Source organism: Acrocarpospora phusangensis (genome assembly GCF_016862995.1).
Taxonomy (GTDB): domain Bacteria; phylum Actinomycetota; class Actinomycetes; order Streptosporangiales; family Streptosporangiaceae; genus Acrocarpospora; species Acrocarpospora phusangensis.
Genome location: NZ_BOOA01000004.1, coordinates 56,181 through 110,961, shown reverse-complemented (window position 1 = coordinate 110,961; position 54,781 = coordinate 56,181). Strand labels below are relative to the sequence as shown.

Below are 54,781 nucleotides of genomic sequence, written 5' to 3'. Positions count from 1 at the left end.
GATGGGCGCGGTCTGCATCGCTCCAGCGGAAGCCGGAGGAGCGATCCCGGCGAACGGCCACGTGTTCGGCATCCGGATATCCCATACGGGGAAGGGGAAGTCGGCGTGCTTGCACACTCTAGGAACCAACCCCCCCGCTGTCTATGGCCCGGGCGGAGGAGACCCTACCTGGGGCATCGGCTACCGGTAGGAAGGTAATGTCCGGCAGCATAAGGACCACCATGGAAGTTCTAGTTGCTGTCATCGCCTTCGGCGGAGCCGTGCTGGCCGCCATCACCACGGGCGCCTTGGTCGGGCGGCTGCGGGAAGAAGCGTCCGGCTGGCTGACCGCCTGGGCCATCACGACCGCGGCGCTCTGCCTGGCGCTGGGCGCGGTCACGGTCGGGAACCTGCTCGGGTTCGGGCCGCTCACCTTCCGGATCTACCAGATCGGCGGCGCGCTGCTGGCGCCGCTGTGGCTGTCGGTCGGGCTGATCCAGCTGCTGGCGGAGAAGCGCTCGGCGCGGTTCTCCGGCTGGCTGCTGGGCGGGGGCCTCACCGTGGTCGGTGGCGTCATCATGCTGATCGACCCGGTCGCGGGCGGGTTCAAGAAGGAACTGCCCACCGGCAACGAGTTCTGGGACCTCTGGCCGGAGTGGCTGCTGCGCGGCGTGCACGGGGTCGTGGTGCTGACGCTGCTGGTCGCCATGATGGTGGCGGTGGCCCGCTGGCGCGGCGGCGACGACTACGACGCCGACAACATGAACGCCACCGTGGTGCTCGCCCCGACCGGACTGGCCGTGATCGGCGCGCTCCTGCTCACCGTGCCGGGCCCGTTCGTGGTCGCCCTGCTGGGCGGCCTGTCCGGGGCGATCTGGTACGCGGTGGCCCGGCCGCTCGCCCCGTACGAGGACGAGGAGGAGGACGAGCCGGCGCCCCCGCAGCAGCAACAGCCTCCGCCCCAGCAGGACTGGCAGGGATACGGCCGCAGGCAGGCCCAGGAGCCGGAACCCGAGTTCCCGCCCCGCCGCTCCGGCCTCGGCGACCTGGTGGCCGAGTACCGCGCGGGCGAGACCGGCGAGGTGGACTACGCCGCCCGGATGCAGACCGGCGGCTTCGGCGGCCCGCCCGGCCCCCCCGGCCCTCCCGGACCGGACTTCGGCGGCCCGATGACCGGCACCATGATGCCCGCCGACCGCTTCGGCGGCGGCACCCCCGAGTACGGCATGCCCGCCCCCCAGCCCGCCGTCCCCGAATACAACATGCCGGCCACCGGCGTGCTCTACCCGGGCGCCGCCCCGATGCCCGCGCCGGCCAAGCAGTCCCCGAAGCCGTCCCCCAACATCTACGGCCTGCTGACCGTCTTCACCCTGCTGGACGGCTCCGGCGAGGCGTTCGACAAGCTGGCCGAGGAGACCGTCGAAGCGGTCCAGTCGAACGAGCCGGACACGCTCGTCTTCGTCTGCCACGCCGTCAAGTCGGCTCCGCTGCAGCGCATCGTCTACGAGCTCTACCGCGACGAGGTGGCCTTCTCCGAGCACCAGCGGCAGCCGCACATGGAGCGGTTCGCGACCGAACGGCAGGCGCTCGTGCTGGCCACCAACGTGATCGAACTGAACGTCAACGCGGCGAAGGTCGTGCCGCTGCCGTCCGCGTTCCGCTGACCGGCGTCAACCGGAGAGGGCCGCCCGCAGCCGGGCCTCGTCCACCCGCCAGAAGTCGTGCTGCACCCCGTCGATCACCGTCACCGGGATCATCTCCCCGTAACGTGCCAGGTCCTCGGCGGAGGCGGTGATGTCGCGCTCCTCCCACGGCACGCCCAGTTCCCCGGCCACCCGGGCGATGATCGCGCGGGCGTCCTCGCAGAGGTGGCAGCCCGGCTTGCCGTACAGCGTGATCGAATGAGCCATGCGCTCCACAGTACGGGGGGCGGATTCGGGACCGGCCCCACGGGCTGGCACAGTTATTGAGCACGGATGGATAAGCCTCCACTTTGTGCATGGCTTCACAAAGGCACTAACCTGGGGTTTGTTCTCATCATCCGTCTCATTCCCCCCGGGAGCTCCGGCTAGTGATCCGCCGTATTCCGCAAGCTCGTGAGCGTGGCATCCCTGACGCGACCGTCGCGCGGCTGCCGCTCTACCTGCGTGCCCTGAACGGCCTGGCCGAACGCGGCACCGCGACGGTGAGCTCGGAGGATCTGGCCCTGGCGGCGGGCGTGAACTCGGCCAAACTCCGCAAGGACCTCTCCCACCTGGGGTCGTACGGCACCCGGGGCGTCGGCTACGACGTGCAGTACCTGATCTACCAGATCTCCCGCGAGCTCGGCCTCACCCAGGACTGGGCGGTCGCCATCGTGGGCGTCGGCAACCTGGGCCGGGCGCTGGCCAACTACGGCGGCTTCGTGTCCAGGGGATTCCGGGTGGCCGGCCTGCTCGACGCCGATCCTGCCGTGGTCGGCGACCACATCGCGGGGCTCACCGTGGAGCACTCCGACGGCCTGGAGGCCGTCATCAGAAAGCGCGGGGTGTCGATCGTCGTGATCGCCACTCCCGCGACGGCGGCGCAGCAGGTCTGCGACCGGGTCATCGCCGCCGGTGTGACGAGTATCTTGAACTTCGCCCCCGTCGTCCTCACGGTGCCCGACGGCGTCGATGTTCGTAAGGTCGATCTATCCATTGAACTGCAGATCCTCGCGTTTCATGAGCAGCGCAAGGTGAGTGGGGGGCCCATGATGGCCGAGGACTGGGCCGGGGAGGCCGGATGACCATGCTCATCGTCGGGCTAAGCCACCGGACCGCTCCGGTGGCTCTGCTGGAGCGCGTGACCGTCTCCGGGGACGCGCTTCTGAAACTGCTGCACGACGTGCGCCAGGACGCGCACGTGTCGGAGGCGATGGTCGTCTCCACCTGCAACCGCGTCGAGCTCTACGCCGACGTCGACAAGTTCCACGGCGGTGTCACCGCGCTCACCGATCTGCTGGCCACCCACTCGGGCGTCCCCCAGGAGCAGCTGACCCGGCACCTCTACGTGCACTACGAGGAGCGCGCCGTCCACCACCTGTTCTCGGTCGCCTGCGGCCTGGACTCGATGGTGGTCGGCGAGGGCCAGATCCTCGGCCAGATCCGTACGGCCCTGCGCACCGCCCAGCACGAGGGCAGCGTCGGCCCGAACCTGAACGAGCTGGTCCAGCACGCGCTGCGCGCGGGCAAGCGGGCGCACAGCGAGACCGGCATCGACCGCGCCGGAGCCTCCCTGGTCGGCGTCGGCCTGGACCTGGCCGGCCGGGTGCTGGGCCCGATCGCCGGCCGCCGCGCCCTGGTGGTCGGCGCCGGCTCGATGAGCGCCCTGTCCGCCGCCACCCTGGTCCGCGCGGGCGTCACCGACATCGTCATCGCCAATCGCACGTACGAACGCGCCGTACGGCTGGCCGAGACGGTCGGCGGCCGGGCGGTCGAACTGGCCGGCCTGCCCGCCGAGCTGGCCGGGGCCGACCTGGTGATCTCCTGCATCGGCGCGGGCAACCGCGCGATCACCACGGACCTGGTCCGCGCCGCGATGGACGGCCGCGCCGAGCCGCTGTTCCTGCTGGACCTGGCGCTGCCGCACGACGTCGACCCCGGCGTGCGCACCTTCCCCGGGGTCACCCTGGTGGACCTGGACTCCATGCAGCAGGCCGGGATCGGCGTCGCCGACGGCGGACGCGGCGCCGAGATCGACGCGGTCCGGGCGATCGTGGCCGAGGAGGTGTCCGCCTACCTGGACGCCGTCCGCGCGGCCCGGGTCACCCCCACGGTGATCGCGCTGCGGACCCGGGCGGCGTCCGTGGTCGAGGCCGAGCTGGGCCGTCTGGCGGCACGAGTGCCCGAACTGGATGGCAAGCTGAAAGACGAGGTGGCGCACATGGTCAGGCGCGTGGTGGACAAACTCCTCCATGAGCCGACTGTGCGTGTCAAGCAGCTCGCCGCGTCCCCGGCAGGCGATCATTATGCCGAGGCGCTCCGCGAACTGTTCAATCTGGACCCGAAGGCGCCGGGCGCCGTATCCAGGATGGAGATCGAGCAGTGAAGCTGAGGCTGGGCACCCGCAAAAGCCTGATGGCGACCACGCAGTCGCAGCAGGTGGCGGACCGGCTGAGCGAGCTCACCGGCCGGGACGTCGAGCTCGTCGGCATCACCACCCTGGGCGACGTGAGCAAGGCGCAGCTCAGCCAGCTCGGCGGCACCGGGGTGTTCGTCAGCGAGCTGCGCACCCACCTGATCGACGGCTCGATCGACTTCGCGGTGCACTCGCTCAAGGACCTGCCCACCGCGGTGGACCCGCAGATCACCATCGCGGCCATCCCGCCCCGCGACGACCCGAGGGACGCCCTGGTCGGCGGGGTCAAGCTCGCCGACCTGGCGCCCGGATCCCGGATCGGGACCGGCTCGCCGCGCCGCATCGCCCAGCTCCGCGTGCTCCGCGACGACCTGGAGTACGTGCCGATCCGCGGCAACGCCGACACCCGCATCGGGAAGGTCGCCGCCGGCGAGCTGGACGGCGTGGTGCTGGCCGCCGCCGGCCTGGCCCGCCTCGGCCGGGACGGCGAGATCGCCCAGCTGTTCGAGCCCGACGAGATGCTCCCCGCCCCCGGGCAGGGCGCGCTCGCCGTGGAGTGCCTGACCGGGCGGCCCGACCTGGCCGACCTGCTTTCCGTACTCGACGACGGCCGTACCAGGGCCGCCGTCTCCGCCGAGCGGGCGGTGCTCTCCGCCCTGGAGGCCGGCTGCTCCGCGCCGGTCGGCGCGTACGCGGTGGTCGACGGGAACACGTTGAATCTGACCGCCACCGTTGTCGCCATCGACGGCACGGGAGCGGTCCGCAAGTCCGCCTCCGGACCCCGGACGGCTGCCATGGACCTCGGGCGTGAGCTCGCGGCCGCCATGATCGCGCAAGGGGCCGGCACGTTGATGGGGGCCCATTGAGTTCAGGCACCGGCAGTTCTGATTCCGGATTCGTGGCGTTCGTCGGAGCCGGGCCCGGCGACGAGAACCTGCTGACGCTACGTGGGGCCGATCTGCTGTCCCGCGCCGACGTGGTCGTGCTGGACCAGGAGGCGTACGGCGCGCTGCTGCGGCACTGCCGCGCGGACGTGAAGATCCTTGACACCGCGGGCGCGGCGGACGGCCTGGCCGCCCTGGCGAAGGCGGGCAAGAGCGTCGTCCGGGTCTGTCCCGGCGATCCGTCGTTCTTCTCCTCGGTCGCCGAGGAGGTCGCGGCCTGCGCCAAGGCCGAGGTGGAGTTCGAGATCGTGCCCGGCGTGCCGCCCGCGACCGCCGTGCTCGGCTACGCGGGCATCACGCCGGCCGCCGGCGTGCCGGAGTTCCGGGTCGTGGACGCCGCCCGGGTCGGCGACTGGTCGGCGCACGCCGACTGCCAGGGCACACTGGTGATCTACAACGGGCTGGCCGAGGCGGTCCCGATCGGCAAGGCGCTGATCGCGGCGGGCAAGCCCGACTACACGCCGGTCGCGGTGACCAGCGACGGCACCACCACCGAGCAGTACACGGTGGTGTCCTCGCTCGGGCGGCTCGGCCCCGACCTGAAGCACGCCGCCATGACCGAGCCCGCCGTCATCGTGGTCGGCGACGCGGTCGCCCAGCGGGACAAGTTCTCCTGGTTCGAGACCCGGTCGCTGTTCGGCTGGCGGGTGCTGGTGCCGCGCACCAAGGAGCAGGCGGCCGGCCTGTCCGAGCAGCTCCGCTCGTACGGCGCGGTGCCCGAGGAGGTGCCCACCATCTCGGTGGAGCCCCCCAGGACGCCGCAGCAGATGGACCGCGCCATCAAGGGCCTCGTCACCGGACGCTACGAGTGGGTGGCCTTCACCAGCGCCAACGCCGTCAAGGCCGTCCGCGAGAAGTTCGAGGAGTACGGGCTGGACGCCCGCGCCTTCGCCGGTCTCAAGGTGGCCGCCGTGGGCGACGCCACCGCGAAGGCCCTGATCGAGTTCGGGGTCCGGCCGGATCTGATGCCGACGGGCGAGCAGTCCTCGGAGGGTCTGCTGGCCGAGTGGCCGCCGTACGACTCGATGCTGGACCCGATCAACCGCGTGCTGCTGCCGCGCGCGGACATCGCGACCGAGGCGCTGGTGGCCGGGCTGACCGAGCTCGGCTGGGAGTGCGACGACGTGACCGCGTACCGGACGGTCCGGGCGGCGCCGCCGCCCGCGCCGATCCGCGAGGCGATCAAGAGCGGCGGCTTCGACGCTGTACTTTTCACGTCGTCGTCGACCGTGCGGAATCTGGTGGGCATCGCCGGAAAGCCGCACAACGTCACAGTTATCGCGGTCATCGGCCCGCAGACCGCCAAAACGGCGGAGGAGTTCGGGCTCCGGGTGGACGTGATGGCGGACAAACCTTCGGCTTCGGCCCTGGCCGCCGCTCTGGCGGAGTACGGTGCCAAGCAGCGCCAGGCGGCCGTCTCCGCCGGCGAGATTCCGCGCCGCCCCTCGCAGACGCGCAGGGGAGCGCGCCGCAGGGCGAAATAGCACGAATTCGTGGGGTGAAGAGAGCATGACAGCCGAGTTCCCGGTCGCCAGGCCGCGCCGGCTCCGCCGGACCGCGCCGCTCCGGCGCATGGTGGCCGGGACCCGGCTGCATCCGGCCGAGCTGATCCTGCCGCTGTTCGTCAAGGAGGGCATCACCGAGCCGAACCCGGTCGGTTCGATGCCCGGCGTGTTCCAGCACACCCGCGACTCGCTCCGCAAGGCCGCGCACGAGGCCGCCGAGACGGGCGTCGGCGGGCTCATCCTGTTCGGCGTCCCGCTGCACAAGGACGGCAGGGGCTCGGGCGCCGACGACCCCGAGGGCATCGTGCAGCTCGCCCTGGCCGACCTGGCCGCCGAGGTGGGCGACGCGCTGGTGCTGATCACCGACACCTGCCTGGACGAGTACACCGACCACGGCCACTGCGGGCTGCTCACCCCCACCGGCGAGGTGGACAACGACGCCACGCTGGAGCGTTACGCCGCCGCCGCGGTCGCGCAGGCGCGGGCCGGCGCGCAGGTGATCGCGCCCAGCGGCATGATGGACGGCCAGGTCGCGGCGATCCGCGCGGCGCTGGACGCGGACGGCTTCGCGGAGATCCCGATCCTGGCCTACTCGGCCAAGTTCGCGTCCGGGTTCTACGGCCCGTTCCGGGAGGCCGCCGAGTGCGCGCCGCAGTTCGGCGACAGGAACGCCTACCAGCAGGACCCGGCCGGTCCGGTCGGGGAGTCGCTGCGGGAGATCCGGCTGGACCTGGCCGAGGGCGCGGACGCCGTCATGGTGAAGCCCGCCCTGGCCTACCTGGACATCATCCGGCAGGTCCGCGACATCGTGGACGTGCCGGTGGCCGCCTACCAGGTGAGCGGCGAGTACGCGATGGTGGAGGCCGCCGCCGCGAACGGCTGGATCGACCGGGACCGGGTGATCATGGAGTCGCTGATCGCCATCCGCCGCGCTGGTGCTGATCTCATCCTCACCTACTGGGCCACCGAGATCGCGCGCCGCCTGGCCTAACCGGGCCATATGCGGGGGTCGCCCTGCGAAGAGCATTTCGTACCGGGCATTATCGGGTGCAACACCAGTCACCTGCCGCGGTGACTGTTTCCGTCGGGGCAATGGTGTATTCGGGGAGGAACGCCAATGGTGGGGGTACCGCTGGCTCGGAAATCGAGGCGGCGCGCGCACCGGACGCCGCGGCCCGTCACCTCGGTGCTGCAGTACGCCGCGCTCGGCTGGGCCGCCTGTCTGGGGGCGCACCCGCTCCGCGAGGGCGGGCGCGCCTGCTCCTGCGACCGGGTCGGCTGTCCCGACCCCGGCGCGCATCCGCTCTCCCCGGCCTGGCAGATGCAGGCCACGCTGGACACGGCGCAGCTGACACGCTGGTGGCAGCAGGACCCCGAGGCGAATGTGATCCTGCCCACCGGACGGGTGTTCGACGTGTTCGACGTCCCCGCCGAGGCCGGCCTCACCGCCCTGGCCAACATGGACGCCACCGGCTTCGACACGGGCCCGGTCGCCGCGAACGGCGACCGGGTTCTGTTTTATGTGGCCACCAGAGGCGCGCCGGACGACGAGGACGAGTGGTGGTCCTGCCACCTCGACTACGGCCCCGAGACCATCGACTCCCAGCCCGGCCTGCGCTGGCACTGCCGCGACAGCTACGTGCTGGCCCCGCCGTCCACGCTGCCCGGCGGCTCGGTGGCGACCTGGCTCCGACCGCCGGACGGCCGTCCGCTGCCCGATCCCCTGCGCGTGCTCGACCTGATCGCCGACTAATCTCGTGGGCGTGGAATTCACCCAGCGATCCGCCAAACTCTTCGCCCGCGCCAAGGAACTCGTCCCGGGCGGGGTGAACTCCCCGGTCCGCGCGTTCGGCGCGGTGGGCGGCACTCCCCGGTTCATGGCGTCGGGGCAGGGGCCGTACCTGACCGATGTGGACGGCAACCGGTATGTGGACCTGGTCTGCTCGTGGGGGCCGATGATCCTCGGGCATCGGCATCCGGCCGTGGTGGCCGCCGTCTCCGACGCGCTCGCCCAGGGCCTGTCCTTCGGCACGGCCACCGAGGGCGAGGTGCTGCTGGCCGAGGAGATCGTCAACCGGATGAGCCCGGCGGTGGAGAAGGTCCGCCTGGTCAGCTCCGGCACCGAGGCCACCATGAGCGCCGTACGGCTCGCGCGTGGCTTCACCGGCCGATCCAAGGTCATCAAGTTCGCCGGCTGCTACCACGGCCACGTGGACGCGCTGCTGGCCGCGGCCGGTTCGGGCGTGGTCACCTTCGGCCTGCCGGACACCCCGGGTGTGACGGGCGCGTCGGCGGCGGACACGATCGTGCTGCCGTACAACGACGTGCGGGCGGTGGAGGAGGCGTTCGCCGCCGCCGAGATCGCCTGCGTGATCACCGAGGCCTGCCCGGCCAACATGGGCGTGGTGCCGCCGCTGGACGGCTTCAACCGGCGGCTGCGCGAGCTGTGCACCCTCAACGGCGCGCTGCTCATCGTGGACGAGGTGCTGACCGGCTTCCGGGTCAGCGCCTCCGGCTGGTACGGCCTGGACCCGGTGGCCGCCGACCTGATGACCTTCGGCAAGGTGATGGGCGGCGGTCTCCCGGCGGCGGCCTTCGGCGGCCGGGCCGAGGTGATGGCGCTGCTCGCCCCGGAGGGCCCGGTCTACCAGGCGGGCACGCTCTCGGGGAATCCGCTGGCGTGCGCCGCCGGTCTGGCCACGCTGGCCGCGTGCGACGCCGGGGTGTACGACCGGATCGACGCCGCCGCGCTGGCGGTGGGGGAGGCGGCCTCGGGCGCGCTGGCCGCCGCGGGGGTTCCGCATCGGCTCCAGCGCGCCGGCAACCTCTTCTCGATCTTCTTCACCGATGGGCCGGTGACGGACTTCGACTCGGCGAAGACCCAGAACACGGCGGCCTACACGGCGTTCTTCCATTCGATGCTGGATCAGGGCGTCTACCTGCCCCCGTCCGCGTACGAGGCGTGGTTCCTGTCCGCCTCGCACGACGACGACGCGCTGACCCGGATCGTCGAGGCTCTCCCCGCGGCTGCCGTGGCCGCGGCTCAAGCGGGCTGACTGATTCAGGTGGTTCGCGCCGGCCTCTTGGCGCGGGACTGGCGGGCCTGACGGGCCAGGTTCTCCAGGTAGGAGACCTCAGCGTGACGGGCGCTCTTCGTGAAGATGTTGTTTAGGATTCTCATGCCTTCATTTTCCAGCGCTTAACAGTTGAGCACAAGCGAGATTTTCTTAGGTGCATGGTTTAGACTGGCTACATGTTGGACTTGCACCGGTTGAAGGCCCTGCACGCGGTCGCGACCTACGGCTCGGTGGGCGCGGCGGCGGAGGCGCTGATGGTCACCCCGTCCGCCATCTCCCAGCAGCTGGCCAAGCTGGAACGGGAGACCGGCGCCGTGCTGGTCGAGCGGAACGGGCGCGGCGTGAAGCTGACCGACGCCGCCGGCCTGCTGGCCGAGCACGCCGAGAAGATCCTCGCGCTGGTGGAGGTCGCCGAGGCGGACTTCGAGGCGCTGCGCGGCGCGGTCGTCGGCAAGCTGTCCATGGCGGCCTTCCCGACCGCCGCGCGCGGCATCATGCCGGGCGCGCTGACCCTGCTCAAGGAGCGCCACCCGGACCTCGACCTGCTCGTCTACGAGCGCGAGCCGGAGCGGCAGGTGCGCGAGGTCACCCGGGGCGAGATCGACCTGGCCGTGGTGCAGGACTGGGTCAACCGGCCGATGGCCATCCCGGAGGGCCTGTCCCGGGCCACCCTGCTGGAGGACGTGGCCGACGTGGCGGTCCCGGCCGACCACCCGCTGGCCGACCAGCGCGAGGTGTCCCTGGCCGACCTGCCCGGCGACCAGTGGATCATCTCCTCGCCGGGGACGGTCTGCCACGACTTCCTGAACTTCCTGATCCGGTCGGCGGAGAAGGAGCCCAAGGTCATCTGCTTCGCGGACGAGTACCCGAGCCAGCTGGCCATGGTCGCCGCCGGGCACGGCTACGCGCTCATCCCGCGCCTGGGCCGGGGCCCGGTGCCGGAGGGCGTACGGCTGGTGCCGATCCGTCCCCGCCCGATCCGCCGCGTCTACGGGCTCTGGCGGACCGACGCGGCCCGGCGCCCGGCCATCCGCGCGGCCGTCGAGGCCCTGCGCGCGGCCTGCGCCCCGCTGACCCTGGAGCCGGGCGCGGCGGCTCTGAGCGCCTCCGTTTAACGCATAGGCTGGGCGCCACCATGACTGAGACCACCGTTGTTCATCTGCTGCGCCATGGCGAGGTGTACAACCCCGCGGGCGTCCTCTACGGCAGACTGCCGGGATACCACCTGTCGGACAACGGCCGCGCGATGGCCGAGATGGTGGCCAAGTCGATCGCCGGCAGGGACATCACGGAGATCTGGAGCTCGCCGATGGAGCGCGCCCAGGAGACGGCCGCGCCGTGCGCCGAGGCCCTGGGCGGGATCGAGGTGACCCTGGACGAGCGGCTGCAGGAGGCCACCAACGTCTTCGAGGGCAAGAAGTTCGCGGGCTGGGTCTTCCGGGACCCGCGCAACTTCTGGCACATCCGGGATCCGCGCCGGCCGTCCTGGGGCGAGGCGTACGTGGACGTGGTGGCCCGGATGAAGTCGGTCATCGACTCGGCCCGCGCGGCCGTGCGGGGCCACGAGGTGCTGCTGGTCAGTCACCAGATGCCGATCTGGATCATCCGGCTGGCGGCGGAGAACCGCAGGCTCTGGCACGACCCGCGCCGCCGCCAGTGCGCCCTGGCCAGCCTGACCAGCTTCACGTTCGAGGGCGAGCGGCTGGTCACGGTGGGCTACACCGAGCCGGCGGCGGTGCTCCTGAAGGGCAACCCGCTGCCCGGTTCGTGAGCGGCGTACGGCTCAACCCCGTTCCGGGGGCGGTGGTGTGACGCAGTAGAGTGACGTTGCTCTACTGGACGTAGTACTAGGAGATCGTTCTCCGATGCCTGCCAAGCCCCTCGTCATCGCGCTCGCCGCCGTCGTGCTGGCGGGCTGCGCGGGCACGCAGAGTTCCGGGCAGCCCGAATCGGGGGATACGCGATTCATCCCTGGCGACGGGAAGATCCAGATATTTCCGGCGGGGGAGCGGAAGGCCGCGCCCGCGGTCGAAGGGCAGTCCCTGGACGGGGCCACCGCCGGGCTGGCCAAGGACAAGGTCGTCGTCCTCAACTTCTGGGCGTCCTGGTGCGCGCCCTGCCGGGCCGAGGGACCGATCCTGAAGGACGTCGCCGCCCGGACCAAGGCGTCGGGCGTGGAGTTCCTCGGGGTCAACTTCAAGGACCAGAAGACGGCCGCGCTCGCCTACGACCGGGCCATGGAGCCGGGCTACCCGAGCATCCACGACCAGCAGGGGCAGGTGCTGCTCGGTTTCCAGGGCACCGTGCCGCCGGCCGCCATCCCGTCCACGCTGATCATCGACAGGCACGGGAAGATCGCCGCGCGGGCGCTGGGCGGGGTCAAGTACCAGGCGCTCCTCGACGCCGTCACGAAGGTGAGCAGTGAACCTCGCTGAGACGGTGGCCTCGGGCTCGCTGCTGGTCGCGATGCCGATCGCGCTGCTGGCGGGCCTGGTCTCGTTCCTCTCGCCGTGCGTGCTGCCGCTGGTGCCGGGCTATCTGTCGTACGTGACGGGCATGAGCGCCGACCCGCGCCGGCGCACGCTGGTGCTGGGCACCGGCCTGTTCGTGCTCGGGTTCGCGCTGGTCTTCGTGCTCGGCGGCGCCCTCTTCGGCGGCCTCGGCGCGGCCATGCTCGGCAACGCCGAGATCATCACCAAGGTGCTGGGCGCGCTCACCATCGTGCTCGGGCTCGCCTTCCTCGGGCTCATCCCCGGGCTCCAGCGCGACTTCCGCATCCACAAGCTGCCCGCCGCCGGCCTGGCGGGCGCCCCGCTGCTCGGCATCGTCTTCGGCCTCGGCTGGACCCCGTGCATCGGCCCCACCCTGGCGGTCGTGCTCACCCTCTCCGTCGACCAGGGCAGCGCCGCCCGCGGCGCCCTCCTGGCTTTCGGGTACGCCCTGGGCCTCGGCCTGCCGTTCATCCTGGCCGGACTCGCCTACCGCAGGGCCCTGCACACGTTCCGGGCGGTCCGCCGCCACTCCCAACTGATCACCCGGGTGGGCGGCGGGATGCTGGTGGCCGTCGGGCTGCTGCTCGTCACCGGCCTGTGGGGTGAGCTCATCGCCGGCCTGCAGGGCTGGGTGGGCGGATTCGAGCCGGTGATCTGATGACCGTGACCGACCAGCAGGACCAGAAGGCCGCGCCCAAGCCGGTGGGGCTCGGGGTGGTGGGCTGGCTGCGCTGGGGCTGGCGCACGCTCACCTCGATGCGTACCGCGCTCATCCTGCTGTTCCTGTTCGCGCTGGCCTCCGTGCCCGGCTCGGTCTTCCCGCAGCGCGCCGTGGACCCCGGCCAGGTGGCCCGCTACTTCGCCGACGACCGGGTCAAGGCCGAGTGGCTGGACCGGTTCTGGCTCTTCGACGTCTTCCGCTCGCCCTGGTTCGCGGCCATCTACCTGCTGCTGTTCCTGTCGCTGATCGGCTGCGTGCTGCCGCGTACGCTCGCCCACCTCAAAGAGATCCGCCGCAGGCCCCCGGCGGCCCCGCGCAACCTGCTCCGGCTGCCGCACCACGCCGAGTTCGCCGCCGATCTCGACGTCGCGGGCGCGGCGGCCGCGCTCAGGAAGCGCCGGTTCCGGGTCGACACCGGCCCCGACTGGGTGGCCGCCGAGAAGGGCCACCTGCGCGAGACCGGCAACCTGGTCTTCCACGTCTCCCTGCTGGTCCTGCTCCTCGCCGTCGGCGCCGGCAGCCTGTACGGCTACAAGGGCAACGTCCTGGTGGTCGAAGGCGACGGCTTCGCCAACACCGTGGCCGCCTACGACCGCTACTCGCCCGGCGCCTCCGTCAACGCCGAGTCGCTGGAGCCGTTCTCGTTCCGGCTCACCGACTTCCAGGCCACCTACATCGGGCCGGGCCACGAGAAGGTCGGCCAGCCGCTCACCTACTCCGCCAAGCTCAGCGTCCTGGACGCCCCCGGCGCCCCGGAGCGTACGGTCGATCTGCGGGTCAACGAGCCGCTGGACGTCAACGGCACGCTGACCTACCTGATCGGCCACGGCTACGCGCCCGTCTTCCGGGTGACCGACGGGAAGGGGCAGGTCGCGTACGAGGGCCCGGTGCCGTGCCTGACCAGCAACACCTCGACGTACGAGTCCGAGTGCGTGATCAAGGTGCCGGACGCGCGGCCGCAGCAGCTGGCCTTCCTGGGCCGGTTCCTGCCGTCCACGCTGCCGGTCGGCGAGGAGTGGATCTCGGTCTTCCCGGGGGCCGCCAACCCGACCGTGCAGATCTGGCCGTTCTCCGGCGACCTCGGCCTGGACTCCGGCGTGCCGCAGTCGGTCTACGACCTGGGCGCGCACAAGAACCTCAAACCGCTTGGCACGATGACCGAGCAGCCGCGCCCGCTGGCCGTGGGCCAGTCCCTCGACCTGCCGGACGGCGCCGGGAAGATCGAGTTCACTGGGGTCAAGGAGTGGATCTCGCTCCAGACCACGTACGATCCGGGGCGCATGCCCGCGCTGCTGGCCTCGATCGCCGCCGTCATCGGCCTGGTGCTGTCGCTGACCGTCCGCCGCCGCCGCGTCTGGGTGCGGATGAAGGACGGACAGGTCACGGTGGGAGGATTGTCCCGCACCGAGGGGTCGAACTTCACCGACGAGTTCGCCGAGATCGTCGCCTCGCTCAACCCCCGTTCAGGAGTCCCGGATGACCGCTGACACTCTGGCCACGCTGAGCGACCAGCTCATCCTGGCCACCATCCTGCTCTACCTGGCCGCCATGGTCGGGTACGCCCTCGAACTCGCGTACGCCACCCGGCCGGTCCAGGTCAGGGAACTGGTGGCCAGCGACGGAACCACGGTCACCCAGGAGACCACGGCCACCGAGCCGGTCGCCTGGGCCGTACGCGCCGGGCGGTACGCGGTCGGGCTGAGCTGGATCGGCTGGGCCGCCAACCTGACGGCCACGCTGACCCGGGGCCTCGCGGTCGAACGCTGGCCGTGGGGCAACATGTACGAGTTCGTGGTGGCGATGATCCTCGCCGCGGTGACCGTGTACCTGTTCATGCAGCTGCGCTACCCGGTCCGGTTCCTGGGCGCGTTCGTGAGCGTGATCGCCGCGGTCGGGCTCGGGTTCAGCGTCCGGGTGCTGTACACGCAGGCGGGGCCGGTGGTGCCGGCGCTGGACTCGTACTGGGTGGCCATCCACGTGACCGCGGCCATCGCGGCCAGCGGCCTGTTCACGGTGGGCGGGGTCGCCGCCGTGCTCTACCTGGTCCGCCGGGAGGGCCCGTCCCGGCTGCCCGCCCTCGCCGACCTGGAGCGGGTCGCGCACCGGGTGATCGTGATCGGCTTCCCGATCTGGACGTTCGCCGTCATCTCCGGCGCCCTCTGGGCCGACAAGGCCTGGGGCCGCTACTGGAACTGGGACCCCAAGGAGGTCTGGGCGTTCATCACGTGGGTGGCGTACGCGGCCTACCTGCACGCGCGGGCCACGGCCGGCTGGAAGGGCAAGGCCGCCCTCATCGTCTCCCTGGTGGCGTTCGGCTGCCTGCTGTTCAACCTGGTGGGCGTGAACATCTTCTTCGGCGGCCTGCACTCCTACGCCGACGTGAAGTAGCCCGGTCGGCTCAGTCCTCGTCCCGCAGGCGGCGCTCCAGGTTCCGCAGGAACTCCGGGTCGTCGTCGGGCCCGCGCGGCCCCGGCGGCGGCGCCTCCTCGGCCTCCTCCTCCGGCACGCCCGCCGCCATGGCCGTCATCGGCGGCCGTCCCGCCAGCAGCCACAGCAGCCCTCCGATGGCCGGCACGGCCGCGATGAGCACCCACATGCCCTTCGGCAGCCCCCGGATGAGCTCGGCCGGGGTCGTGATCACGTCGAAGAGGCAGTAGAGCCAGAAGGCCAGCAACGCCAGACCGACAATCACGTTAGCCATGTCCACACGGTAGACGATGCGGTCTGATCAACGGGGTTTCATCGCGATAGCCGTACATCATTGGGGATGACTGCGGCAGAACGGCATCGTACGGTAGTGCGGGTACAAGCACCTTCCCGACACAGAGAGAGGTGCGATGGCGCAGCAGGGCGATAGAGGCCGCCACCGGCGAGGGACCCGGTGGTGGCAGCGGGGCCAGGTGGGGGCCACCTACGCGTCGCCTTACCGTGGGGTTGAGACCGCTGAGAAGCATCCCGAGAAGCACCCCGAGACGCACCCGGAGATGCACGTCGAGCGCAGGATGGCCGTGACCGCCCCCGTGGTGGACCGGCCGCAGTACACCTGGCGCGACTTCGAACTGGACGATCTGCCGGCCAGGGCCGCGCCGCATCGTCCCGACCGGCCGGACACGAGGGATGGGAGGCGGCACTGCGGGGCGCTGGAACGTGTCCTGTACCGCCAGTGGGACGCGCAGGACGGGCCGCCGTCACCGGACGCCGTACGGGCCGTGGACAGCCTGGCCCGGCTGCCGGACCGGCTCAAGGAGCTGCTCGCCACCGGGCTCGACGGGATCTACGTCGGGCGGGGCGGGGTCCCGGACCTGGACGACATGGGGTACTTACGCGGTGCCCCGCTGCCGTCGGGCCGCGCGACCTGGGACATCTGCGCGGGCGCGTACGGCGACCGCAAGATCGTCGTAGGAGATCGGCCATCTCCGACACCTGATGTGATGATGCACGAAGTCGGGCATGCGCTGGACGACGTGGACGCGCTTCCGGGAGAGTGGGTTTCGGACTCACCGGAGTTCGCCGCACTCTACGAGGAATGCCGTCCGTTACTCGCGTCGGCGTTCCACAAGCAGCCGGGCACGCTCGGCCGGAAGGAGTTCTTCGCCGACGCCTTCGCGGCCATCGCGTCGCGGCAGCGTCCAGCCCTGGTGGACATGCTCGGCGGGAACACCCGGACCGCACTCAACGTCATGCTCTTCTTCAACAGACGCTACGGAATCTAGGTGGTCTGACAATGTTCGTGATCCGGCTCGCTGACGGGACACTGCGGGTGCCGCAGTCGTTGACCAGCGATGACGGGCGCCTGATCGGCAACGCGTACGTCGAGATCGCGCCAGGCGAGCCGGACTACGACCAGTGGCTCCCGGAGTCCATCACCGAGGAGGAGGAAGCCTCCCGGCGGCGTCGCTGGCAAGAGGAAAACGACGCGCTGGAGCAGGAGTTCCTGGCGTACAAGTCCGAGCTTGAGTGAAACCCGTGACGGGGTGTGACCCTGGGCCGAGGGGTGACCGGTCGGGGTCGGCGAGTGGAGGTGTCCTGGGGGTGGTGGAGAGATCCACTGCTGCGTAACTGTTCGTGTAAATAACCCGGTGACCCTGCGCCTCCGGGGGTCGCAGGATCACCAACAGCTGGTCATTTTTCACATGCTGGTGATGCTCGTGGTGCAGTGGTGCGTCAGACTCGCGGGGAGTCGCCGTTAGGCCGGTCGGCCGTCAGGACTTCCTCTCCGCGCAGGAGGGCGTGTACTTCCGACTCGCGGAATCGCCGATGCCCTCCGGGGGTACGGATGCTGCTGATTCGCCCCGCCGCGGCCCAGCGTGTCACGGTCTTCGGGTCGACCCGGAAGAGGGCGGCAACCTCTCCAGGGGTCAGCAGTCGCTCGCTGCTACTCTCCACAATCTCTCCCCCTCGCATCCCGCGTCCTGCAGCGGGCGGACAGGTAACCAGTGTGCCGAGCGAAGCCTGATTTATCCGTGGTTTTCAGAGAAGATCACGGGTTGTTACCGGCTCAGTGCCCGATTGTTATATGATAGAGCCTCTTTGGGGCGCTCATGGGTGTTTCTTTACGAAAGCGCCGTGATGGGAACCCTAGCAGTGCTCGCGACGGATGCGAAGAGAGTCCGCGATACGTGAGAGTGACGTAACCTCGACGCTGTGCGCGCGGTTATCGTTTACACCCTCTCCCGCCTGGGCTTGTTCGCCGTTGCCTTGGGCGTGCTCTATCTGCTCGGCCTACGCACTTACGCGCTGCTGGCCGTGGCGTTCTTGGTCAGCGGGCTGGCCAGTTACGTTCTGCTGTCAAAGCAACGTGACGAGGTCAGTACGCGGATCAGTGAGCGACGCCGGCTGCCCGAGGGCTAGGGCATCGGGAACATTCCGATGCGGGCATGGTACTCACGTCCGAGCCGCGTCGTGTCGCTTCCCACCAAAAGACCTTTCTTTACCGGGAGAAACGCTTTCACCCCGATTCCCCGAGCCCGAGTCGGATTCCAGTCGAGCGCCTTCCCGGTGATCGGATGGATGGCGCCGATGCCTTCCCTGGGCACGGCGCCCTTACCCGCGGTGTCAGACCCGTACGGGTTGTCCAGCCAGCGCTGATGCCCGCCGACATAGACGGCCGCGCCGGTGACGGCCACGGAATACAGCGAGTCGCCGCCGGTGTGATTCACCCAGGTCGGACGAATCTTGTTCCCTTTCGCGTACGTTTCGAAGCGCGCCGCGGTGTCGCACAGCTTGCGCGTACGCGGAGCCGGTCCGCCGGTGGTGACGACCACGAAATAGGAGCCGTCCGGGGAGAGATCCAATCCACGGACATAGGACGGGAAGACCGCCAGGCACTCCGCGGCGTACGCGTCGGTGTGCCAGTCGGCCACCTTGCCGGTGGTCAGATCGATCACGCCGAGTTGCGGCCGGGGGAGGCCGTCGAGGGTGGTGAAGGAGCCGTCCAGGACCAGGCGGTCGCGGCTGACGGCCATGGACGTGACTTTTGTCTCACCTGTGGCGCCGCCGCCGGGGGTCACGGTGAACGCGGGGTCCACCGCGCCAGTACGTGCGTCCAGCCGGGCGAGGGCGGTTCTGGTGGCGCGGGCGATCTGGGTGAAGGCGCCGCCGACGTAGAGGTGGCGGCCGCGCCGCACCAGGCTGGAGACCTCGCCGCCGTAGCTGGCGGCGGTGAAGGAGCGCACGGGGGAGCCGTCGCGCAGGTGCAGCCGGACCAGGCCGCGGGTGAAGGCGCCGCCGGCGTAGACGGTCCCGTCGGGGCCGGCCGCGAGGGCGAAGACCGGGCCGTCCGTCCGGGGCCGGAATCCGGTGTCGATCCGGCCGGTGACCAGGTCGAAGGCGAACAGGTTCTGCCGCGTCAGCTCGGTCCGGCCGCCGGCGTTCCTGACCGTGCTGAACTGGCCGCCGACCACCACCGTCCGCCCGACCAGGGCCAGGGCGTTGACGATCCCGTCCAGCACGTGCGGGGTGTGGCTCACGGGGTTGGCCGACACCACCCGGGACTGCCGGACGCCGGCCTGGGCCGGCCCGGCCGGGACGGCCATCGCCGCCGAAAGGAATGTCGCGATCAAATTTCTGGCACGCATTCCCCAAGTCCTAGCACACGCAATGTAATGGTCGTTTCACGTTCCGCTACTTCCCCGGGCTCGGGGGGCTGATCCGGAGGAATATGCTCGTGCCATGACGCGCGCATCCCTCGACAAGCAGCCGCACGAGGTCGCGGCCATGTTCGATCGCACCGCACGCCGCTACGACCTGGTCAACGACGTGCTGTCGATGGGCCAGGACCGGCTGTGGCGCAGGGCCACCGCACGCGCCGTGGACGCGGGCCCCGGCGAGCTGGTGCTGGACCTGGCGGCCGGCACCGGGACCTCCACCGACGCGTTCACCACGCTCGGCGCGCGCGCCATCGCCTGCGACTTCTCGCTCGGCATGCTCCGCACGGGCGTCGCCAAGCACGGCGGCTCCGGCCTGTCGGGCGGCGGGCTCACCTTCGTGGCCGGCGACGCGCTGCGGCTGCCGTTCGCGGACGGCGTCTTCGACGCGGTCACGATCTCCTTCGGCCTCCGTAACGTGGCCGACACGGACCAGGCGCTGACCGAACTGCTGCGCGTGACCCGCCCCGGCGGGCGCCTGGTGATCTGCGAGTTCTCCCGCCCGACCGTGAAGACCTTCGACGTGATCTACACGCAGTACCTGATGCGCCTGCTCCCGCAGGTGGCCCGCGCGGTCAGCTCCAACCCCGACTCCTACGAGTACCTGGCGGAGTCCATCCGCGACTGGTACGACCAGGCCGAGTTGGCGCAGGTCATCCAGACCGCAGGCTGGCGCCGCGTGGCCTGGCGCAACCTCAGCCTCGGCATCGTGGCCCTACACCGCGCCGTGAAAGCCGCCTGAAATACCCCCGCCGAAAGCCGGTTGCGGCTTGCCGTGCCCTATATCAATCCGATCTGACTCGGCAACCTCCGCGCCATAAGTCGTATGTTCCGGCTTGGCCGCGCCGGTGTCTGGACTGAGGAACGCAGGGTCGCGAAGCGGCCCGGAGTGACGAGGGAAGACACCGGCTAAAGAGCGGCCAAGCCCGCCGATCCGAAGGATCGGCAATTGACGCTGCAATTCCCGGGGGGAACATATTCGGGATGCGCAAGGGTACCGGTTTCGGCCTTGAAAGCCAGGTTAAGCTGGGATATTTACCCGTATTATGGGTGGGTTTGCTGGAGGGAGATGGTCGGTGGCGCCGGAACTCAGCCCGACTGTCTGTCGGCGTAGGCTCGCCGTGGAACTGCGCCGGTTACGCGAGGCGGTGGGGCTCAGCGGCGTGCAGGTCGCCGACCAGCTCAAGTGGTCGACGTCCAAGATCAGCCGACTGGAGAACGGGCAGATCCTGCCGCGCGAGCGTGACGTGCGCACGCTGCTCACGCACTACCGGATCGGCTCCTCCACGAGCCAGTTCCTGCTGGGCCTGGCCGCCAGGGCCGAGAGCAAGGGCTGGTGGGACGCCTACGCGGACACGCTGCCCGAGTCGTACGTGACGTACGTCGGCCTGGAGAGCGCCGCCGAGGAGATGCTGACCTGGCAGTCCCGCGGCATCCCCGGCCTGCTCCAGACCGTCGAGTACGCCCGCGCGCTGAACAGCACCGAGACCTTCACGCGGCTCTCGCCCGGCGAGGTCGAGCGGCGCACCCAGGTCAGGGTCCGCCGCCAGGCGCTCGTCTCCGAGCAGCGGCTGCGGGTCAGCGCGGTGGTGGACGAGTCGGCCCTGCTGCGCCGCTTCGGCTCCGAGCAGGTCATGCGCGACCAGCTCAGGCACCTGTACGCGCTGGCCGAACTGCCCAACGTCTCGGTCCGCGTGCTGGCCCTGGACGGCCCGCACCCGATCGACTCCGACAGCTTCGTCATCCTGAAGTTCCCCGAGGTCAACGGGTTCGGACCGCTCTACGACGACGTGGTCTACCTGGAGAACGTGGCCGGCGGCATGTTCCAGGAGGACGAGGCCACCACGTACCGGTTCCGGCTGCTGCTCGACCATCTCAGGGACGCCTCCCTGAGCGAGGCGGAGTCCATGGCGCTCATCGCCTCTCGCGCTGAGTTGTAGGCACTTGTGCCAGTAGTGCGCTGTAAGGGTGCTTTGTAAAGCCGTGCCGTATTTCTGCGCCCAAGAACCCGGGTATACCCAACCAGGTTTCCGGGCAAAGGATGCGGCAATGGCGGCTGCCAGTGGCAAGCGGATCGATTGGCGTAGGAGCACCTTCAGCGGTGTGAACGGGGAATGCGTGGAGGTCGCGGTCGTCGGCGACACGGTCGCGGTCCGCGATTCCAAGCACCCCTCCCGCACGCCCCTGATCTTCACGCCCGGCGAGTGGACGGCATTCCTCGGCGGGGTACGCGCCGGTGAATTTGACCTGGCGAATTGGGAACGCTCCGAGCAGGATTACCAGGAGTGACTGACAGAACCCCCTGAAATGGGGGATCATGGGTATCCCGTCGTACCAACCGACGCCCCTGTCCCTCGGGTCACGGGCGTCTTCATAATTGGAGAACGTTCATGCCGTCGCCGCATGACTGGGTCAAGAGCAGCTTCAGCAGTGTCAGCGGTGAATGTGTGGAGGTGCGCATGGGCGACCGCGTCGGCATGCGCGATTCAAAGAATCCCACCGCCGTGGTCCTGGACTTCCCCCGCGAGGTGTGGGCGGACTTCATCGCCGCGATCAAGACGGATACCGTCTGACGTCACGCCCTCGGCGTGGTGACATGGCCGCCGGTTCGGTCCGGAAAACCGTGGCGGCTACACTGGTTACCGGCTAGTAGCCACCTACCCCCTGACAAAGCGGCAACGTGACGCACTAGACTGCCGCCGACAAGTTTGTGAAGAGGTTCACAAAGGCACGAAGGCCCTAACCGTCCCGGCTTTCGTCCTAGGACAGGACAGGTCCCCCGTGAGCGAGTCAGACCCCGCGACACAGCGGGTGGCGGCGGACGCCGACGTCATCGTCGTCGGCGCCGGCCCCGCCGGGTCGACGACTGCGTACTATCTGGCGCAGTCCGGCCTGTCTGTCCTGTTGCTGGAGAAGACCAGGTTCCCGCGCGAGAAGGTGTGCGGGGACGGGCTCACCCCGCGCGCGGTCAAGGAACTGCTGGCCATGGGCGTCGACGTCGGCGCTCCCGGCTGGGTCAGGAACAAGGGCCTGCGGGTGGTCGGCGGCGGCCGCAGCTTCGAGCTGGACTGGCCCGAGCTGCAGAGCTACCCCGACTTCGGCCTGGTCAGGACCCGCCACGACTTCGACCAGATCCTGGCCGACCACGCCGTCAAGGCGGGCGCGACCCTGCTGGAGGGCGTCAACGTCGCCGGTCCGGTGCTGGACGAGCGCAGCGGCTACCTGACCGGCGTGCGCACCCAGGACGGCGAGGTGTACCGGTCCCGGGTGGTGGTGGCCGCCGACGGCAACTCCACCCGGCTGTCCCTGGCCATGGGCCTGCACAAGCGCGAGGACCGGCCGATGGGCGTGGCCGTCAGGACGTACTACACGAGCCCGCGCCACGACGACGACTTCCTGGAGATCTGGCTCGAACTCTGGGACGGCGACCGGCTGCTGCCCGGCTACGGCTGGATCTTCGGAGTCGGCGACGGCACCGCCAACGTCGGCCTCGGGCTGCTCAACACAAGTGAATCTTTCAAGAACATCGACTACCGCGACCTGGTTCGCCGCTGGGTCCGGCACATGCCCGCGGAGTGGGGTTTCACCGAGGAGAACCGCACCACGCCGATCCGCGGCGCGGCCCTGCCGATGGCCTTCAACCGGCAGCCGCACTACACCCGCGGCCTGGTCCTGGTGGGCGACTCCGGCGGCATGATCAACCCCTTCAACGGCGAGGGCATCGCGTACGCGATGGAGAGCGGCAGGATGGCCGCCGACACCATCGTGACGGCGCTGAGCAGGCCCACCGCCGCCGAGCGGGAGCGCACCCTGCGCGCCTACCCGGCGATACTCAAAGACGCGTACGGCGGATACTTCAACCTCGGGCGGGTGTTCGTCGAGGCGATCGGGAAGCCGGGCGTGATGGGTTTCATCACCCGCCACACCCTGCCGCACCCGGTCCTGATGAGGTTCGCCATGAAGTTACTCGCGAACCTGACCGACCCCCGGCGCGGCGACGCGTCGGACCGGATCATCAACGCCCTGTCCAAAGTCACTCCGCCGGCATGACTATCGTGAAACTGAAACTGATGATCTCTATCACCGAGAGGACGCCTTAGCGATGGAGCTCTACGCGCCCATCCTGGTGCTCGCGGTCCTCGCGGCGGGATTCGCCGTCTTCTCCGTGAGCATCGCCCCCTTCACCGGGCCCAAGCGGTGGAACCGCGCCAAGCTGGACGCCTACGAGTGCGGCATCGAGCCCACTCCGCAGCCGGTCGGCGGCGGTCGGTTCCCGCTCAAGTACATGATCACCGCGATGCTCTTCATCGTCTTCGACATTGAGATCATCTTCCTCTATCCGTGGGCGGTGGCCTTCGACCAGCTCGGCGTCTTCGGGCTGATCGAGATGGTGCTGTTCATCGTCACCGTGCTCGTGGCGTACGCCTACGTGTGGCGCCGCCGCGGCCTGGACTGGGACTAGATAGCCATGGGTCTTGAAGAGAAACTCCCCAGCGGATTCGCGCTGACCACGGTCGAGCAGGTGGCCGGATGGGCGCGGAAGAGCTCCGTGTGGCCGGCGACCTTCGGCCTGGCCTGCTGCGCCATCGAGCTGATGTCGACCGGCGGCCCGACCCACGACCTGGCCAGGTTCGGCATGGAGCGCGCCTCGGCCTCGCCGCGCCAGGCCGACCTGATGATCGTGGCCGGCCGGCTGTCCCAGAAGATGGCCCCCGTGCTGCGCCAGATCTACGACCAGATGGCCGAGCCCAAGTGGGTCATCTCGATGGGCGTCTGCGCGTCCACCGGCGGCATGTTCAACAACTACGCCATCGTGCAGGGCGTGGACCACGTGGTCCCCGTCGACATCTACCTGCCGGGCTGCCCGCCGCGGCCGGAGATGCTCATCGACGCCATCGTCAAGCTGCACGACAAGATCCAGAACATGAAGTTCGGCGCGCACCGCGAGAAGCAGGTCCAGGAGCTCGAACTCCAGGCGCTGCGCTCGCTGCCGCTGATCGACCAGGGGGTGCAGCGATGAGCGAGAACCTGCCCGAGGTACCCCAGGAACCGGTGGCCCGCACCGGCATGTTCGGCGTCTCCGGCTCCGGCGACACCTCCGGCTACGGCGGCCTGGTCGTCCGCCGCGCCCCGCAGCTGTCCACCCCCCGCCCGTACGGCGGTTACTTCGACGAGCTCGTGGACGCCCTCCCGGAGGGCACCGCGGAGCGGGTCGTGGTGGACCGCGGCGAGCTCACCCTGCACGTGGCCAGGGAGCGCCTGGTGGAGACCATGCAGCGCCTGCGCGACGACCCGGCGCTGCGGTTCGAGCTGTCGCTCGGGGTCTCCGGGGTGCACTACCTTGAGGAGACCGGCGCCGAGCTCCGGGCGGTCTACCACCTGGTCTCGCTCACCTTCAACCGCCGGGTCAGGATCGAGGTGTCCGCGCCGGACACCGACCGGCACATCCCGTCCACGGTCTCGGTCTACCCGACGCACGACTGGCACGAGCGCGAGACCTACGACTTCTTCGGCATCATCTTCGACGGGCACCCCGCGCTGACCCGCATCGAGATGCCCGACGACTGGGACGGCCACCCCCAGCGCAAGGACTACCCGCTCGGCGGCATCCCGGTCGAGTACCGCGGCGCGGAGATCCCCGCGCCCGACCAGAGGAGGTCGTACGCGTGACAACGCATGCCACAGAGGCGGCCGAGGGCAAGGTCTACGACGTCGCCGGTCAGGACTGGGACCAGCTCGTGGACACCGTCCTGGAGTCCGACGAGGAGCGGCTGGTCATCAACATGGGCCCGCAGCACCCGTCCACGCACGGCGTGCTCCGCCTGGTCCTGACGCTGGACGGTGAGACGGTCACCGAGGCCCGTACGGTCATCGGCTACCTGCACACCGGCATCGAGAAGAACATGGAGTTCAGGACCTGGACCCAGGGCGTGACGTTCGTCACGCGCATGGACTACCTGTCCCCGATCTTCAACGAGACCGCGTACTGCCTGGCCGTGGAGAAGCTGCTCGGCATCACCGACCGGATCCCGGCCAGGGCCGAGGTCATCCGCGTGATGATGATGGAGCTCACCCGGATCTCCTCGCACATGGTCGCCATCGGCACCTTCGGCATGGAGCTCGGCGCGACCACGCCGTTCCTGTTCGGCGCGCGCGAGCGCGAGATGGTGCTGGACGTGATGGAGTACATCACCGGCCTGCGCATGAACATGGCCTACGTCCGGCCCGGCGGGGTCAGCGTGGACCTGCCCGCCGGGGCGCTGGACAAGGTCGGCGAGCTGCTCAAGGTGATGCCGCAGCGCATCAAGGACATGCGCAAGCTGCTCGACGCCAACCCGGTCTACCTGCGCCGCACCAAGGACGTGGCCTACCTGGACCTGACCGGCTGCATGGCGCTGGGCATCACCGGTCCGGTGGTCCGGGCCGCCGGTCTGCCGTGGGACCTGCGCAAGTCGCAGCCGTACTGCGGGTACGAGACCTACGACTTCGAGGTGCCCACCGAGCAGTCCTGCGACGTGTACGGCCGCTACCTGGTCAGGGTCGCCGAGATGGAGGAGTCCCTCAAGATCGTCGAGCAGTGCCTGGAGCGCCTGTCCGGGCCGCTCAAGTCCGGCCCGGTGATGATCGAGGACAAGAAGATCGGCTGGCCCTCGCAGCTCGCGCTCGGCCCCGACGGCCTCGGCAACTCGCCGAACCACATCGCGCACATCATGAGCAGCTCGATGGAGGCCCTGATCCACCACTTCAAGCTGGTGACCGAGGGCTTCCGGGTGCCGGCCGGCCAGGTCTACGCCAGCGTCGAGTCGCCCCGCGGCGAGCTCGGCGCGCACGTGGTCAGCGACGGCGGCACCCGCCCCTACCGCGTGCACTTCCGCGACCCGTCCTTCACCAACCTGCAGGCCGTCCCCGCCATGTGCGAAGGCGGAATGATCGCCGACGTGATCTCGGCGGTCGCCTCGATCGACCCCGTTATGGGAGGTGTGGACCGGTGACCTACTCGCCAGAGGTCCGCGAGCGTCTGGAGACGGACGCCAAGGAGATCATCGGCCGCTACCCCAAGACGCGGTCGGCGCTGCTGCCCCTGCTCCACCTGGTGCAGTCCGAGGACGGGTACGTCTCCGACGACGGCCACGAGTTCTGCGCGGAGATCCTCGGCCTGTCCAAGGCCGAGGTGGTCGGCGTCTCGACCTTCTACACCATGTACAAGCGCAAGCCGGCCGGCGAGTACCACGTCGGCGTCTGCATCAACACGCTCTGCGCGGTCATGGGCGGCGACCAGATCTGGTCGGAGCTCACCGAGCACGTGGGCGTCGGCGCCGACGAGACCACGGCCGACGGCAAGGTCTCGCTGGAGCGCATCGAGTGCAACGCGGCCTGCGACTTCGCGCCGGTGATGATGGTCAACTGGGAGTTCTTCGACAACCAGACGCCCGAGTCGGCCAAGCAGCTGGTGGACGACCTGCGCGACGGCAGGGCTGTCTCGCCGACCCGCGGCCCCAAGAAGCTGTGCTCGTTCAAGGACGCCTCGCGCATCCTCGCCGGCCTCCCCGACGACCTCGCGGGTGACGGCCCGGCCGCCTCCGGCCCGTCGCTGGAGGGCCTGCGGATCGCCAAGGCCAACGGCTGGGAGGCTCCCAAGTGACCACGCTCACCCCCATCCTGACCAAGAACTGGGATCTGCCCAACTCCTTCACCCTGGAGGGGTACGGCGACTACTCGGCGGCCAAGAAGGCGCTGGGCATGGAGCCGGACGCGATCATCCAGGCGGTCAAGGACTCCGGCCTGCGCGGCCGCGGCGGCGCGGGCTTCCCCACCGGCATGAAGTGGGGCTTCATCCCGCAGGGTGACGGCAAGCCGCACTACCTCGTGGTCAACGCCGACGAGTCCGAGCCGGGGACCTGCAAGGACATCCCGCTCATGATGGCCAACCCGCACGCGCTGGTCGAGGGCATCATCATCACCGCGTACGCGATCCGGGCCAACCACGCGTTCATCTACGTGCGCGGCGAGGTCGTGCACGTGGTCCGGCGGCTGCACGCGGCGGTGCGGGAGGCGTACGAGAAGGGCTACCTGGGCAACGGGATCATGGGGTCCGGGTTCGACCTGGAGCTCGTGGTGCACTCCGGGGCGGGGGCGTACATCTGCGGCGAGGAGACCGCGCTGCTGGACTCGCTCGAAGGGTTCCGCGGCCAGCCCCGCCTCAAGCCGCCGTTCCCCGCGGTGGCCGGCCTGTACGCGGCCCCGACGGTCATCAACAACGTGGAGTCCATCGCCTCGGTGCCGTCCATCGTCGCCAACGGCGCGGACTGGTTCGCCGGCATGGGCACCGAGAAGTCCAAGGGCTTCGGCATCTTCTCGCTGAGCGGCCACGTGACCAGGCCCGGCCAGTACGAGGCTCCGCTCGGCATCACGCTGCGGGAGCTGCTCGACATGGCGGGCGGCATCCGCGAGGGCCACCAGCTGAAGTTCTGGACCCCGGGCGGCTCCTCCACGCCGATCTTCACCGAGGAGCACCTGGACGTGCCGCTCGACTTCGAGTCGGTCGGCGCGAAGGGCTCCATGCTCGGCACCCGGGCGCTGCAGATCTTCGACGAGACGACCTGCGTGCTGCGGGCCACGCTGCGCTGGACCGAGTTCTACGCGCACGAGTCCTGCGGCAAGTGCACGCCCTGCCGGGAGGGCACCTACTGGCTGAAGCAGGTGCTCAAGCGGCTGGAGGCCGGCCAGGGCGGCGAAGAGGACATCGCCACCATCACCGACATCGCGGACAACATCCTCGGGCGTTCGTTCTGCGCGCTCGGCGACGGCGCGACCAGCCCGATCTACTCGTCGGTCAAGTACTTCCGCGACGAATACCTGAAGCACTTCGAGATCGGCGGCTGTCCGTTCGATCCCGCACTGTCCACTGTGTGGGGGCCCAAGTGACCATTCAAGCAACACAGCCCGACGTGGCGGCCGTGGACATGGTGACCCTCACCATCGACGGCTTCCAGATCAGCGTGCCCAAGGGCACGATGATCATCCGGGCGGCCGAGCTGCTGGGGATCCAGATCCCCCGGTTCTGCGACCACCCGCTGCTCGACCCGGCGGCCAACTGCCGCCAGTGCCTGGTGGACATCCCCGACGCCGGCAACGGCCGGGGCTTCCCGAAGCCGCAGCCCTCCTGCGCCATCGAGGTGGCCGAGGGCATGGTCGTGCAGAGCCAGCTCACCTCGCCCGTGGCCGAGAAGGCGCAGCGCGGCGTGATGGAGATGCTGCTGCTCAACCACCCGCTGGACTGCCCGGTCTGCGACAAGGGCGGCGAGTGCCCGCTGCAGAACCAGGCCATGTCCAACGGGCAGGGCGAGTCCCGGTTCCAGGAGCAGAAGCGCACGTTCCCCAAGCCGATCCCGCTCTCCACCGAGGTGCTGCTGGACCGCGAGCGCTGCGTGCAGTGCGCGCGCTGCCTGCGCTTCTCCGACCAGATCGCCGGTGACCCGTTCATCGAGTTCTTCGAGCGCGGCGCCAAGGAGCAGGTCGCGGTCGCCGAGGGCGAGCCGTTCCAGTCCTACTTCTCCGGCAACACCATCCAGATCTGCCCGGTGGGCGCGCTCACCGGCGCCGCCTACCGGTTCCAGTCGCGGCCCTTCGACCTGGTCTCCACGCCCAGCGCGTGCGAGCACTGCGCCTCCGGCTGCTCGCTGCGCACCGACCACCGCCGCGGCAAGGTCACCCGCCGCCTGGCCGGGGACGACCCGCAGGTCAACGAGGAGTGGAACTGCGACAAGGGCCGGTGGGCGTTCGCCTACGCCACCCAGCCCGACCGGCTGCGCTCCCCGCTGGTCCGCAACGAGGAGGGCGTGCTCGTGCCGGCCTCCTGGCCGGAGGCCCTGGCCGTGGCCGCCGCCGGTCTGGCCGGTCGCCGCGCGGGCGTGCTGGTCGGCGGCCGGGTCACGGTCGAGGACGCGTACGCCTACAGCAAGTTCGCCCGGGTCGCGCTCGGCACCAACGACATCGACTTCCGGGCCAGGCAGCACTCCGCCGAGGAGGCCGAGTTCCTGGCCCACGCGGTCGCCGGCAAGGGCATCGAGATCTCCTACGCCGACCTGGAGAGCGCGCCCGCCGTGCTGCTCGCCGGGTTCGAGCCGGAGGAGGAGTCGCCGATCGTCTTCCTGCGGCTCCGCAAGGCGTACCAGAAGAAGGGGCTGCGCGTGTACGCGCTGGCCCCCTTCGCCACGCCCGGCCTGGCCAAGATGGGCGGCACCCTGATCAGGACCGTCCCGGGCGAAGAGGCCGAGGTGATCGGCGAGCTGACCAACAGCGGCGGCACGATCCCCGAGGGCGCGATCATCCTGGTGGGCGAGCGGCTCGCCGGCACCCGGGGCGCGCTGTCGGCGCTGCTCCGGCTGGCCCGCTCGACCAGCGCCAGGGTCGCCTGGGTGCCCCGCCGGGCGGGTGAGCGCGGCGCGCTCGAAGCCGGCGCGCTGCCCAACCTGCTGCCCATCGGCCGTCCGGTCGCCGACGCCAACGCGCGGGCCGAGGTCGCCCGCGCCTGGAACGTCTCCGCGCTGCCCGAGACCCCCGGCCGGGACACCGCGGGCATCCTGCGCGCGGCCCTGGACGAGGAGCTGGACGCGCTGGTCGTCGCGGGCGTCGACCCCTACGACCTGCTCGACCCCGAGCTCGCCCTGCGGGCCCTGGAGAACACCCCGTTCATCGTCAGCCTGGAGATCCGGGCCAGCGCCGTCACCGACCGCGCCGACGTGGTGCTGCCGGTGTCCGCGGTCGCCGAGAAGGCCGGCACGTTCGTGGACTGGGAGGGGCGCGGGCGCTCCTTCGAGGCCGCCACGCCGGTGCCCGGCGGCATGAGCGACCTGCGCGCGATCGTCGCGCTGGCCGACCACATGGACGTGCACCTGGCCCTGCCCGACGTCGCGGCGGTCCGCCGCGAGCTGGGCGGGCTCGGCGGCTGGAAGGGCTCCCGCCAGGCCGCGCCGATCGTCACCGGCGGCGCCGGCAAGGTCGCGCAGGCCGGGCAGGCCGTCCTGGCCACCTGGCGGCTGCTGCTCGACGACGGCAGGCTGCAGGACGGCGAGCCGTACCTGGCGGGCACCGCCCGCGAGGCGGTCGCGCTGCTGTCCGCCGCCACCGCGGACGAAGTGGGCGCCGTCGACAAGGTCACGGTCAACGGGGTGACGCTGCCGCTGCGCGTCGCCGACCTGCCGGACCGGGTGGTCTGGGTGCCCGCGAACTCGGGCGGCGTCTCGGCCACCCGCGACCTGCGGGCCGCGGCCGGCGACCTCGTCACCATCGTCGGCGTCACCGCCATCGGCCCTGAGGAGCGGCCATGACCTTCCTTGCCAGCCCAGTGACGAACCCGGGGCCGACCAGTCCCGGGCCCACCCTGGCGGACTTCGGCCATGATCCGCTCTGGATCAGCATCATCAAGGCCGTCTTCATCTTCGTCTTCCTGATGCTCGGCGTGCTGATGGGCGTGTGGACGGAGCGCAAGCTCATCTCGCGCATGCAGCACCGCTACGGCCCCAACCGGGCGGGCAAGTTCGGCCTGCTCCAGACCGTCGCCGACGGCCTGAAGATGGGGTTGAAGGAAGACCTGATGCCCCGCAAGGTCGACAAGCTGCTCTACTTCCTGGCCCCGGTGATCATCGCGGTGCCGGCCTTCCTGGCCTTCTCCGTCATGCCGTTCGGCCCGGTCGTGTCCATGTTCGGGGTCAAGACCCCGCTCCAGCTGACCGACCTGCCGGTGGCCGTGCTGCTCATCCTGGCGATGGCCTCGATCGGCGTGTACGGCATCGTGCTGGCCGGGTGGGCGTCGCGCTCGCCGTACGCGATCCTGGGCGGGCTGCGGTCCAGCGCGCAGGTGGTCTCGTACGAGATCGCGATGGGCCTGTCCTTCGTGGCGGTCTTCCTCTACGCGGGCACCCTGTCCACTTCGGAGATCGTCGCCAAGCAGGCCGACGGCGGCACCTTCAACCTGGGCGGCACGGAGATCCCGCTGCCCTCCTGGTACGCGGTGCTGCTGATCCCGTCCTTCCTGATCTACGTGCTGACCATGCTGGGCGAGACCAACCGGGTCCCGTTCGACCTGCCGGAAGGCGAGGGCGAGCTGGTCGGCGGCTTCCACACCGAGTACTCCTCGTCGCTGAAGTTCGCCATGTTCATGCTCGCCGAGTACGTGAACGTGTTCGTCGTCTCCGGCGTCGCGACCACGCTCTTCCTGGGCGGCTGGCGGGCCCCCTGGCCGATCTCGCTGTGGGACGGCGCCAACGTCGGCTGGTGGCCGATGCTCTGGTTCTTCGCCAAGCTGGTGCTGCTGTTCTGCTTCTTCGTCTGGGTGCGCGCCTCGCTGCCCCGGGTCCGCTACGACCAGCTGATGCACTTCGGCTGGAAGGTCCTCATCCCGCTGAACCTGGCCTGGATCCTCATGGTCGCCAGCTTCCGCGCGCTGCGGGTGGACAACAGCCCGCTGGTCATCGTGCTCATGGCGATCGTCGTGGTCGGCGCGCTGGCCGTGTACTTCCGGTTCGACACCGTGCTCCAGCGCCGCCGTGAGCAGCGGGCCGCCCAGGTCGAGGAGGAGTTCGACGAGCTCCGCGACCGGCCCTCCGCCGGCGGGTTCCCGGTGCCGGCCCTGGATCTTCCGCACTACCACGGGGCTACTACCCGCAAGGAGGTCCCCAGTGCCTAAGTTCGAATGGCTGAACCCGGTCAAGGGATTCGGCGTCACCTTCCATCACATCTTCAAGAAGCCGATCACGGTCAACTACCCGGAGGAGAAGCGCCCCACGGCGCCCCGCTTCCACGGGCGGCACCAGCTCAACCGCTGGCCGGACGGTCTGGAGAAGTGCGTCGGCTGCGAGCTGTGCGCCTGGGCGTGCCCGGCGGACGCGATCTTCGTGGAGGGCGCCGACAACACCGACGAGGAACGCTACTCGCCGGGGGAGCGGTACGGCCGGACCTACCAGATCAACTACCTGCGGTGCATCCTGTGCGGCCTGTGCATCGAGGCGTGCCCGACCCGGGCGCTCACGATGACCAACGAGTACGAGCTGGCCGACAGCACGCGCGAGTCGCTCATCTACACCAAGGAGATGCTGCTCGCCCCGCTGACGGCCGGCATGGAGCAGCCGCCGCATCAGATGCGCCTCGGGGAGACCGAAGAGGACTACTACCGGTTGGGACGCGACAATGGGTGAGACGGTCACGTTCTGGGTGCTGGCGGTGGTGTCCGTCGCCGCCGCGCTCGGGCTCGTCTTCAGCCGCAAGGCGGTCTACTCCGCGCTGATGCTCGGCGTGGTGATGCTCTCGCTGGCGGTGCTCTACGCGGTGCAGGACGCGCCGTTCCTGGCGGCGGTGCAGATCATCGTCTACACCGGCGCGGTCATGATGCTCTTCCTGTTCGTGCTGATGCTGGTCGGCGTGGACTCCTCGGACTCGCTGGTGGAGACCCTGCGCGGCCAGCGCTTCTGGGCGTTCGTGGCCGGGCTCGGCTTCGCGGCCCTGCTGGCGCTGGGCTTCGGCAACGTCGCCTTCACGGCGGCCACGGGCATGGGCGCGATCAACGAGACCGGCAACGTGCCCAGCCTGGCCCAGGCCATCTTCACCCGGTACGTCTTCGCGTTCGAAGTCACCTCGGCGCTGCTGATCACGGCCGCGCTGGGGGCGATGGTGCTCGCGCACCGGGAGCGCGCCGAGGCCAAAACGACCCAGAAGGACCTGTCCAGGGCCCGGTTCAAGGCGTTCGCCGAGACCGGCGCCAACCCGGCTCCGCTGCCCGGGCCCGGCACGTACGCCCGGCACAACGCCGTGGACATGCCCGCGCTGCTCCCCGACGGGTCCGTCTCGAAGCTCTCGGTCAACCGCCACCTGGCGCGGCACACCGAGACCGAGGCCCCCGAGGCCCCCGTCGCTGAGATCACGGAAGGGGAGACCTCCAAGTGACCACCCATTACCTGATCCTCAGCGCGCTGCTGTTCGCGATCGGCGGCATCGGCGTGCTGGTGCGGCGCAACGCCATCGTGGTCTTCATGTGCGTGGAGCTCATGCTGAACGCCTGCAACCTGGCGTTCGTCGCCTTCGCTCGGCAGCACGGGAACATCGAGGGCCAGGTCATCGCCTTCTTCGTGATGATCGTGGCCGCGGCCGAGGTCGTCGTGGGGCTGGCCATCATCGTGACCATCTTCCGAACCCGCAGGTCCGCGTCCGTCGACGACGCCAGCCTGCTGAAGTACTAAGAGGTGACCGTGGAACCCGCTGAGATCCTCTCGAACCCGGGCGGTGTGATCGGGGTCAGCTGGCTCATGATCGCGCTGCCCCTGCTCGGGGCCGCGGTGCTGCTGCTGGGCGGTCGCCGTACCGACAAATGGGGCCACTTCCTCGGCGTGCTGATGGCGCTGGCGTCGTTCGTGGTGGCGGCGCTGGTGTTCTTCCAGATGCTGGGGTTCGCGCCGGCCGAGCGCCGGGTGAGCGTGCCGCTGTACGCGTTCATCCCCGGCGTCGCCGACCTGGGCCTCCTGATCGACCCGCTGTCGATCTCGTTCGCGTTGCTGATCACCGGGGTCGGGTCGCTGATCCACATCTACTCGATCGGCTACATGTCGCACGACACGGACCGGCGCAGGTTCTTCGCGTACCTGAACCTGTTCGTGGCGGCCATGCTGCTGCTGGTGCTGGCCGACAACTACGTCGCGCTGTTCATCGGCTGGGAGGGCGTCGGCCTGGCGTCGTACCTGCTGATCGGCTTCTGGCAGTTCAAGCCGAGCGCGGCCACCGCGGCCAAGAAGGCCTTCGTGGTGAACCGGGTCGGCGACTTCGGCCTGCTCATCGCGATCTTCATCGTCTTCACCACGTTCGGCTCGGTCGCCTTCGGCGAGGTGTTCCCGAAGGCGGGTGAGGCCTCCCAGGGCACGCTCACCGCGATCGGGCTGCTGCTCCTGCTCGGCGCCTGCGGCAAGTCGGCCCAGCTGCCGCTGCAGTCCTGGTTGCTGGACGCGATGGAGGGCCCGACCCCGGTCTCGGCCCTCATCCACGCGGCCACCATGGTCACCGCCGGCGTCTACCTGGTGGTGCGCTCCGGCGCGGCGTTCTTCCCCGGCGACGGCACAGCCTCGCTGGTCGTCACCATCGTGGGCGTGGCCACGCTGCTCGCCGGCGCCATCATCGGTACCGCCAAGGACGACATCAAGAAGGCCCTCGCCGGGTCCACGATGTCGCAGATCGGCTACATGATGCTCGCCGCCGGCCTCGGCCCGGTCGGGTACGCCTTCGCCATCGCGCACCTCATCACGCACGGCTTCTTCAAGGCCAACCTGTTCCTCGGCGCCGGCTCGGTCATGCACGGCATGAACGACCAGGTGGACATGCGCAGGTACGGCGGCCTCCGCACGCTCATGCCGGTCACCTTCATCACCTTCCTGGTCGGCTACCTGGCGATCATCGGCTTCCCGCTGCTGTCCGGTTACTTCACCAAGGACGGCATCATCGAGACCGCGATGGAGCACAACGCGATCCTCGGCTGGCTGGCCGTGGCCGGCGCGGGCATCACCGGCTTCTACATGTCCCGGGTGGTCTTCATGACCTTCTTCGGGGAGCGCCGCTGGGACAAGGACGTGCACCCGCACGAGTCCCCGGCCGTCATGACCTGGCCGCTGATCGTGCTGGCCGCCGGGTCCGCGGTGCTCGGCGCGTACCTGGTGCTGAGCAACCGGCTCATGGTGTTCCTCGGCCCGGCCGTCGGCCTGCCCGAGGAGCTGCCCGCCTTCCACGTGGTCAGCCCGGTCGGCCTGGCCACGCTCGCGCTCGTCGCGGCCGGCGCCGGCTACGCCTGGCTCAAGTACGGTCGCCAGGAAGTGCCCGTCGTCGCTCCGCGCGGCTCGTTCCTCACCACCTTCGCCCGCCGCGACCTGTACGGCGACGCCCTCAACGAGGCGCTGTTCATGCGCCCCGGCCAGTGGCTGACCCGGCTCGCCGTCTGGTTCGACAACCGCGGCGTGGACGGCCTGGTGAACGGCCTGGCGGCGACCATCGGCGGGACCTCGGGACGGCTGCGGCGCATCCAGACCGGCTACGTCCGCTCGTACGCGCTGTCAATTTTCGTCGGCGCCGCCATCCTGGCCGGTGCCTGGTTCGTCGTAGGGACCTTGTGATGCCCTGGCTCTCGATACTGATGGGCGTGTCCGTGCTGGGCGCGCTGGGCGTGGCGTTCGTCAAGGACGACCGCCTCGCCAAGCAGGCCACCCTCGCGGTGTCCCTGGTCGTGCTGGCGCTCACCGTCGTCATGACCGTGCAGTTCAGCCCGAACGGCGACCGCTTCCAGTTCGTGGAGACCTACGACTGGATCCCCGCCTTCGGCGTGCACTACGGGGTCGCCGTGGACGGGGTCGCGCTGGTGCTGATCCTGCTGTCGGCCGTCCTGGTGCCGATCGTGGTGCTGGCCTCCTGGCATGACGCCGAGGCGGGCAAGCGGTCGGTGCGGACGTACTTCTCGCTGCTGCTGGTGCTGGAAGCGATGATGATCGGCGTCTTCGCGGCGACCGACATCTTCCTCTTCTACGTGTTCTTCGAAGCCATGCTGATCCCGATGTACTTCATGATCGGGTCGTACGGCGGGGCGCAGCGGTCGTACGCGGCGGTCAAGTTCCTGCTGTACTCGCTCTTCGGCGGCCTGCTCATGCTGGTCGCGGTCATCGCGCTGTACGTGATCGCCGGCAAGGGCACGTTCATGTTCCCCGAGCTGATCGGCGCGATCAAGGACCCGACCACGCAGAAGTGGCTGTTCCTGGGCTTCTTCATCGCGTTCGCGATCAAGGCTCCGCTCTGGCCGTTCCACACCTGGCTGCCGGACGCCGCCGCCCAGGCTCCCGCCGGCGCGGCCGTGCTGCTGGTCGGCGTGCTGGACAAGGTCGGCACGTACGGCATGCTGCGCTTCTGCCTCGAACTCTTCCCCGAGGCCAGCAAGTGGGCGACCCCGGTCGTCATCGCGCTGTCGGTCATCGGGATCGTGTACGGGGCGATCGTGGCCATCGGGCAGACCGACATCAAGCGGCTCATCGCGTACACGTCGATCTCGCACTTCGGCTTCATCGCGATGGGCGTCTTCGCGATGACCTCGAACGGGGCCTCCGGGGCGACCCTCTACATGGTCAACCACGGCTTCTCCACCGGGGCGCTGTTCCTCATCGCCGGGTTCCTGATCTACCGGCGCGGGTCGCACTTCATCGAGGACTACGGCGGGGTGCAGAAGGTCGCGCCGGTCCTGGCGGGCGCGTTCCTGGTGGCCGGGCTCTCCGGGCTCTCGCTGCCCGGTCTCAACTCGTTCGTCAGCGAGTTCATGGTGCTGCTGGGGACCTACGAGCGGTACGCCGTACCGGCCGTGATCGCGGCCACGGGTGTGGTGCTGGCCGCCCTCTACATCCTGTGGATGTACCAGCGGACCATGAACGGCCCCACCGCCGAGTCGGTGCGGAGCATGCCGGACCTGAACATCAGGGAACGCTGGGTGGTGGCCCCGCTGCTCGTGCTCATCATCGTGCTCGGGCTCTTCCCGAAGCCGCTGCTCGACGTCATCAACCCGTCGGTCAAGGAGACGCTCACCAACGTCTCGGTGACCCACCCGGCCCCGGCCGTCGCTAAGGAGGGCCAGTGAACATCACGGCTCCCACCATCGAGTACCTCCAGCTCGCGCCGCTGCTGATCGTCTTCGGCGCGGCCATCCTGGGCGTGCTGGTGGAGGCGTTCGCCCCGCGCTACCTGCGCCGGGCGATGCACATCCCGCTCACCCTGCTCTCCCTGGCGGGCGCGTTCGCGCTCGTCATCGTGCAGACGATCAAGGGCGTGCCGACCGAGCCGTCGGCCATGGGCGCGGTCGCCGTGGACGGCCCCACCCTGTTCATCTGGGGCATCATCCTGGTCCTGGCCTTCGTCACGCTGCTGCTCATCAACGACGAGGACCACTTCGTCCCCGCCGCCTCGGCCGTGCCCGGCTCGGCCGAGGAGGAGCGCGCCCTCATCGAGGGCAACGTGCACACCGAGGTCTACCCGCTGGCCCTGTTCGCCATCGGCGGCATGCTCCTCTTCCCGGCCTCGAACGACCTGCTCATCATGTTCGTGGCCCTGGAGGTCATGTCCCTCCCGCTGTACCTGCTCTGCGGCCTGGCCCGCCGTCGCCGCCTCCTGTCCCAGGAGTCGGCGATGAAGTACTTCCTGCTCGGCGCCTTCTCCTCCGCCTTCTTCCTGTACGGCACCGCCCTGCTGTACGGCTTCGCCGGCTCGGTCGACCTCGCCAAGATCGACACCGCGCTCGGGGCGGTCGGCGGCCAGGACGCCCTGCTGTACACCGGAGCCGCACTGCTCGGCGTCGGCCTGCTGTTCAAGATCGGCGCGGCGCCCTTCCAGGCGTGGAAGCCCGACGTCTACCAGGGCGCGCCCACGCCGGTCACCGCCCTGATGGCCTCCGGCACCCTGGTCGCCGCCTTCGGGGCGCTGCTGCGGGTGTTCTGGATCGCTCTGGGCAACCTGGACTGGGACTGGAGCCCCATCATGTGGGCGGTGGCCATCCTCACGATGGTCGTCGGCGCGATCCTGGCCATCACCCAGACCGACATCAAGCGCATGCTCGCCTACTCTTCGATCGCGCACGCCGGCTTCCTGCTGGTCGGCGTGGTCGCCATCGGCGACGCCAAGCAGAACTCGATCGCGCTCAGCTCGATCCTGTTCTACCTGGCCGTCTACGGCATCACCTCGGTGGGCGCGTTCGCCGTCGTCACCATGGTCAGGGACGCGGGCGGCGAGGCCTGGCACCTGTCCCGCTGGGCCGGGCTCGGCAAGCGCTCGCCCAAGCTGGCCGGCGTGTTCGCGTTCTTCCTGCTGGCGTTCGCCGGAATCCCGCTCACCAGCGGCTTCTTCGGCAAGTACGCGGTGTTTCAGGCGGCCATCGCCGGCGGCGCGCTGCCGCTCGTGGTGGTCGGCGTGGTCTCCTCGGCCATCGCCGCGTTCTTCTACGTCCGCGTCATCGTCCTGATGTTCTTCAGCGACCCCGCCCCCGACGGCCCCACGGTCGTCCTGCCCTCGTGGGGGACCGCGGGCGTCGTCGGCTTCGCCGCGTTGGCTACGGTAGTGCTGGGGGTCTTCCCGCAGCCTGTCCTCGACCTGGCACAGTCGGCTGCGGGCTCGTTGTTCGTCCGTTAGGAGCTTTAACCATGGCCGCGCCGCCCGTTGTTGATCTACCCGTCGTCGACGAGCGGCTGGCCGAGGATCTGTCCAGTGGGCTGGCCGCGGTGGAACGCCTGCTCAGGTCCTGCGTGGAGAGTGAGGACGCCTTCGTCACGGAGGCGTCCAAACACCTCATCGAAGCCGGGGGCAAACGTTTCCGGGCCATGCTGGTGCTGCTGGCGGCCCAGTTCGGCGACCCGAAGTCCGCGGCCGTCGTGCCGGGCGCGGTCGTGATGGAGCTCACCCACCTGGCCACGCTCTACCACGACGACGTCATGGACGAGGCCGCCGTGCGCCGCGGCACGCCCTCGGCCAACGCGCGCTGGAACAACACGGTCGCCATCCTCACCGGCGACTACCTGTTCGCCCAGGCCGCCGACATCCTCGCCGACCTCGGCCCCGAGGCCGTACGCATCCAGGCGCGCACCTTCTCCCGTCTCGTCCGCGGTCAGATCAGGGAGACCATCGGCCCCGCCTCCGGCGCGGACCCCATCGCCCACTACCTGAGCGTGCTCGCCGACAAGACCGGCTCCCTCATCGCCACCTCCGGCCGCTTCGGCGCCCTCCTCTCCGGCGCCTCCGAAGACGTCGTCACCCGCGTCACCGCCGCCTGCGAGGCCATCGGCGTCGCCTGGCAACTCGGCGACGACCTCATCGACGTCGCCTCCGACACCGTCGGCTCCGGCAAAACCCCCGGCACCGACCTCCGCGAAGGCATCCGCACCCTCCCCGTCCTCTACGCCCTGGGCTCCACCTCCCCCGCCGAAGCCCGCCTCCGCGCTCTCATCTCCACCCCCGTCGCTGAAGCCGACGTCAACGAGGCCCTGTTACTCCTCCGCGACAGCGACGCCCTCAAGCAGGCCCGCGGCGAACTCCTCCGCTGGACCGACCGCGGCAAATCCGAACTAGAGGGTCTACCGGACATCCCAGCCAGGGCCGCCTTGATGTACCTGTGCGACTACGTGGTCGAACGCTCCGGCTGACGCCGATGTGTACGGCCGCTATGAGCAGAATGACCAGCTGAGAAGGGTGCCGTTGCATGCAGCGCGAGCCCGGGGCCAGCGCGAAAAGCGATGGACGCACAAACCCCGGCCAACTCGCCCTGCTCGCCGTGGCTCCACCTCGTCCACAATGGCCCGACCTCTTCGTAGGCCGTCCCTGCTTGCCGTGATTCCCCCACCCACCCACCCTTTTCGAGCTGGCGCTCGGCCCTGCCCGCCTTCGAGCTGGCGCTCGGCCCTGCCTGCCTTCGAGCTGGCGCTCGGCCCCGCCCGCCTTCGAGCTGGCGCTCGGCCCGCCCGCCTTCGAGTTGGCGCTTGGCCGCATCCGGCGTTCGCCGTGCCGCTGGACGAATGCCGGCCTGCTCGCCGTGGGTCGCATCCCGCTGAGCGGCGTAGTTCAGGCGTCGCGTGCGGCTCTGCTGGTTTGACTATGCCGTTAGCAGGTCGGGCTGTGCCACTGGGTGGGGTGTGGGTGTCGATCAGTAGCGTCATCGACCACTCCGACAGGTAGCGGCGGCCGGCCACCTGTCATTCGTCGTGACCTGCCTTGTTCAAGTTGGGCGCTTCGGCTCATCCGCCACGCCCCAGCCGGACGGGGCTGACGCAGCAGATGGAACCGAGCGCCAGCTCGAAGGCAGGCGGGGCCGAGCGCCAGCTCGAAAAAGGGTGGGTGGGTGGGGGAATCACGGCATGCTTTAGAACGTGGCTGCGATGCGTTTGGCGGCCTTGCCAGTTATGGCGGTGGGGCGGCCGGTGGCTAGGAGTTGGAGGTCGGTGGCTGGGGTTTGGATCTCGTCTGGGCCTTCGCTGGCTGACCGGGTGGCGTCGGTGGCGATCAGGGGGGCCGCGGAATCGTTTGGGGGTGCTTGGGGTGGGCGCCTCAGCAGCGTGGGTCGGAGGCCGGACCCGGTCTAGACATCCGCGCGAGGATTTATCGCGCCGAGGCGTTGAGTTTCTAGCGGCCGCGGGCTGCCAGAGCCTCCTTGGGGAGGTCCTCCTCGGGCTCCTCGGACGAGGCGTGCGCGAACGACAGACCGTTTCGCAGGCTGTCCCATGTGAAGACGCACAGCGCCAGCCACACGACCAGGAAGCCCGCCCACCTGCTGGCCGGCATCGACTCATGCGCGACGAACACACCGAGCAGGAACTGCAGCACCGGCGCGATGTACTGCAGGATGCCGATGATGCTCATGGGCACGCGGATGGCCGCCGCCGTGAACGCGAGCAGCGGTACCGCTGTCACGATTCCCCCGCCGACCAGCAGCAACGCATGCCCGACGCCCTGCGCCCCGAAGGTGTTCTCCCCGCCGAGCACGGCCAGATACCCGAGCGCCGGCAGCAACAGCACGACGGTCTCCACCGTCAGGCTCTCCGCGGCACCCACGTTCGCGGCCTTCTTCAGCAGGCCGTACAGGCCGAAGGAGAAGGCCAGGGTGAGGGCGATCCAGGGCAGGCTGCCGTACGCGACGGTCAGGATGACGACGGCGATGCCGCCGAGGGCGACGGCCACCCACTGCCAGCGGCGCAGGCGTTCCCGGAAGACTGCCACCCCGAACAGGATGTTCACCAGCGGGCTGATGAAATAGCCGAGTGCGCTCTCCACCACGTGTCCCGTGTTGACCGCGAAGATGTAGGTCCCCCAGTTGCCCGAGATCAGCACGGCGGCCAGGGTCAGCAGGACGAACTGCCGCCTGGTCAGCGTACGGATCCACGACCAGTGCCGACGCACGGACAGGATGGCGACGACGGCCACCAGTGACCAGATCATGCGGTGGGCCAGGATCTCCACCGCCGAGGACGGCTTGAGCAGCGGCCAGTAGAGCGGAAAGAGCCCCCACATGGCGTAGGCCGCGACTCCGTACCAAAGACCTCGACGTGTTTCAGGCATGTGCCCCAGTTTGACTGCTTACGCCGTTTACGACAAATAAGTACAACTCGCACGATACTTAAGCGTTGCTAACCGATGGAACAAACCAGAGTGTGCTTCGGTTGACGCAGATGGACCTAAGGAGGAACCTCAATGGGCTGGATCTTCGGCACCGACAAGACCACCATGATCACTGCTCAGGACGCTCTCCCCGGCCGCCCTGAGCGGATGCCGGTCGCCCCTCGCCATCTGGTCCTCGACGCCCCGCTCGCCCCTCCGTACCCGCCGGGATCCGAGATCGCGGACTTCGGCCTGGGCTGCTTCTGGGGAGCCGAGCGCAAGTTCTGGCAGACCCCCGGCGTGATCACGACGGCCGTGGGCTACCAGGGTGGCTACACCCCCAACCCCACCTACGAGGAGGTCTGTTCCGGCCGCACCGGCCACACCGAGGCCGTGCGCGTCGTCTACGACCCCAACCGCATCTCCTACGAGGAGCTTCTCAAGCTCTTCTGGGAGTCCCACGACCCGACCCAGGGCATGCGCCAGGGCAACGACGTCGGCACCCAGTACCGCTCCACGATCTACACCCACACCCCCGCCCAGGAGAAGTCCGCCCTGGCCTCGCGGGACGCGTACCAGTCGGTCCTGACCCGGGCCGGCTACGGTTCCATCACCACCGAGATCGCCCCCGCCCCCGAGTTCTACTTCGCCGAGAACTACCACCAGCAGTATCTGCACCGGAACAAGAACGGCTACTGCGGCATCGGCGGGACCGGGGTCGCCTGCCCGATCGGCCTCACCACCGGCGAGGCGTGACCCTCTGAACGGTCGGCCCGTGATCACCCGTTCGGGGCGGATCACGGGCCTTCGTGTGTCCCTCAGCCTTCCGATCCCGCCGTGCCCGACGGGGTGGACGTGCCGCTCTGGCCGGTAGGGCGCTCCTCGGGATCGGAGGGCAGCGCCGTGGTCTCCTCCGTCGGCACGATCGTTTGATCGTCGCCGAGCATCGGGTGCTTGGTCTCCCAGTAATGCCAGCCTTCGACGCGGGCGGGGACGTTGGCGATGCCGGCGGCGACCCGGACGTGGCGGCAGGAGGGGAGGACGGACCAGGCCGACCAGCCGACGCGGTAGCCGATTACGCGGTACCACATGTTGCCGTACATGCCGTCGGAGATCCGGTGGGTGTACTCGTGGCCGGTGAAGATCATGTGGCGTGTTTCGAGGTGAGGGAGTTCCTTCCGGCGGAGGTGGCGGATGACGTGGTCGATGTTGATCCCGCGCTGGCTCTCGTTCTCCAGCTCGATCCACGCGAGCACTTCGTGTTCGCGGGTGACCGAAGCCTTCATGATCCCGCCGGGGCCGTCCACGTACCGGGTGCGCGGCACGTAGAAGTTCCTGGGCAGGGGACGGTCGAACTTGTAGAAGTCGCGCATGGCGCAGCGCGCGGCGGCCCGGCAGGCGGCCGACCTGCAGGATTTGCGCTTGTCGTCGGTGCCCGCGTGGGCCGGGGCCGGGCTCGGCCCGGTGATCAGGGCCGTCGAAAGGGAGCAGTGGAGGGCTGCCCTCGTGAATCTCCGCATCGGGTGGCGTGCCTCCGGCCGTGCCTTTCTGGATGTGATCACTTGATGGTCACATCTGCGGCGAGTGGCTTCGGAGCGCCACGCCGCTCTCCGTGCGGTCTTTACAACGGAGTCGCAACACTCCCGAATCGGGCGTCGTCCGGCTGTGAGGATTGTGCCTTGTTGCCGGAAACCTGTCGGGGAGCGCACGAATGAAGATCAAGCTGGGTGTCGGGTTAGCCGGTGCGCTGGTCCTGGTCGGAGCGCTGGTGGACGGGGGTGCCGGCGAGCTGACGGGCGTGAGCCTGGCGTCGGTGTCGGTGTCGGTGTCGGCGTCGGCTCCCGCGCCGCGTACGCCCGTGCCCTCGGGACCCGGCAAGGTGCGCTGCCCGAAGCCGACCGCGGTCGTCGGCAGCGTCTCCCAGCTCAGGAAGGCGCTCGCCTCGGCCCGGCCCGGCGCGGTGATCCAGTTGCGTCCCGGTGTCTACCAGGGCGAGTTCGCCGCCCAGAAGTCGGGCACCCGGGCGAAGCCGATCTTCCTCTGCGGCACCGCCGCGTCGGTCCTGGACGGCGGCGGCATCAAGAAGGGGTACGGCTTCCACCTCGACAACGTGAGCTACTGGCGGCTGGTGGGCTTCACCGTGCGCAACAGCCAGAAGGGCGTCATGGCGGACCGTACCCGCAACTCGATCATCCAGGGCCTGAGCGTGCACGAGATCGGCGACGAGGCGATCCATCTGCGGGTGTTCAGCACCGGCAACATCGTGCAGTACAGCAAGATCTACAACACCGGGCTGCGCCGGGCGCAGTTCGGCGAGGGTGTCTACCTCGGGTCGGCCGAGTCCAACTGGGGCAGGTACACCGGCGGGAAGATGGACCGCAGCGACCGCAACCTCGTGCGCGGGAACGTGATCCGGGCCAGGGCCGAGGCCGTGGACATCAAGGAGGGCACCCGCGGCGGCCGGATCGTCGGCAACATCTTCGACGGGTCCGTCCTCGGCGGGCACAAGTTCAACGACTCCTGGATCGACGTCAAGGGCAACGACTACGTCATCGAGAACAACAGCGGCAGGCGTACGCCGCAGGACGGGTTCCAGACCCACGAGATCGTCGACGGCTGGGGGACCGGGAACGTGTTCCGCGGCAACCGGATCGATCTCGCCGGCGGCAGGGGCGTCGGGATCAACGACACCGTGGGTGGCAACACGATCACCTGCGACAACAAGGTGACCGGCGGACCGCTGCTCAAGAAGGGCGCGTGTTCCTGACCGCTGGCGGCGGTGTGTGTCCCCGTCAGCCGGAATGCTCGTCCCGGGCGGAGATCAGTTCGTCGAGCCTGCCGTGCAGGTGGGCCACGGCCACCTCGATGTCGGTGTGGTCCCGCTGCGCCGCGCGTACCTCGGCGGCGATGATGCCGCAGCGGTGCACCTTGGCGAAGTCGCCGAAGGGGAACTTGTAGCGGCCCTTGGTCTCCTCGTTCTGCTCGTCGTCCTCGCCCAGGAACCAGTGCTCGTACTCCCCGAAGCCGTGCTTGTCGAGGAAATCGTTCTCCTGCTGGGCCGAGGGGTGGTGCTCGCTCCAGTCGTCCATTCCGTCCAGGACGTAGTGGCCGTCGTCGATGAGCTTCTTCGCGAAGTCGAACGCCCGTTTGTTCAGCTTGACAGTCATGATCTCCTCCCCTCTTCGTCTGTCCGGGAAGTCATCCGTCCGGGAAGTCTCTCTTTCACGGTAGGTCGCGGCCCGCCAGCAACGCCCCGCCAGCTGGTAAACGTTGGCAGACGGGAAGGGCCGTAACCTTGCCGGATTTGACCCGTTTGGCACCGGTTTGTCCTGCTGGGCTAGGGGTATGGTCCCTGGCTCCGTAGGGAGGCGGTAGCGATGCCGAACCGCTTGTCCGCCCCCCGAACCAGGGAACTCCTGCGCAAAGCCCTCCTGGAGCGCGCGATCGGCGCCGTCTACCGCCCGCGCACCGAACGCGAGAGCCACTACTTCCTCGCCCGCGTCTCCGAGCAGTTCGACGCGTTGATCCACATCGACGAGACCCACGCCATCGAACCTCTCGACGGCGAAACCTCTCCCGCTCGGCTTCCTCGATCTTGATGGGTTCGGCTCGTACCATGTGACCTCGAGAAAGGGTCTTGTGGATCACCCCCTTACACAGGATCGCCCGCGATTCGGCGTGTGAGGGGTTGTTGATGGTGGTGCGGCGGTTGGCCGTCTTGGTGGCCGTGCTGGCGACGGCGGTGGTGGCGGAGCCGGTCGGGGCGGTGGTGCCGGGGAGCAACGGCAAGATCGTTTTTGGGAGTGAGCGGGACGGCGACTACGAGGTGTACGTCATGAACGCGGACGGCACCGGGCAGACGCGGCTCACCGCCAATGCCGCCAACGACAGCCAGCCGGTGTGGTCGCCGGACGGCACCAAGATCGCTTTCATCAGCGATCGGGACGGCGACTTCGACGTGTACGTGATGGGGGCCGACGGGAGTTCACCGACCAACCTCACCAACAACGCCGCGGCCGACGGCGCGCCGACGTGGTCGCCGGACGGAACGATGATCGCGTTTCGGAGTGAACGGGACGGGGACGGCGAGATCTACGTGATGGGCGCGGACGGGAGTTCGCCGGCCAACCTGACCAACGACGCCGGCAGTGACAGTGACCCGGCCTGGTCGCCGGACGGCACGATGATCGCGTTCAGGAGCGATCGGGACGGCAACAGCGAGATCTACACGATGAACGCCGACGGCGGCGGGCAGGTGCGGGTGACGGTCAACACCGCGACCGACAGCGCCCCGGCCTGGTCGCCCGACGGCACGAAGATCGCTTTCGTCACCGACCGGGACGGCAACCTGGAGGTCTACGGCATGGACGCCGACGGAACCGGCCAGGTCGACCTCAGCAACCATCCCGGGATCGACGACGACCCCGTGTGGTCGCCGGACGGCACGAAGATCGCCTTCCACACCGACCGGGACGGCAACCTCGAGGTGTACGCGATGGACGCCGACGGAACCGGCCAGCTCAACCTCACGAACAACGCCGCCCACGACTTCCAGCCGGACTGGGCGGCCGGTCCCAGCCTGCAGTGCACGATCACCGGAACCGCCGCCAGGGAGCGCCTGACCGGTACTCCGGGGGACGACGTCATCTGCGGACTGGGCGGTAATGACCGGCTCAGTGGGCGCGGTGGCAACGACACCCTCATCGGCGGGCCCGGCGACGACATCGTCAACGGCGGCACCGGGCACGACACCCTCGTCGGCGATGACGGCCGCGACCGTCTCAACGGCAACGCGGGCCGGGACACCTTGTATGGCGGACCCGGGCACGACCGCCTGGACGGTGCCAGTGGTGACGACACCATCCACGGCGATGAGGGCGACGACTTCCAGCGTGGGGGTAGCGGCAACGACGTCTTGGACGGCGACGGCGGTACCAACATCAACAACGGTGGGTCAGGCGCGGACCTGTGCCTGAATCCGTCCATCGGCCACAGCTGTCCCTGATCAGGTGATGGTGACCTTGCCGGGGACGTGGCCTGTTTCGAGGTACGTGATGGCTGCGGGGATCTCGGCGAATGGGTAGCGGCGGTTGATGATCGGGGTTACCTGGCCGGCTTCGATGAATTCCGTCAGGGTCGTGAGGGCGAGCTTCTTCGGGGTGTAGTTGACCGTGTCGACCATGAGCATCTTCTGGGACGTGAATCGGGACGATGCGAGTCCGGCGGTCATGTGGCCGACGGGTTGGACCCAGCGGCCGGCCTTTCCTCCGATGACGGAGCGGATGCCCTTCGGTTTGAGGACTCGCCGGCAGGCGGAGGCGGAATAGCCCCCGGCCATGTCCAGCAGCAGGTCGTAGCGTTTCCCGTTCCGGGTGAAGTTGGTCTTGGTGTAGTCGATGACGTCGGTCGCGCCGAGCGACAGGACCAGGTCGACGTTGCGGGTGCTGCACACCCCGGTGACCTCCGCCCCCATGGCCCGGGCGATCTGCACGGCGAACGTCCCCACTCCGCCGGAAGCCCCGTTGACGAGCACCTTCTGCCCCGGCTGGACGTCACCCACGTCGCGTAACCCCACCAGCGCGCTGACGGCCGCCATCGGCACCGCCGCCGCCTGCTCGTACGACAGGTTCTTGGGTTTCGGCGCGACCAGGTTCTCCTTGACGCACACGTACTCCGCGAAGCCGCCCTGCTCGATGAGGGCGAAGACCTCGTCGCCGGGACCGAACTCCGTCACGTCCTTGCCGACCGCCTCGACCTGCCCGGCCACGTCGGCGCCCAGGATGCTGAACTTCGGCCGCCTCGGCCCGAGCCCGCCCATCAGCCGCGCGATGTACGGCTCACCCCGCATGTGATGCCAGTCGTACGGATTGACCGAGGTGGCGACCACCCGAATCAGTACTTCGTCGTCTCCGGGCACCGGCGTGGCGATATCGGTGAGACGCAGGACCTCGGGCGGGCCGTACGAGCGCAGAACGAACGCCTTCATCAGATTCTCCTTGTCGACTGCGGGCGATCGAGGCCCGCGAAATCAGCGTAAGAAGCCATCGCGAAGGGCTCATCAGCCGAAAGTACGCCCGTTTGCTGGATGATCGGCCAGCTCAGGAGGGGCCGGTTTATCGATGAACCGGGAGGTCCCCGGCCGTCACGATCGGCGCATGACGAAAACGACGAAGAAAAGGCGGGAATGGCTCGCGCCGGCGGGACTGCTCGTGCTCAGTGCCGTACCGGTGGCGGCCGGGGCGTTCCGCCTCACCCAGTTGACCGGGGGCGCGGCCGTCACGGCGGAGAACGCGCGATTCTTCGCGTCGCCGATTCCGGTGGCGTTGCACATCGTCGGCGCCACCCTCTACTGCGTGCTGGGCGCTTTCCAGTTCGTCCCCGGATTCCGCCGCCGCAGATCCGGCTGGCACCGCGCCGCCGGACGGCTGCTGATCCCGTGCGGGCTCATCGCCGCGTTATCAGGGCTGTGGATGACGCTGTTCTATCCCCGCCCGCCGGGTGACGGCGATCTCCTCGCCGCGTTCCGGCTGCTGTTCGGGACGGCCATGGTGGCGTGCATCCTCCTCGGCCTGGCCGCGATCCGGCGGCGGGACATCACCCGCCACCGCGCCTGGATGATCCGCGGCTACGCGATCGGCCAGGGCGCGGGCACACAGGCCGTGACCCAGCTCCCGCTGATCCTGCTCGCCGGCGCGCCCATCGAGACCACCCGGGCGCTCCTCCTGGCCGCCGCCTGGGTGATCAACCTGGCGGTCGCGGAATGGATCATCAGAAGGCCGCGCACCCGCGTCAGGTCCTGACCCGGTTCGTCTCGTACGCCCACATGGCGATCTCGACCCGATTGCGGGCCCCGAGCTTCGCCATGAGGCTGGCGATGTGCGTCTTGACCGTGCTGAGCGAGATGTACAGCTCGTCGGCGATCTCCCCGTTCGTACGGCCCCGCGCCACGGCGACCAGAATCTGCTCCTCGCGGTCCGTGAGCGCCTCGATCGGCCGCGCCGAGGACGGGGGAGGGCCGGCGCGGGCGAAGGCGCCGAGCAGGCGGGCGGTGATGCTCGGCGCGATCAGCGCGTCGCCGCCGGCGGCGGCCCGGACGGCCTGGGCCAGCAGGTCCGCCCCCGCGTTCTTGAGCAGGAAGCCCCGGGCGCCGGCGCGCAGGGCGGCGTAGACGTACTCGTCGAGGTCGAACGTGGTGATGACGACGACGGCGAGCGGGTCCTCGACGGTCGGGCCGGCGAGGGCGCGGGTGGCCTCGATGCCGTCCATGCCGGGCATGCGGATGTCGAACAGGCACACGTCGGGCCGCAGCCGCCGCGCCAACTCCACGGCCCGCCTGCCGTCGTCGGCCGCCCCGACCACCTCGATGCCCGGCTGGGCGTCCAGGATCATCACCAGCCCGGTCCGGACGATCTCCTGGTCGTCGGCCACGATCACCCGGATGTTCATGCCGCCGTCCGCGGCAGCACGGCGGTGACGGTCCAGCCGCGATCGGCGTCGGGCCCGGCCACGCAGGTGCCGCCGAGCAGGTCGGCACGTTCGATCATGCCGATGAGGCCGTAGCCGGGCGAGGCGGCCGGGCGCATGGCGCTGCTCTCACCGTCGTCGCTGACCCGCAGGCGTACGGACGTGTCGTCGGCGGTGACGCGGACCTCGATGCGGGTGGCGTGCCGGGCGTGCCGCCGGGCGTTGGTGACCGACTCCTGGGCCAGGCGGTAGATCGCGGCCTGGATCGACGGCGGGAGGTCGCCGACGTCGCCCGAGATCTCCACCTCGACGGGCGGGCCGGAGCGGCCGTGGCGGGCGAGGTCGTTCAGGTCGGCGATGCGCCGCGCGGGCGTCAGGTCGGCCGGCTGGTCCCGGCGCAGGGCGCGGACCATGGTCTGCATCTCCGCGAGCGCGCGCGAGGCCTCCTCCTCGATCACCCGGAGCGCGTCGGTCGCGGCGTCCGGGCGCAGCGCCGCGGTGGCCAGGCCCGCCTGGGCGCGGATCGCCATCGCCGAGACGTGGTGGGCGACGGTGTCGTGCAGGTCGCGGGCCAGCTGTTCGCGTTCGAGCAGCTTGACCCTGTCGAGTTCGCGCATCCTCGCCCCGGACCGGTAGCGGAACGCCACCCCGAGGGCGACGGACACGGCCAGGACGGCGCTCCCGCCGATCACGTCGGCCCAGACCGTGAAATTGGCGGCCATCGTCCACACGGCCGCGGCCACGACGATGGTGAGCCCGATCACCACCTCGCGGCCGGCCCCCCAGCGCACCAGCGCGTGCACCAGGATGAGCAGGAAGACCATGGTGTGCGTCTCCAGCGCGTTGCCGCCCACGATCAGGTGGGCCACGCCGTTGACGCCGAACGCGATCACGATCATGAGGAGCGGCATGGTCCTGCGCCACAGCAGGGTGACCGTCAGCCCTGCGGTGAGGAGCACGGAGACCGCCGGCCACGGAAGGTCCCTGCGCAGGAACCCTTCGAGGACGGCGACCGGCACGAGCACGCCCACGAGCGCCCAGTCCCGCCAGACCCGCGGCGGCGGGCTGAGCGGACGAGGCTCGTCCCATAAAGAGCGAATCAGGCCGAGCACCAAATCATGGTACGAGAGCCCGCATCACTCCGTATCAGCCCAAAGTACGAGAGCCGGTCCTGGCGTACCAGGAGACGGTGGTGCCGTTGCCGAAGGACTGGGAGCGGGTGGGGGTGAAGAGGGTGGGCTGGAAGGCTCCCGTGAACGCGGAGACGCCGTCACCGGCGATCACCGGATAGTGCTTGACGATCAGTTCGTCGATGTGGGGGAGGAGCGCCCCGGCGAGCATGCCGCCGCCGCACAGCCAGATGTCCGGGCCGTCCTCCTTCTTGAGTTCCTGGACGAGCCCGCCCGGGTCGGCCCGGACCACCTCGACCCGCGGGTCGTCGATCTCGGGGAGCGAGGTCGAGACGATGTACTGCCTCAAGTGCTGGTACGGGCTTGTGACGCCGAGGTCCAGAGCCGGCTGGTAGGTGCCCTTGCCCATCACGACCGTGTCGAAATGCCGGTTCGGCGCGTCGATCCCGAGCTGGGATCGCATGTGGGTGGGGACGGTTTCGGGATACTCCGCAGTTATCCACGACGTTATGTCGGGATAGAAGTCGAACTCGCCGCGAGGTCCGGCGATGTAGCCGTCGATGCTGACGCCGACGTAGTAGACCAGATTTCGCATGCTGACCATCCTGAATGAAGTACTCTGTCTGTAGTGATTTGAACGTAGTACTACATCTGGAGTGGTGTCAACGTGATTCGGCAGAACCCGGCGCGGCGCGCGGCGCTGCTCGACGCCGCCATCGAGGTGCTGGCACGGGAAGGGGCGCGTGGCCTCACCTTCCGGGCCGTGGACGCCCAGGCGGCCGTCCCCGGCGGCACGACCTCCAACTACTTCGCGAACCGGGACGGCCTGCTCACGCAGGCCGGAGCGCGCATCTACGAACACCTGACACCCGACGCGCCGACCATGGCCGCGAGTCTCACCGGGCCGCGCGACCGCAAACGGGTGGCCGGACTCATGCACGACCTGGTCGGTCGCATCGCCGGCTACCGCACCGGCTACCTCGCCCTGCTGGAGCTCCGCCTGGAGGCCACCCGCCGCCCCGGCCTGCGCGCCGTCCTCACCGAGCAGATCAAGGCGAACATCGACGAGAACGTCGCCTACCACCTGGAGTCGGGCCTGCCCGGCGACGCCTCGGCGGTCCTGCTGCTCTACCTGGCCATGAGCTGGCTGATCGTCGAACAGCTCACCCTGCCGGATGTCTTCACCGAAACCCAGCTGCAAGAGCTGGTGGAGCTGGCGGTCGCCCGCCTCATCCCGGAAACGGAAGAGTAGCTCGTATCTGCGCAGGTCAACATGGGTATGCGCCTATTGCGACGTCTCATGGGTGAACGACACATAGGAGTGATCACATGTTCCGGGAACTGCGCAAGGGCATGCTCTGCGGGGTGATGGCCACCATGGCCCACAGTGCCGTCATGATGGCCGGCCGCCAGATGGGCCTGATGCGGGATCAACCGCCAAAACTTATTACCCGCGCCCTGCTGCCCGGCTCCCGGCACCGCCCCAAACCCGGCGAGAACCTGTTCGCCACGCTGGGCCACTTCGGCTTCGGCACCGCCGCCGGAGCCGCGTACGCCATGCTCGCCCGCGGCCACCAGACCCCACCCTCGGTGGGTACGGCCTACGGCCTGGCGATCTGGCTCGCCAGCTACGAAGGCTGGGTGCCCAGACTCGGCATCCTCCCGCCGGTCTCCCGGGAGCACCAGCCGGGCCGCCAGGTCGTCATGGCCGCGTGCCACATCGCGTACGGCGCGACCCTCGCGTACAGCCTCAACCGCCTCAACGCCCGCAAACCGGCCGGGATGAAACGACCCAAGCAGGTGCCCACCCGGCCCGCGCCCATGCCCGTGGGCGCCACCCAGAACGGCATGGCCCGGCAATGGCAGCGGTGATGTGGTGAATTGTCCGCTGACTACGATCCGTCCATGGGAGTACACGAGCTTCGGCTGGTCGTGACCGCGGATGACTACGAGCGGGCGCTGCGGTTCTATCGGGACGTTCTGGGCTTGCCGGAGCTGGCCGACTTCTCCTCCGAGGAGGGAAAGGTACGGCTGCTGGACGCGGGCCGGGCGACCCTGGAACTGATCGACGCCAGGCAGGCCGCGTTCATCGATCGGGTCGAGGTCGGCAGGCGGGTGGCCGGGCACATCCGGGTGGCCTTCGAGGTGGACGACACGATGCGGGTCACCGCGGAGCTGGCCGAGGCGGGGGCGCAGGTGATCGCGGCGCCCACGCGTACGCCGTGGGACTCGCTGAACGCGCGGCTGGAGGGAGAGGCGGGCTTGCAGCTCACCTTGTTCGAAGAACTGGGTGAATAGCCGGATCCGGAGTCACCAGCCCTCAGCCCAGACGGGTGCCTCGGCTGGGTTGGGGGTGAGGTCGGCCAGGTCGTGGGTCCACGTTTCCGTCCAGACTCGCCGGCGTTGTTCGTGGACGGTGACGGCGCCCTGGCGGGTGGCCATGAGCAGATGGCCGTTGTGGTCCCAGTCGGCCCAGGTCGCGTCGGCGAGTGGGGTGATCTGCCCGTCACGGTCCTTCCGGAAATATCGCGTCTGTACGCCCTCGATGCCGTGACGCTGGAAGTCGACCCCGGTGTGGGCGAGGATGAGGGACGTCCCGTGACCGGTCGGACTGGTCCGCTGGATCAGTACTGCCGAATCGCGCTCGTCCGGGTCCAGGGGGATCTCCAGGGCCTCGCGGAGGGGCCGCCAGCCGCGTTTGAGCTCGTTCTGGATGTCCCGGCGGATCCAGTTGGTGTGCATGACCTCGATGGAGGCCTTGTTGGGGTAGCGGCCGTGGAACGGCTGGTCGTTCATCGCCCCGCTGATGGTGAGATTGCCGTCCCGGGCGAAACGGCAGCCGATGGTGTACGTGCCGTACGTCTGCCAGGCGACCAGGGCGGTGAGCCACGGCAACCGCGAGACGGCGAAGTACGTCCGCCACGGCGGCTCGCCGGTACCAAGCGCGAAATAACCGAAATATCGGCCGTCGGGGGATATATCGCAGCGGCGGGGATACAACGTCCCGCCGAACCACGCGCCCGGCTCGATTGTTCTCGTCTGCAGGTCCCACCGGAGCAGGTGCCACCAGTTGCTCGGACCTCGGCGAATGATCAACGCTGTCGGGGCGTGGATCGCGACCAGAACATAGAGGCGGGGCGGAGCGGACAAATCAAGTCCTTCCGATAAACGGCCATGTCACCGGGTTGCTTACCGCAAAAATCTGGCGCCAAGGGCGGTTTCGCCATCGTATGGGGCCTGTCTGGCCCCATGGGAGAGGACGGCGCAGGTATCTGACGCCGAGATGAAGCGGATTGCGGGGGATGGCGCAACCCGACCTGGTCACGAGCCCCAAGCTGTCGGCGGGACCCGCGATCACGCCATGGCCTGGCGGACCGGGCTGAGCTTCTTCGGGGCGGGTGGGTGGGGGGAAAGAAGGGCCGTGGACTCGGGAGAGCCCACGGCCCGGGGAGTTCAGGAGTCAGGGGTCAGGGGTCAGGAGTCAGGGGTAGGAGACGACCTTGGACGGGATGGTGGCGGTGCCGAAGGCCGGCGCGCCGGTGTCGTTGATGACGCGGTTGATGCGGCCGTTGCCGCCCAGGGAGACCGCGAGCAGGCTGTGGAACTTCACGTTCGGCTTGATCGGGACCTCGAAGACGCGGTCCACCTCGATGGTCGGGTCGACGTTGAAGTAGCAGTAGGAGCCCATGCCCCAGCCCTCGTGCACGTTCACGTTCGGGCCGACCTTGTAGGCCGCCCAGCCCTTGACCGTGCCGTTCATGTAGGACGCCTGGTTGGGCGGGTCGTAGGCCTTCTCGTTCTGGAAGAAGATGGTGCGGCCACGCTCGCCGTACCACTCGACGTCGTACTTGCGGTAGTGCTCGACGAACAGGCCGGTGGCCAGGACGTCGTCGCCGTTGACGATGAGGCCGGTCTCGGCGGTGTTGACGTTCCAGCCGATGCCCTCGCCGTGGTCGCCGCGCCAGAGCCAGGTGTGGTCGATGATCACGTCATCGCTGTTGATCACGACGCTGGTGGTGGCGTTGCCGGCGAAGGCGCCGCCGATGCGGACGAACACGTCCTGCAGGGTGGTCGGGTTGGCCGCGTGGTCGGCGCTGGAGCTGGCGGGCCCGACCTCGATCAGCACGTCGGACTTCTGCGGGCCCGCGTCGATGAGGAAGCCGGCCAGCTTGACGCCGTCCACGTCGGCGACCTTGATCGCGGTGGCCGCGTTCTCGGGGATGATCGTCGCCAGGCCGAGGCCGAGCACGATGGTGTTCGCCCGGTTGATGTTGATCGGGGCGTTGATGCGGTAGATGCCCGGGGTGAGGAGCAGGTTGAGGCCCTGGGCGAGCGCCGCGTTGATGGTGGCCGCGGTGTCCGTGGGCTTGGCCACGTAGAAGTCCGTCAGCGGGAGCGAACTGCCGGCCGTGGGACCGTTGGCCCAGCTGTGGCCGCGCGCGTTGGTCCGCAGGGCCGGGACGAAGACGCGGTAGTTGCCGCCGCCGTCCACGTACAGGTACGGCTTCTCCCGGGCGATCGGGGTGTTCTGCAGCGTGGTGTACACCGGCTCGGGGAAGGAGTTGGCCGGGGCGCCGACGACGCCGGAGAAGACCATGTTCCAGACGCCGTTGACCCAGCCGCCGATGGTGCTCTCACGGGTGTACCACTGCTGCTGGGAGTACGGGCCGACCGAGCCGTCGATCTTGCTGTCCGCGATGTAGCCGCCGCTGGCCCAGCCGTACCCGGTGGGGGCGAGGTTGAGGTTGCCGCGGATGTGCATGCGGCGGAAGGGCGCGGCCTGGGAGACGGCCCAGCGGTTCTCGCCGCCGGTGGGCTGCACGGCCAGGTTCTCGGTGGAGCGCCAGAAGTTCTGGGTGGCGTTGCCGTTGAACCAGCCGGCGTCCACGGTCACGCCGCCGTTGATGACGACGTCGCCGGGGTTCTGGCCGAGGCCGACGATGGAGGTGTAGAAGCCGACCTTGGCGTTGACGTTGTAGCTGCCGGGCTTGAACAGGAACGCGTGCCGTCCGGTGCCGAACTGCGCGGACTCCTGCTGGGTGAAGACGGTGTCGAGGGCGGCCTGGATGCTCGCGCTGGACATCGAGG

Annotated in this window: 59 protein-coding genes (2 of these 59 only partly in view); 45 read left to right on the top strand and 14 right to left on the bottom strand. The window is 69.4% G+C overall.

Going from position 1 to position 54,781, the window contains the following annotated elements:
* Positions 1-18 carry the 5' portion of a sigma-70 family RNA polymerase sigma factor gene (locus Aph01nite_RS03710; protein WP_239161372.1) on the bottom strand. It extends 579 nt beyond the left edge of the window, so only the first 18 of its 597 coding nucleotides appear in the window; it begins with the start codon at positions 16-18; its stop codon lies off the left edge, out of view.
* Between the two features lie 203 nt (positions 19-221).
* On the opposite strand from Aph01nite_RS03710, the gene Aph01nite_RS03705 reads away from it, so the two are divergent.
* A complete protein-coding gene (locus Aph01nite_RS03705) occupies positions 222-1,643 on the top strand; it encodes a putative quinol monooxygenase (protein WP_204039285.1) in 1,422 nt (473 codons plus the stop codon).
* A 6-nt stretch (positions 1,644-1,649) separates the two neighbouring features.
* On the opposite strand, the gene Aph01nite_RS03700 is transcribed toward Aph01nite_RS03705, so the two are convergent.
* Entirely contained in the window at positions 1,650-1,889 is a 240-nt protein-coding gene (locus Aph01nite_RS03700) for a glutaredoxin family protein (protein ID WP_204039284.1), read from the bottom strand.
* 161 nt (positions 1,890-2,050) lie between these two features.
* Between Aph01nite_RS03700 and Aph01nite_RS03695 the strand changes: the two genes are divergently transcribed.
* From Aph01nite_RS03695 to ccsB, 13 genes are all read left to right on the top strand, one after another.
* Positions 2,051-2,746, top strand: a complete 696-nt coding sequence (locus tag Aph01nite_RS03695) for a redox-sensing transcriptional repressor Rex (RefSeq protein ID WP_155350368.1) — start codon at positions 2,051-2,053, stop codon at positions 2,744-2,746.
* Positions 2,743-4,047, top strand: coding sequence for a glutamyl-tRNA reductase (locus Aph01nite_RS03690; RefSeq protein ID WP_204039283.1), 1,305 nt, complete (start codon positions 2,743-2,745; stop codon positions 4,045-4,047). Before Aph01nite_RS03695 ends, Aph01nite_RS03690 begins: the two co-directional genes overlap by 4 nt.
* Entirely contained in the window at positions 4,044-4,943 is a 900-nt protein-coding gene (hemC, locus tag Aph01nite_RS03685; RefSeq protein ID WP_373872256.1) for a hydroxymethylbilane synthase, read from the top strand. The genes Aph01nite_RS03690 and hemC overlap by 4 nt, the downstream gene beginning before the upstream one ends.
* 32 nt (positions 4,944-4,975) lie before the next feature.
* Positions 4,976-6,505: a bifunctional uroporphyrinogen-III C-methyltransferase/uroporphyrinogen-III synthase gene (locus Aph01nite_RS03680; protein WP_204039282.1), complete on the top strand. Its 1,530-nt coding sequence runs from the start codon at positions 4,976-4,978 to the stop codon at positions 6,503-6,505.
* A 25-nt stretch (positions 6,506-6,530) separates the two neighbouring features.
* Complete coding sequence (gene hemB / locus Aph01nite_RS03675; RefSeq protein ID WP_204039281.1) at positions 6,531-7,517, top strand: porphobilinogen synthase; 987 nt, start codon at positions 6,531-6,533, stop codon at positions 7,515-7,517.
* A gap of 126 nt (positions 7,518-7,643) precedes the next feature.
* The gene (locus tag Aph01nite_RS03670; RefSeq protein ID WP_204039280.1) at positions 7,644-8,279 is read left to right on the top strand and encodes a bifunctional DNA primase/polymerase; all 636 of its coding nucleotides are present in this window, start codon (positions 7,644-7,646) and stop codon (positions 8,277-8,279) included.
* 10 nt (positions 8,280-8,289) lie between these two features.
* Positions 8,290-9,582: a glutamate-1-semialdehyde 2,1-aminomutase gene (hemL, locus tag Aph01nite_RS03665; protein WP_204039279.1), complete on the top strand. Its 1,293-nt coding sequence runs from the start codon at positions 8,290-8,292 to the stop codon at positions 9,580-9,582.
* 197 nt (positions 9,583-9,779) lie between these two features.
* Entirely contained in the window at positions 9,780-10,718 is a 939-nt protein-coding gene (locus tag Aph01nite_RS03660) for a LysR family transcriptional regulator (RefSeq protein ID WP_204039278.1), read from the top strand.
* Positions 10,719-10,738: 20 nt separating this feature from the next.
* Positions 10,739-11,374 (top strand): histidine phosphatase family protein, encoded by a 636-nt coding sequence (locus tag Aph01nite_RS03655; protein ID WP_204039277.1) that lies wholly within the window; start codon positions 10,739-10,741, stop codon positions 11,372-11,374.
* Positions 11,375-11,468: 94 nt separating this feature from the next.
* Positions 11,469-12,038 carry a TlpA family protein disulfide reductase gene (locus tag Aph01nite_RS03650; RefSeq protein WP_204039276.1) on the top strand — a complete coding sequence of 190 codons (570 nt, stop codon included), beginning with the start codon at positions 11,469-11,471 and terminating at the stop codon, positions 12,036-12,038.
* Between the two features lie 31 nt (positions 12,039-12,069).
* Positions 12,070-12,753, top strand: coding sequence for a cytochrome c biogenesis CcdA family protein (locus Aph01nite_RS03645; protein ID WP_204039364.1), 684 nt, complete (start codon positions 12,070-12,072; stop codon positions 12,751-12,753).
* The gene (gene resB, locus Aph01nite_RS03640) at positions 12,753-14,303 is read left to right on the top strand and encodes a cytochrome c biogenesis protein ResB (RefSeq protein WP_204039275.1); all 1,551 of its coding nucleotides are present in this window, start codon (positions 12,753-12,755) and stop codon (positions 14,301-14,303) included. Before Aph01nite_RS03645 ends, resB begins: the two co-directional genes overlap by 1 nt.
* Positions 14,293-15,204 carry a c-type cytochrome biogenesis protein CcsB gene (gene ccsB, locus Aph01nite_RS03635; RefSeq protein WP_204039274.1) on the top strand — a complete coding sequence of 304 codons (912 nt, stop codon included), beginning with the start codon at positions 14,293-14,295 and terminating at the stop codon, positions 15,202-15,204. Before resB ends, ccsB begins: the two co-directional genes overlap by 11 nt.
* A 10-nt stretch (positions 15,205-15,214) precedes the next feature.
* Here ccsB and Aph01nite_RS03630 read toward each other — a convergent pair whose 3' ends face one another.
* On the bottom strand, positions 15,215-15,517 hold the full coding sequence (locus tag Aph01nite_RS03630; RefSeq protein WP_204039273.1) for a PLDc N-terminal domain-containing protein: 303 nt from the start codon (positions 15,515-15,517) through the stop codon (positions 15,215-15,217).
* A gap of 301 nt (positions 15,518-15,818) precedes the next feature.
* On the opposite strand from Aph01nite_RS03630, the gene Aph01nite_RS03625 reads away from it, so the two are divergent.
* Both Aph01nite_RS03625 and Aph01nite_RS03620 read left to right on the top strand, forming a co-directional pair.
* Complete coding sequence (locus Aph01nite_RS03625; protein WP_239161387.1) at positions 15,819-16,529, top strand: hypothetical protein; 711 nt, start codon at positions 15,819-15,821, stop codon at positions 16,527-16,529.
* Positions 16,530-16,540: 11 nt separating this feature from the next.
* A complete protein-coding gene (locus Aph01nite_RS03620) occupies positions 16,541-16,777 on the top strand; it encodes a hypothetical protein (protein WP_155350354.1) in 237 nt (78 codons plus the stop codon).
* Between the two features lie 203 nt (positions 16,778-16,980).
* Here Aph01nite_RS03620 and Aph01nite_RS03615 read toward each other — a convergent pair whose 3' ends face one another.
* Entirely contained in the window at positions 16,981-17,220 is a 240-nt protein-coding gene (locus Aph01nite_RS03615) for a BldC family transcriptional regulator (protein ID WP_155338405.1), read from the bottom strand.
* 240 nt (positions 17,221-17,460) lie between these two features.
* Between Aph01nite_RS03615 and Aph01nite_RS03610 the strand changes: the two genes are divergently transcribed.
* A complete protein-coding gene (locus Aph01nite_RS03610) occupies positions 17,461-17,667 on the top strand; it encodes a DUF4229 domain-containing protein (RefSeq protein ID WP_204039271.1) in 207 nt (68 codons plus the stop codon).
* Here Aph01nite_RS03610 and Aph01nite_RS03605 read toward each other — a convergent pair.
* Positions 17,664-18,893, bottom strand: a complete 1,230-nt coding sequence (locus Aph01nite_RS03605) for a WD40 repeat domain-containing protein (protein WP_239161371.1) — start codon at positions 18,891-18,893, stop codon at positions 17,664-17,666. The genes Aph01nite_RS03610 and Aph01nite_RS03605 overlap by 4 nt on opposite strands.
* A gap of 94 nt (positions 18,894-18,987) precedes the next feature.
* Here Aph01nite_RS03605 and Aph01nite_RS03600 point away from each other — a divergent pair, with 94 nt between their 5' ends.
* The 20 genes from Aph01nite_RS03600 to Aph01nite_RS03505 all read left to right on the top strand — a co-directional run bounded on the left by Aph01nite_RS03600 (position 18,988) and on the right by Aph01nite_RS03505 (position 39,154).
* A complete protein-coding gene (locus tag Aph01nite_RS03600) occupies positions 18,988-19,704 on the top strand; it encodes a demethylmenaquinone methyltransferase (protein WP_204039270.1) in 717 nt (238 codons plus the stop codon).
* Between the two features lie 334 nt (positions 19,705-20,038).
* Positions 20,039-20,902, top strand: coding sequence for a helix-turn-helix domain-containing protein (locus Aph01nite_RS03595; protein WP_204039269.1), 864 nt, complete (start codon positions 20,039-20,041; stop codon positions 20,900-20,902).
* Positions 20,903-21,011: 109 nt separating this feature from the next.
* The gene (locus Aph01nite_RS03590) at positions 21,012-21,251 is read left to right on the top strand and encodes a DUF397 domain-containing protein (protein ID WP_204039268.1); all 240 of its coding nucleotides are present in this window, start codon (positions 21,012-21,014) and stop codon (positions 21,249-21,251) included.
* 101 nt (positions 21,252-21,352) lie between these two features.
* Positions 21,353-21,535, top strand: a complete 183-nt coding sequence (locus Aph01nite_RS03585) for a DUF397 domain-containing protein (RefSeq protein ID WP_204039267.1) — start codon at positions 21,353-21,355, stop codon at positions 21,533-21,535.
* A 208-nt stretch (positions 21,536-21,743) separates the two neighbouring features.
* Positions 21,744-23,012, top strand: coding sequence for a geranylgeranyl reductase family protein (locus Aph01nite_RS03580; RefSeq protein ID WP_204039266.1), 1,269 nt, complete (start codon positions 21,744-21,746; stop codon positions 23,010-23,012).
* Positions 23,013-23,064: 52 nt separating this feature from the next.
* Entirely contained in the window at positions 23,065-23,424 is a 360-nt protein-coding gene (locus Aph01nite_RS03575; RefSeq protein ID WP_204039265.1) for an NADH-quinone oxidoreductase subunit A, read from the top strand.
* Positions 23,425-23,430: 6 nt separating this feature from the next.
* Entirely contained in the window at positions 23,431-23,982 is a 552-nt protein-coding gene (locus Aph01nite_RS03570) for a NuoB/complex I 20 kDa subunit family protein (RefSeq protein WP_204039264.1), read from the top strand.
* Entirely contained in the window at positions 23,979-24,632 is a 654-nt protein-coding gene (locus Aph01nite_RS03565) for an NADH-quinone oxidoreductase subunit C (protein WP_204039263.1), read from the top strand. The genes Aph01nite_RS03570 and Aph01nite_RS03565 overlap by 4 nt, the downstream gene beginning before the upstream one ends.
* Positions 24,629-25,954 carry an NADH-quinone oxidoreductase subunit D gene (locus tag Aph01nite_RS03560; RefSeq protein WP_204039262.1) on the top strand — a complete coding sequence of 442 codons (1,326 nt, stop codon included), beginning with the start codon at positions 24,629-24,631 and terminating at the stop codon, positions 25,952-25,954. Before Aph01nite_RS03565 ends, Aph01nite_RS03560 begins: the two co-directional genes overlap by 4 nt.
* Positions 25,951-26,604 carry an NADH-quinone oxidoreductase subunit NuoE gene (nuoE, locus tag Aph01nite_RS03555; RefSeq protein ID WP_204039261.1) on the top strand — a complete coding sequence of 218 codons (654 nt, stop codon included), beginning with the start codon at positions 25,951-25,953 and terminating at the stop codon, positions 26,602-26,604. The genes Aph01nite_RS03560 and nuoE overlap by 4 nt, the downstream gene beginning before the upstream one ends.
* Positions 26,601-27,887 (top strand): NADH-quinone oxidoreductase subunit NuoF, encoded by a 1,287-nt coding sequence (gene nuoF / locus Aph01nite_RS03550; RefSeq protein ID WP_204039260.1) that lies wholly within the window; start codon positions 26,601-26,603, stop codon positions 27,885-27,887. The genes nuoE and nuoF overlap by 4 nt, the downstream gene beginning before the upstream one ends.
* Positions 27,888-27,925: 38 nt before the next feature.
* Complete coding sequence (locus Aph01nite_RS03545; protein ID WP_239161386.1) at positions 27,926-30,292, top strand: NADH-quinone oxidoreductase subunit G; 2,367 nt, start codon at positions 27,926-27,928, stop codon at positions 30,290-30,292.
* On the top strand, positions 30,289-31,650 hold the full coding sequence (gene nuoH / locus Aph01nite_RS03540; protein ID WP_204039258.1) for an NADH-quinone oxidoreductase subunit NuoH: 1,362 nt from the start codon (positions 30,289-30,291) through the stop codon (positions 31,648-31,650). Before Aph01nite_RS03545 ends, nuoH begins: the two co-directional genes overlap by 4 nt.
* Positions 31,643-32,158 carry an NADH-quinone oxidoreductase subunit NuoI gene (gene nuoI / locus Aph01nite_RS03535; RefSeq protein WP_204039257.1) on the top strand — a complete coding sequence of 172 codons (516 nt, stop codon included), beginning with the start codon at positions 31,643-31,645 and terminating at the stop codon, positions 32,156-32,158. Before nuoH ends, nuoI begins: the two co-directional genes overlap by 8 nt.
* Positions 32,151-32,903: an NADH-quinone oxidoreductase subunit J gene (locus tag Aph01nite_RS03530; RefSeq protein ID WP_204039256.1), complete on the top strand. Its 753-nt coding sequence runs from the start codon at positions 32,151-32,153 to the stop codon at positions 32,901-32,903. The genes nuoI and Aph01nite_RS03530 overlap by 8 nt, the downstream gene beginning before the upstream one ends.
* The gene (gene nuoK / locus Aph01nite_RS03525) at positions 32,900-33,196 is read left to right on the top strand and encodes an NADH-quinone oxidoreductase subunit NuoK (protein WP_204039255.1); all 297 of its coding nucleotides are present in this window, start codon (positions 32,900-32,902) and stop codon (positions 33,194-33,196) included. Before Aph01nite_RS03530 ends, nuoK begins: the two co-directional genes overlap by 4 nt.
* A gap of 66 nt (positions 33,197-33,262) precedes the next feature.
* Positions 33,263-35,107, top strand: a complete 1,845-nt coding sequence (gene nuoL / locus Aph01nite_RS03520) for an NADH-quinone oxidoreductase subunit L (protein ID WP_204039362.1) — start codon at positions 33,263-33,265, stop codon at positions 35,105-35,107.
* The gene (locus tag Aph01nite_RS03515) at positions 35,107-36,606 is read left to right on the top strand and encodes an NADH-quinone oxidoreductase subunit M (protein WP_204039254.1); all 1,500 of its coding nucleotides are present in this window, start codon (positions 35,107-35,109) and stop codon (positions 36,604-36,606) included. Before nuoL ends, Aph01nite_RS03515 begins: the two co-directional genes overlap by 1 nt.
* Positions 36,603-38,147, top strand: a complete 1,545-nt coding sequence (nuoN, locus tag Aph01nite_RS03510; protein ID WP_204039253.1) for an NADH-quinone oxidoreductase subunit NuoN — start codon at positions 36,603-36,605, stop codon at positions 38,145-38,147. Before Aph01nite_RS03515 ends, nuoN begins: the two co-directional genes overlap by 4 nt.
* A gap of 11 nt (positions 38,148-38,158) precedes the next feature.
* The gene (locus Aph01nite_RS03505) at positions 38,159-39,154 is read left to right on the top strand and encodes a polyprenyl synthetase family protein (RefSeq protein WP_204039252.1); all 996 of its coding nucleotides are present in this window, start codon (positions 38,159-38,161) and stop codon (positions 39,152-39,154) included.
* 973 nt (positions 39,155-40,127) lie between these two features.
* Here the strand turns inward: Aph01nite_RS03505 and rarD are convergent.
* A complete protein-coding gene (gene rarD / locus Aph01nite_RS03500) occupies positions 40,128-41,060 on the bottom strand; it encodes an EamA family transporter RarD (RefSeq protein ID WP_204039251.1) in 933 nt (310 codons plus the stop codon).
* Positions 41,061-41,192: 132 nt separating this feature from the next.
* Here rarD and msrA point away from each other — a divergent pair, with 132 nt between their 5' ends.
* Positions 41,193-41,855 carry a peptide-methionine (S)-S-oxide reductase MsrA gene (msrA, locus tag Aph01nite_RS03495; protein WP_204039250.1) on the top strand — a complete coding sequence of 221 codons (663 nt, stop codon included), beginning with the start codon at positions 41,193-41,195 and terminating at the stop codon, positions 41,853-41,855.
* 62 nt (positions 41,856-41,917) lie between these two features.
* Here the strand turns inward: msrA and Aph01nite_RS03490 are convergent, their stop codons facing one another.
* Positions 41,918-42,619, bottom strand: a complete 702-nt coding sequence (locus Aph01nite_RS03490; RefSeq protein ID WP_204039249.1) for a hypothetical protein — start codon at positions 42,617-42,619, stop codon at positions 41,918-41,920.
* Positions 42,620-42,810: 191 nt separating this feature from the next.
* Between Aph01nite_RS03490 and Aph01nite_RS03485 the strand changes: the two genes are divergently transcribed.
* Positions 42,811-43,866 carry a right-handed parallel beta-helix repeat-containing protein gene (locus Aph01nite_RS03485; RefSeq protein WP_204039248.1) on the top strand — a complete coding sequence of 352 codons (1,056 nt, stop codon included), beginning with the start codon at positions 42,811-42,813 and terminating at the stop codon, positions 43,864-43,866.
* 25 nt (positions 43,867-43,891) lie between these two features.
* On the opposite strand, the gene Aph01nite_RS03480 is transcribed toward Aph01nite_RS03485, so the two are convergent.
* Positions 43,892-44,266 carry a hypothetical protein gene (locus Aph01nite_RS03480; RefSeq protein WP_204039247.1) on the bottom strand — a complete coding sequence of 125 codons (375 nt, stop codon included), beginning with the start codon at positions 44,264-44,266 and terminating at the stop codon, positions 43,892-43,894.
* A gap of 210 nt (positions 44,267-44,476) precedes the next feature.
* Between Aph01nite_RS03480 and Aph01nite_RS03475 the strand changes: the two genes are divergently transcribed.
* Both Aph01nite_RS03475 and Aph01nite_RS03470 read left to right on the top strand, forming a co-directional pair.
* On the top strand, positions 44,477-44,698 hold the full coding sequence (locus tag Aph01nite_RS03475; protein ID WP_204039246.1) for an erythromycin esterase family protein: 222 nt from the start codon (positions 44,477-44,479) through the stop codon (positions 44,696-44,698).
* Positions 44,699-44,808: 110 nt separating this feature from the next.
* Positions 44,809-46,104: an LpqB family beta-propeller domain-containing protein gene (locus Aph01nite_RS03470; RefSeq protein ID WP_204039245.1), complete on the top strand. Its 1,296-nt coding sequence runs from the start codon at positions 44,809-44,811 to the stop codon at positions 46,102-46,104.
* On the opposite strand, the gene Aph01nite_RS03465 is transcribed toward Aph01nite_RS03470, so the two are convergent.
* Positions 46,105-47,085 carry an NAD(P)-dependent alcohol dehydrogenase gene (locus Aph01nite_RS03465; RefSeq protein ID WP_204039244.1) on the bottom strand — a complete coding sequence of 327 codons (981 nt, stop codon included), beginning with the start codon at positions 47,083-47,085 and terminating at the stop codon, positions 46,105-46,107.
* 169 nt (positions 47,086-47,254) lie between these two features.
* On the opposite strand from Aph01nite_RS03465, the gene Aph01nite_RS03460 reads away from it, so the two are divergent.
* The gene (locus Aph01nite_RS03460; protein ID WP_204039243.1) at positions 47,255-47,899 is read left to right on the top strand and encodes a DUF2306 domain-containing protein; all 645 of its coding nucleotides are present in this window, start codon (positions 47,255-47,257) and stop codon (positions 47,897-47,899) included.
* Here the strand turns inward: Aph01nite_RS03460 and Aph01nite_RS03455 are convergent.
* Genes Aph01nite_RS03455 through Aph01nite_RS03445 form a run of 3 tightly spaced genes read right to left on the bottom strand, consistent with a single transcriptional unit; the run spans position 47,889 to position 50,288 of the window.
* Positions 47,889-48,545, bottom strand: coding sequence for a response regulator (locus tag Aph01nite_RS03455; protein WP_204039242.1), 657 nt, complete (start codon positions 48,543-48,545; stop codon positions 47,889-47,891). The two genes, Aph01nite_RS03460 and Aph01nite_RS03455, sit on opposite strands and share 11 nt — an antisense overlap.
* A complete protein-coding gene (locus Aph01nite_RS03450) occupies positions 48,542-49,675 on the bottom strand; it encodes a sensor histidine kinase (protein WP_204039241.1) in 1,134 nt (377 codons plus the stop codon). Before Aph01nite_RS03450 ends, Aph01nite_RS03455 begins: the two co-directional genes overlap by 4 nt.
* Before the next feature lie 34 nt (positions 49,676-49,709).
* Positions 49,710-50,288 (bottom strand): dihydrofolate reductase family protein, encoded by a 579-nt coding sequence (locus Aph01nite_RS03445; RefSeq protein ID WP_204039240.1) that lies wholly within the window; start codon positions 50,286-50,288, stop codon positions 49,710-49,712.
* 75 nt (positions 50,289-50,363) lie between these two features.
* Here Aph01nite_RS03445 and Aph01nite_RS03440 point away from each other — a divergent pair, with 75 nt between their 5' ends.
* From Aph01nite_RS03440 to Aph01nite_RS03430, 3 genes are all read left to right on the top strand, one after another.
* On the top strand, positions 50,364-50,945 hold the full coding sequence (locus Aph01nite_RS03440) for a TetR/AcrR family transcriptional regulator (protein ID WP_204039361.1): 582 nt from the start codon (positions 50,364-50,366) through the stop codon (positions 50,943-50,945).
* Between the two features lie 77 nt (positions 50,946-51,022).
* Positions 51,023-51,565, top strand: coding sequence for a DUF6789 family protein (locus tag Aph01nite_RS03435; RefSeq protein ID WP_204039239.1), 543 nt, complete (start codon positions 51,023-51,025; stop codon positions 51,563-51,565).
* A 33-nt stretch (positions 51,566-51,598) separates the two neighbouring features.
* Positions 51,599-51,991: a VOC family protein gene (locus tag Aph01nite_RS03430; protein WP_204039238.1), complete on the top strand. Its 393-nt coding sequence runs from the start codon at positions 51,599-51,601 to the stop codon at positions 51,989-51,991.
* Between the two features lie 12 nt (positions 51,992-52,003).
* Here the strand turns inward: Aph01nite_RS03430 and Aph01nite_RS03425 are convergent, their stop codons facing one another.
* Both Aph01nite_RS03425 and Aph01nite_RS03420 read right to left on the bottom strand, forming a co-directional pair.
* Positions 52,004-52,843: a hypothetical protein gene (locus Aph01nite_RS03425; protein WP_204039237.1), complete on the bottom strand. Its 840-nt coding sequence runs from the start codon at positions 52,841-52,843 to the stop codon at positions 52,004-52,006.
* Positions 52,844-53,174: 331 nt separating this feature from the next.
* Positions 53,175-54,781, bottom strand: partial view of a discoidin domain-containing protein gene (locus tag Aph01nite_RS03420; RefSeq protein WP_204039236.1) — the 3' portion only. The gene runs 961 nt beyond the window's last position; only the last 1,607 of its 2,568 coding nucleotides appear in the window; its start codon lies beyond the right edge, outside the window; the stop codon is at positions 53,175-53,177.

Coding starts and splice junctions, on each gene's coding strand:
- Aph01nite_RS03705 (WP_204039285.1), top strand. CDS start 222: ATGGAAGTTCTAGTTGCTGTCATCGCCTTCGGCGGAGCCGTGCTGGCC.
- Aph01nite_RS03700 (WP_204039284.1), bottom strand. CDS start 1,889: ATGGCTCATTCGATCACGCTGTACGGCAAGCCGGGCTGCCACCTCTGC.
- Aph01nite_RS03690 (WP_204039283.1), top strand. CDS start 2,743: ATGACCATGCTCATCGTCGGGCTAAGCCACCGGACCGCTCCGGTGGCT.
- hemB (WP_204039281.1), top strand. CDS start 6,531: ATGACAGCCGAGTTCCCGGTCGCCAGGCCGCGCCGGCTCCGCCGGACC.
- Aph01nite_RS03670 (WP_204039280.1), top strand. CDS start 7,644: ATGGTGGGGGTACCGCTGGCTCGGAAATCGAGGCGGCGCGCGCACCGG.
- Aph01nite_RS03660 (WP_204039278.1), top strand. CDS start 9,780: ATGTTGGACTTGCACCGGTTGAAGGCCCTGCACGCGGTCGCGACCTAC.
- Aph01nite_RS03655 (WP_204039277.1), top strand. CDS start 10,739: ATGACTGAGACCACCGTTGTTCATCTGCTGCGCCATGGCGAGGTGTAC.
- Aph01nite_RS03650 (WP_204039276.1), top strand. CDS start 11,469: ATGCCTGCCAAGCCCCTCGTCATCGCGCTCGCCGCCGTCGTGCTGGCG.
- Aph01nite_RS03645 (WP_204039364.1), top strand. CDS start 12,070: ATGCCGATCGCGCTGCTGGCGGGCCTGGTCTCGTTCCTCTCGCCGTGC.
- resB (WP_204039275.1), top strand. CDS start 12,753: ATGACCGTGACCGACCAGCAGGACCAGAAGGCCGCGCCCAAGCCGGTG.
- ccsB (WP_204039274.1), top strand. CDS start 14,293: ATGACCGCTGACACTCTGGCCACGCTGAGCGACCAGCTCATCCTGGCC.
- Aph01nite_RS03630 (WP_204039273.1), bottom strand. CDS start 15,517: ATGGCTAACGTGATTGTCGGTCTGGCGTTGCTGGCCTTCTGGCTCTAC.
- Aph01nite_RS03625 (WP_239161387.1), top strand. CDS start 15,819: ATGGCCGTGACCGCCCCCGTGGTGGACCGGCCGCAGTACACCTGGCGC.
- Aph01nite_RS03620 (WP_155350354.1), top strand. CDS start 16,541: ATGTTCGTGATCCGGCTCGCTGACGGGACACTGCGGGTGCCGCAGTCG.
- Aph01nite_RS03615 (WP_155338405.1), bottom strand. CDS start 17,220: ATGCGAGGGGGAGAGATTGTGGAGAGTAGCAGCGAGCGACTGCTGACC.
- Aph01nite_RS03605 (WP_239161371.1), bottom strand. CDS start 18,893: ATGCGTGCCAGAAATTTGATCGCGACATTCCTTTCGGCGGCGATGGCC.
- Aph01nite_RS03600 (WP_204039270.1), top strand. CDS start 18,988: ATGACGCGCGCATCCCTCGACAAGCAGCCGCACGAGGTCGCGGCCATG.
- Aph01nite_RS03590 (WP_204039268.1), top strand. CDS start 21,012: ATGGCGGCTGCCAGTGGCAAGCGGATCGATTGGCGTAGGAGCACCTTC.
- Aph01nite_RS03585 (WP_204039267.1), top strand. CDS start 21,353: ATGCCGTCGCCGCATGACTGGGTCAAGAGCAGCTTCAGCAGTGTCAGC.
- Aph01nite_RS03575 (WP_204039265.1), top strand. CDS start 23,065: ATGGAGCTCTACGCGCCCATCCTGGTGCTCGCGGTCCTCGCGGCGGGA.
- Aph01nite_RS03570 (WP_204039264.1), top strand. CDS start 23,431: ATGGGTCTTGAAGAGAAACTCCCCAGCGGATTCGCGCTGACCACGGTC.
- Aph01nite_RS03565 (WP_204039263.1), top strand. CDS start 23,979: ATGAGCGAGAACCTGCCCGAGGTACCCCAGGAACCGGTGGCCCGCACC.
- Aph01nite_RS03545 (WP_239161386.1), top strand. CDS start 27,926: ATGGTGACCCTCACCATCGACGGCTTCCAGATCAGCGTGCCCAAGGGC.
- nuoH (WP_204039258.1), top strand. CDS start 30,289: ATGACCTTCCTTGCCAGCCCAGTGACGAACCCGGGGCCGACCAGTCCC.
- Aph01nite_RS03530 (WP_204039256.1), top strand. CDS start 32,151: ATGGGTGAGACGGTCACGTTCTGGGTGCTGGCGGTGGTGTCCGTCGCC.
- nuoL (WP_204039362.1), top strand. CDS start 33,263: ATGATCGCGCTGCCCCTGCTCGGGGCCGCGGTGCTGCTGCTGGGCGGT.
- Aph01nite_RS03515 (WP_204039254.1), top strand. CDS start 35,107: ATGCCCTGGCTCTCGATACTGATGGGCGTGTCCGTGCTGGGCGCGCTG.
- Aph01nite_RS03505 (WP_204039252.1), top strand. CDS start 38,159: ATGGCCGCGCCGCCCGTTGTTGATCTACCCGTCGTCGACGAGCGGCTG.
- rarD (WP_204039251.1), bottom strand. CDS start 41,060: ATGCCTGAAACACGTCGAGGTCTTTGGTACGGAGTCGCGGCCTACGCC.
- msrA (WP_204039250.1), top strand. CDS start 41,193: ATGGGCTGGATCTTCGGCACCGACAAGACCACCATGATCACTGCTCAG.
- Aph01nite_RS03490 (WP_204039249.1), bottom strand. CDS start 42,619: ATGCGGAGATTCACGAGGGCAGCCCTCCACTGCTCCCTTTCGACGGCC.
- Aph01nite_RS03485 (WP_204039248.1), top strand. CDS start 42,811: ATGAAGATCAAGCTGGGTGTCGGGTTAGCCGGTGCGCTGGTCCTGGTC.
- Aph01nite_RS03480 (WP_204039247.1), bottom strand. CDS start 44,266: ATGACTGTCAAGCTGAACAAACGGGCGTTCGACTTCGCGAAGAAGCTC.
- Aph01nite_RS03475 (WP_204039246.1), top strand. CDS start 44,477: ATGCCGAACCGCTTGTCCGCCCCCCGAACCAGGGAACTCCTGCGCAAA.
- Aph01nite_RS03465 (WP_204039244.1), bottom strand. CDS start 47,085: ATGAAGGCGTTCGTTCTGCGCTCGTACGGCCCGCCCGAGGTCCTGCGT.
- Aph01nite_RS03460 (WP_204039243.1), top strand. CDS start 47,255: ATGACGAAAACGACGAAGAAAAGGCGGGAATGGCTCGCGCCGGCGGGA.
- Aph01nite_RS03455 (WP_204039242.1), bottom strand. CDS start 48,545: ATGAACATCCGGGTGATCGTGGCCGACGACCAGGAGATCGTCCGGACC.
- Aph01nite_RS03445 (WP_204039240.1), bottom strand. CDS start 50,288: ATGCGAAATCTGGTCTACTACGTCGGCGTCAGCATCGACGGCTACATC.
- Aph01nite_RS03435 (WP_204039239.1), top strand. CDS start 51,023: ATGTTCCGGGAACTGCGCAAGGGCATGCTCTGCGGGGTGATGGCCACC.
- Aph01nite_RS03430 (WP_204039238.1), top strand. CDS start 51,599: ATGGGAGTACACGAGCTTCGGCTGGTCGTGACCGCGGATGACTACGAG.